43 protein-coding genes, 6 tRNA genes and 1 pseudogene (1 of these 50 only partly in view) are annotated in these 57,671 nt (G+C 61.8%); 15 read left to right on the top strand and 35 right to left on the bottom strand.

Annotated elements, in window-relative coordinates; translation table 11 throughout:
• The 3 genes from KIH81_RS00235 to KIH81_RS00245 all read right to left on the bottom strand — a co-directional run.
• Positions 1–188 carry the 5' end (the start) of an ABC transporter permease subunit gene (locus KIH81_RS00235; RefSeq protein ID WP_214303558.1) on the bottom strand. The gene continues 1,420 nt to the left of window position 1, outside the view, so only the first 188 of its 1,608 coding nucleotides appear in the window; its start codon is at positions 186–188; its stop codon lies off the left edge, out of view.
• Between the two features lie 53 nt (positions 189–241).
• Complete coding sequence (locus KIH81_RS00240; RefSeq protein ID WP_214303559.1) at positions 242–1,486, bottom strand: sugar ABC transporter substrate-binding protein; 1,245 nt, start codon at positions 1,484–1,486, stop codon at positions 242–244.
• Positions 1,487–1,629: 143 nt separating this feature from the next.
• Entirely contained in the window at positions 1,630–2,766 is a 1,137-nt protein-coding gene (locus KIH81_RS00245) for a LacI family DNA-binding transcriptional regulator (protein WP_214303560.1), read from the bottom strand.
• Between the two features lie 17 nt (positions 2,767–2,783).
• Between KIH81_RS00245 and KIH81_RS00250 the strand changes: the two genes are divergently transcribed.
• Complete coding sequence (locus tag KIH81_RS00250) at positions 2,784–4,580, top strand: glycoside hydrolase family 13 protein (protein ID WP_214303561.1); 1,797 nt, start codon at positions 2,784–2,786, stop codon at positions 4,578–4,580.
• 85 nt (positions 4,581–4,665) lie between these two features.
• Here KIH81_RS00250 and pflA read toward each other — a convergent pair whose 3' ends face one another.
• The 8 genes from pflA to KIH81_RS00290 form a co-directional block, all read right to left on the bottom strand.
• Positions 4,666–5,547 carry a pyruvate formate-lyase-activating protein gene (gene pflA / locus KIH81_RS00255; protein ID WP_214303562.1) on the bottom strand — a complete coding sequence of 294 codons (882 nt, stop codon included), beginning with the start codon at positions 5,545–5,547 and terminating at the stop codon, positions 4,666–4,668.
• A gap of 212 nt (positions 5,548–5,759) precedes the next feature.
• A complete protein-coding gene (pflB, locus tag KIH81_RS00260) occupies positions 5,760–8,135 on the bottom strand; it encodes a formate C-acetyltransferase (RefSeq protein WP_109056707.1) in 2,376 nt (791 codons plus the stop codon).
• A gap of 255 nt (positions 8,136–8,390) precedes the next feature.
• The gene (locus KIH81_RS00265; protein ID WP_214303563.1) at positions 8,391–8,591 is read right to left on the bottom strand and encodes a hypothetical protein; all 201 of its coding nucleotides are present in this window, start codon (positions 8,589–8,591) and stop codon (positions 8,391–8,393) included.
• Positions 8,592–8,849: 258 nt separating this feature from the next.
• On the bottom strand, positions 8,850–10,547 hold the full coding sequence (locus tag KIH81_RS00270; protein ID WP_214303564.1) for an NAD+ synthase: 1,698 nt from the start codon (positions 10,545–10,547) through the stop codon (positions 8,850–8,852).
• Between the two features lie 14 nt (positions 10,548–10,561).
• Positions 10,562–11,713, bottom strand: coding sequence for a M20 metallopeptidase family protein (locus KIH81_RS00275; RefSeq protein ID WP_214303565.1), 1,152 nt, complete (start codon positions 11,711–11,713; stop codon positions 10,562–10,564).
• Between the two features lie 145 nt (positions 11,714–11,858).
• Positions 11,859–12,545 (bottom strand): methionine ABC transporter permease, encoded by a 687-nt coding sequence (locus tag KIH81_RS00280; RefSeq protein WP_109056711.1) that lies wholly within the window; start codon positions 12,543–12,545, stop codon positions 11,859–11,861.
• Positions 12,542–13,744 (bottom strand): methionine ABC transporter ATP-binding protein, encoded by a 1,203-nt coding sequence (locus KIH81_RS00285; RefSeq protein WP_214303566.1) that lies wholly within the window; start codon positions 13,742–13,744, stop codon positions 12,542–12,544. The genes KIH81_RS00280 and KIH81_RS00285 overlap by 4 nt, the downstream gene beginning before the upstream one ends.
• Positions 13,745–13,877: 133 nt before the next feature.
• On the bottom strand, positions 13,878–14,852 hold the full coding sequence (locus tag KIH81_RS00290) for a MetQ/NlpA family ABC transporter substrate-binding protein (RefSeq protein ID WP_214303567.1): 975 nt from the start codon (positions 14,850–14,852) through the stop codon (positions 13,878–13,880).
• Positions 14,853–15,258: 406 nt separating this feature from the next.
• Here KIH81_RS00290 and KIH81_RS00295 point away from each other — a divergent pair, with 406 nt between their 5' ends.
• Entirely contained in the window at positions 15,259–16,128 is an 870-nt protein-coding gene (locus KIH81_RS00295) for a Cof-type HAD-IIB family hydrolase (protein WP_214303568.1), read from the top strand.
• Between the two features lie 86 nt (positions 16,129–16,214).
• On the opposite strand, the gene KIH81_RS00300 is transcribed toward KIH81_RS00295, so the two are convergent.
• The 10 genes from KIH81_RS00300 to KIH81_RS00345 form a co-directional block, all read right to left on the bottom strand.
• Positions 16,215–16,287 (bottom strand) — tRNA-Ala (locus tag KIH81_RS00300).
• 69 nt (positions 16,288–16,356) lie between these two features.
• Positions 16,357–16,429 (bottom strand) — tRNA-Ala (locus KIH81_RS00305).
• 69 nt (positions 16,430–16,498) lie between these two features.
• A tRNA-Ala gene (locus KIH81_RS00310) sits at positions 16,499–16,571 on the bottom strand.
• A 223-nt stretch (positions 16,572–16,794) separates the two neighbouring features.
• Positions 16,795–17,496 (bottom strand): histidine phosphatase family protein, encoded by a 702-nt coding sequence (locus KIH81_RS00315; protein ID WP_214303569.1) that lies wholly within the window; start codon positions 17,494–17,496, stop codon positions 16,795–16,797.
• Positions 17,497–17,515: 19 nt separating this feature from the next.
• A complete protein-coding gene (rsfS, locus tag KIH81_RS00320) occupies positions 17,516–17,911 on the bottom strand; it encodes a ribosome silencing factor (RefSeq protein WP_109056716.1) in 396 nt (131 codons plus the stop codon).
• Positions 17,912–17,913: 2 nt separating this feature from the next.
• Positions 17,914–19,296 (bottom strand): bifunctional UDP-N-acetylglucosamine diphosphorylase/glucosamine-1-phosphate N-acetyltransferase GlmU, encoded by a 1,383-nt coding sequence (gene glmU / locus KIH81_RS00325; protein ID WP_214303570.1) that lies wholly within the window; start codon positions 19,294–19,296, stop codon positions 17,914–17,916.
• A gap of 111 nt (positions 19,297–19,407) precedes the next feature.
• Positions 19,408–19,478: transfer RNA gene (locus tag KIH81_RS00330), tRNA-Gln, on the bottom strand.
• Between the two features lie 102 nt (positions 19,479–19,580).
• The gene (locus tag KIH81_RS00335; protein WP_214303571.1) at positions 19,581–20,603 is read right to left on the bottom strand and encodes a ribose-phosphate diphosphokinase; all 1,023 of its coding nucleotides are present in this window, start codon (positions 20,601–20,603) and stop codon (positions 19,581–19,583) included.
• A 111-nt stretch (positions 20,604–20,714) separates the two neighbouring features.
• Entirely contained in the window at positions 20,715–22,676 is a 1,962-nt protein-coding gene (locus tag KIH81_RS00340; protein ID WP_214303572.1) for an acyltransferase family protein, read from the bottom strand.
• 132 nt (positions 22,677–22,808) lie between these two features.
• Positions 22,809–24,290: a DUF1846 domain-containing protein gene (locus tag KIH81_RS00345; protein WP_214303573.1), complete on the bottom strand. Its 1,482-nt coding sequence runs from the start codon at positions 24,288–24,290 to the stop codon at positions 22,809–22,811.
• A 228-nt stretch (positions 24,291–24,518) separates the two neighbouring features.
• Between KIH81_RS00345 and KIH81_RS00350 the strand changes: the two genes are divergently transcribed.
• A complete protein-coding gene (locus tag KIH81_RS00350; RefSeq protein WP_236029064.1) occupies positions 24,519–25,052 on the top strand; it encodes a DUF262 domain-containing protein in 534 nt (177 codons plus the stop codon).
• A 504-nt stretch (positions 25,053–25,556) separates the two neighbouring features.
• On the opposite strand, the gene guaA is transcribed toward KIH81_RS00350, so the two are convergent.
• Positions 25,557–27,119 carry a glutamine-hydrolyzing GMP synthase gene (guaA, locus tag KIH81_RS00355; protein ID WP_214303575.1) on the bottom strand — a complete coding sequence of 521 codons (1,563 nt, stop codon included), beginning with the start codon at positions 27,117–27,119 and terminating at the stop codon, positions 25,557–25,559.
• A gap of 445 nt (positions 27,120–27,564) precedes the next feature.
• Here guaA and KIH81_RS00360 point away from each other — a divergent pair, with 445 nt between their 5' ends.
• The 3 genes from KIH81_RS00360 to KIH81_RS00370 all read left to right on the top strand — a co-directional run bounded on the left by KIH81_RS00360 (position 27,565) and on the right by KIH81_RS00370 (position 33,432).
• Complete coding sequence (locus KIH81_RS00360) at positions 27,565–30,042, top strand: phosphoketolase (protein WP_214303576.1); 2,478 nt, start codon at positions 27,565–27,567, stop codon at positions 30,040–30,042.
• Positions 30,043–30,279: 237 nt separating this feature from the next.
• A complete protein-coding gene (gene pta, locus KIH81_RS00365) occupies positions 30,280–31,950 on the top strand; it encodes a phosphate acetyltransferase (RefSeq protein ID WP_214303577.1) in 1,671 nt (556 codons plus the stop codon).
• Positions 31,951–32,202: 252 nt separating this feature from the next.
• Positions 32,203–33,432 carry an acetate/propionate family kinase gene (locus tag KIH81_RS00370; RefSeq protein WP_214303578.1) on the top strand — a complete coding sequence of 410 codons (1,230 nt, stop codon included), beginning with the start codon at positions 32,203–32,205 and terminating at the stop codon, positions 33,430–33,432.
• A 242-nt stretch (positions 33,433–33,674) separates the two neighbouring features.
• On the opposite strand, the gene aroA is transcribed toward KIH81_RS00370, so the two are convergent.
• Positions 33,675–35,009 carry a 3-phosphoshikimate 1-carboxyvinyltransferase gene (gene aroA, locus KIH81_RS00375; protein WP_214303579.1) on the bottom strand — a complete coding sequence of 445 codons (1,335 nt, stop codon included), beginning with the start codon at positions 35,007–35,009 and terminating at the stop codon, positions 33,675–33,677.
• 335 nt (positions 35,010–35,344) lie between these two features.
• Between aroA and KIH81_RS00380 the strand changes: the two genes are divergently transcribed.
• A tRNA-Leu gene (locus tag KIH81_RS00380) sits at positions 35,345–35,435 on the top strand.
• A 178-nt stretch (positions 35,436–35,613) separates the two neighbouring features.
• Positions 35,614–36,021, top strand: a complete 408-nt coding sequence (locus tag KIH81_RS00385) for a GNAT family N-acetyltransferase (protein WP_214303580.1) — start codon at positions 35,614–35,616, stop codon at positions 36,019–36,021.
• A gap of 343 nt (positions 36,022–36,364) precedes the next feature.
• On the opposite strand, the gene KIH81_RS00390 is transcribed toward KIH81_RS00385, so the two are convergent.
• From KIH81_RS00390 to KIH81_RS00400, 3 genes are all read right to left on the bottom strand, one after another.
• On the bottom strand, positions 36,365–37,252 hold the full coding sequence (locus tag KIH81_RS00390) for an ABC transporter ATP-binding protein (RefSeq protein ID WP_236029021.1): 888 nt from the start codon (positions 37,250–37,252) through the stop codon (positions 36,365–36,367).
• Positions 37,249–38,496, bottom strand: coding sequence for a CynX/NimT family MFS transporter (locus tag KIH81_RS00395; protein WP_214303581.1), 1,248 nt, complete (start codon positions 38,494–38,496; stop codon positions 37,249–37,251). The genes KIH81_RS00390 and KIH81_RS00395 overlap by 4 nt, the downstream gene beginning before the upstream one ends.
• Before the next feature lie 67 nt (positions 38,497–38,563).
• Complete coding sequence (locus KIH81_RS00400; protein ID WP_214303582.1) at positions 38,564–39,106, bottom strand: hypothetical protein; 543 nt, start codon at positions 39,104–39,106, stop codon at positions 38,564–38,566.
• 187 nt (positions 39,107–39,293) lie between these two features.
• Here KIH81_RS00400 and KIH81_RS12165 point away from each other — a divergent pair, with 187 nt between their 5' ends.
• From KIH81_RS12165 to KIH81_RS00415, 3 genes are read left to right on the top strand one after another with little or no spacing between them, the layout of a single operon-like run.
• Positions 39,294–39,764: an MFS transporter gene (locus KIH81_RS12165; protein ID WP_214303583.1), complete on the top strand. Its 471-nt coding sequence runs from the start codon at positions 39,294–39,296 to the stop codon at positions 39,762–39,764.
• The gene (locus KIH81_RS00410; protein ID WP_214303584.1) at positions 39,761–40,705 is read left to right on the top strand and encodes an MFS transporter; all 945 of its coding nucleotides are present in this window, start codon (positions 39,761–39,763) and stop codon (positions 40,703–40,705) included. The genes KIH81_RS12165 and KIH81_RS00410 overlap by 4 nt, the downstream gene beginning before the upstream one ends.
• 48 nt (positions 40,706–40,753) lie before the next feature.
• Positions 40,754–41,773 (top strand): lipocalin family protein, encoded by a 1,020-nt coding sequence (locus KIH81_RS00415; RefSeq protein WP_214303585.1) that lies wholly within the window; start codon positions 40,754–40,756, stop codon positions 41,771–41,773.
• Positions 41,774–41,965: 192 nt separating this feature from the next.
• On the opposite strand, the pseudogene KIH81_RS11930 reads toward KIH81_RS00415, so the two are convergent.
• A pseudogene (locus tag KIH81_RS11930) lies at positions 41,966–42,166 on the bottom strand (IS30 family transposase); the annotation flags it as partial.
• Positions 42,167–42,467: 301 nt separating this feature from the next.
• Positions 42,468–42,541: transfer RNA gene (locus KIH81_RS00420), tRNA-Pro, on the bottom strand.
• Positions 42,542–42,697: 156 nt separating this feature from the next.
• Between KIH81_RS00420 and KIH81_RS00425 the strand changes: the two genes are divergently transcribed.
• Entirely contained in the window at positions 42,698–43,864 is a 1,167-nt protein-coding gene (locus KIH81_RS00425; RefSeq protein ID WP_214303586.1) for an ABC transporter permease, read from the top strand.
• Between the two features lie 175 nt (positions 43,865–44,039).
• On the opposite strand, the gene glgX is transcribed toward KIH81_RS00425, so the two are convergent.
• The 5 genes from glgX to KIH81_RS00450 all read right to left on the bottom strand — a co-directional run bounded on the left by glgX (position 44,040) and on the right by KIH81_RS00450 (position 51,812).
• On the bottom strand, positions 44,040–46,169 hold the full coding sequence (gene glgX / locus KIH81_RS00430) for a glycogen debranching protein GlgX (RefSeq protein WP_214303729.1): 2,130 nt from the start codon (positions 46,167–46,169) through the stop codon (positions 44,040–44,042).
• Between the two features lie 71 nt (positions 46,170–46,240).
• Positions 46,241–46,843 (bottom strand): NUDIX hydrolase, encoded by a 603-nt coding sequence (locus tag KIH81_RS00435; protein WP_217624828.1) that lies wholly within the window; start codon positions 46,841–46,843, stop codon positions 46,241–46,243.
• Positions 46,844–47,046: 203 nt separating this feature from the next.
• The gene (locus tag KIH81_RS00440; RefSeq protein ID WP_214303588.1) at positions 47,047–47,967 is read right to left on the bottom strand and encodes a Nif3-like dinuclear metal center hexameric protein; all 921 of its coding nucleotides are present in this window, start codon (positions 47,965–47,967) and stop codon (positions 47,047–47,049) included.
• 166 nt (positions 47,968–48,133) lie between these two features.
• Positions 48,134–51,034 carry a DNA polymerase I gene (gene polA, locus KIH81_RS00445; RefSeq protein WP_214303589.1) on the bottom strand — a complete coding sequence of 967 codons (2,901 nt, stop codon included), beginning with the start codon at positions 51,032–51,034 and terminating at the stop codon, positions 48,134–48,136.
• The gene (locus KIH81_RS00450) at positions 51,024–51,812 is read right to left on the bottom strand and encodes an ANTAR domain-containing response regulator (RefSeq protein WP_109058138.1); all 789 of its coding nucleotides are present in this window, start codon (positions 51,810–51,812) and stop codon (positions 51,024–51,026) included. The genes polA and KIH81_RS00450 overlap by 11 nt, the downstream gene beginning before the upstream one ends.
• A 403-nt stretch (positions 51,813–52,215) precedes the next feature.
• Here KIH81_RS00450 and KIH81_RS00455 point away from each other — a divergent pair, with 403 nt between their 5' ends.
• Positions 52,216–53,580 (top strand): tyrosine-type recombinase/integrase, encoded by a 1,365-nt coding sequence (locus tag KIH81_RS00455; protein WP_214303590.1) that lies wholly within the window; start codon positions 52,216–52,218, stop codon positions 53,578–53,580.
• A 96-nt stretch (positions 53,581–53,676) separates the two neighbouring features.
• On the opposite strand, the gene KIH81_RS00460 is transcribed toward KIH81_RS00455, so the two are convergent.
• Positions 53,677–54,852 (bottom strand): HipA domain-containing protein, encoded by a 1,176-nt coding sequence (locus KIH81_RS00460; protein WP_214303591.1) that lies wholly within the window; start codon positions 54,850–54,852, stop codon positions 53,677–53,679.
• A 93-nt stretch (positions 54,853–54,945) separates the two neighbouring features.
• Complete coding sequence (locus tag KIH81_RS00465) at positions 54,946–55,341, bottom strand: helix-turn-helix domain-containing protein (RefSeq protein WP_214303592.1); 396 nt, start codon at positions 55,339–55,341, stop codon at positions 54,946–54,948.
• 531 nt (positions 55,342–55,872) lie between these two features.
• On the opposite strand from KIH81_RS00465, the gene KIH81_RS00470 reads away from it, so the two are divergent.
• The gene (locus tag KIH81_RS00470; RefSeq protein ID WP_338024710.1) at positions 55,873–56,739 is read left to right on the top strand and encodes a hypothetical protein; all 867 of its coding nucleotides are present in this window, start codon (positions 55,873–55,875) and stop codon (positions 56,737–56,739) included.
• The gene (locus KIH81_RS00475) at positions 56,739–57,383 is read left to right on the top strand and encodes a class II glutamine amidotransferase (RefSeq protein WP_214303593.1); all 645 of its coding nucleotides are present in this window, start codon (positions 56,739–56,741) and stop codon (positions 57,381–57,383) included. Before KIH81_RS00470 ends, KIH81_RS00475 begins: the two co-directional genes overlap by 1 nt.
• Positions 57,384–57,671: the final 288 nt, after the last annotated feature.

The raw sequence follows: 57,671 nt of genomic DNA on the forward strand, positions 1-57,671 counted from the left end.
AATGCCAGCCAATATCTTCTTGCAGCAAGAATGAACAGGGAGTATATACCTAACGCATCAAGAAGGCCTAACAAGAAAATCTTGATCAAAAGAGGCCAAGTGCGGACGTTCGCCATCGCCGCCACACGCTCCGCTCGGCGTCTTACAATAGCATTTTTCCTTGGCTCATCATTAATTGAGGTATTCATAATGATCTTTCCCAATTGTCCGCACTTGAACTCTTACACCATAGAATGACTAATTACTTCTTCAATGCGTCTTGGATCTCAGAAGTCATCTGCCCCCATAGGTCAGCGGCATCACCACGTTGAGAAATGATGGAGACCTCGGCAGCGTTCCAGTATTGCCACACTGATGACATCTCAGTAATATTCGGCATCGGAACGCCATTTTCGCTAGCCTTACCGAAGCCCTCCGAAACCGGGTCTTCAATTGCTTTCTTATATGCGGAAGTCAGCGCAGGGAGACGTCCACCGGCGTTATACAGAGCCTCCTGAACCTCATCAGTACCCACGTAATTAATCAGAAAGTTGGTAGCCGCAATCTTATTGTTAGTCTTCGAGCTCAGGAAAAAGCCTCCCACACCCACAAACGGCTTTGCAGGTTGACCGCCTGCCGAAGGAATGGCATCTACTGCTACATCAATACCAGCCTTCTTAATCGCAGAGATATTCCATGGTCCACTAATCAGATACGGAGATGCTCCCTGCTCGAACTTCGACAACGCAATATCAGCACTCATAGAGGTACTAAGCACCCCATCTTTGGCCTGTTGCTGCATCCACTGGGCAAATTTCACTCCATTGTCATCCCCAATGGTGAGCTTGCCGGAGTCATAACTCCCATCACTATTCTGTCCAAATACAAAGGGCCCGAATGAAGTCTGAACTGGATACATTGTGTATGAATCGCCCTGATCTCCTACTTGGAGAAGATAAGGGTATTCAGTTCCTGCATTTTTTGCCGTTGCGACCATATCGTCCCATGACGTAGGAGCTTCCGGTGCCAGCTTTGTATTCCGCACTAAGGCAACATTTTCAATCGAATACGGTAAAGCATAAATCTTCCCGTTATAGTTGAACGCATCCATGGCTATTTTTTCGTAATCGCCTTGCGCATCGCCAAGTTCCAATGGCTGAATAACGCCATCTGTCGCCAACACACCCGTCCAATCATTCTGTCCAATCGCAATATCTGGTCCTTTACCAGCAGGAACCTGCGTAATTAAATCCTGCTGAACCGATCCCATATCTTTCTGGACCAGATTTACCTTCACCCCGGTCTTATCGGTAAATTTCTGCGCCACATCCTTCAGCGTGGCGACTCGATCGGCATCAGCCCAAATCGTCAATGTGCTCGCAGTCTTCCCAGTTTGCGCCGACTGTTGAGACCCGTCAGAACTCCCGCATCCAGATAGTGCGATGAGGACCACGCTGACCACACCGACTGTCTTCAAAATACCTTGCTTATTAATATAAGCGCTCATTTTTCCGCCTTTCCTCGGAGAGACCTACACGATGTTGTGCCGCTGTCTCTGCTTTTAAGCTAACAGTCAGAAAGCGGAAGATATATGAGTTTCTGATAGCTGAATTAGTATTGCAAATAATTGCAACAGAATTTCTAACTATCTCAGTCAGACGTGAAACGCTTACCTCTCATAGCGGTGGATCCTCGGATTACTAGTTCTGGAGGGAACAAGGACTCACCGGTAATGGTATTGTTCCCTTGAATGCGATTGATCAAGGCATGCGCCGTGAAGGTTCCCATTGATAATATCGGCTGTCTCACCGTAGTAAGAGGTGGATTCGTGTGCGCCATCAACGGCGAGTCCCCATACCCAATTACAGATACGTCTTGTGGGACTCTTTTGCCCCGTTGTCGTAATGCCCGAATAGCACCTAGAGCAAGAAGGTCAGAGCCACAAACATATCCGGTTACCTCTTTATCAAGCAACCGTATGGCACCCGCATAGCCCCCTTCTTCCCCTTCAAAGCTAATGTCCACCCACTGATCGGCATCCGCACCGAATTCCTCCCGCATCGCATGCCGGTAGCCCTCAGCCTGCCGCAAAGCCGAAGTATTCGTACCGGAAGGAAGAATCAATCCGATACGACGGTGTCCAAGTTGAGCAAGGTGTCGCACTGCCAATTCACCGGCAGCTTGATCATCACTGGAAACAAACGGCACATCCAGGTCGTCCAGATATCCTCGCACAAATACAATGGGAAGCCGTTGAGCCACTAAGTCGTCATACCGAGAACGATCCACACGGGTATCAGCATGCTGCCCGGATACGAAGATAATTCCCGCAACTCCTCGATCCAAGAGCATCCCCACATATTCGTCTTCGCCCACACCGTCCTGATCTTGGATGCATAAGACCGGCGTATATCCAAGTCTCGCCAAATTTGTCGACACCACCTGAGCAAAAACAGGATATACGGGATCTTCCAGATTCGGCAAAATCAGCCCCACCAATCCAGAGCTTCTTGGACGTAAGCCATTGGGCCGTTCCAAGCCGAGTACGTCTATAGCGGTCAATACTGCTCGACGCATCTGCGGGCTGACTCCTGGGCGCTCATTCAACACGCGCGATACCGTTGCCTTGCTTACCGCTGCCTGAGCGGCAATCTGATCTAGACGTGAAGTCATATGCTCATTATGCAACTCCTGAAACAACAACGCAAATAATAGAAACAAATAATCATAAACCAGAAAGAAGAAGATTTCATTAGTACATGAATTTATGGTTGAAGTGAAATTCAAGACGCGAAGGGAGCGTTGTGTATATCCAAAGCATTTTGCAGGCCCCACTCGCACATCACGATGGTTCAGAGCTGTATGTCGATGATGCGCAGCCTAACCTCGGCGATGTCGTACACGTAACTGTCAGGATATCCGATGAGCTACACGTCAATAGTGTATATGTACGAACCGTGATAGATGGCGAGCCAAAATACGCCCAAGCCAATATCACTCAAACCACTCAGTCGGAATCGCTATGGACGGCTTCCATCATTATTCATAACACACTGACCACGTATCGTTTTCTTTTAATAACGGCTTATGGGAACCTATGGCTCAATGGGAAGGGGCTTCACACCGCGGATATTACTGACGCTCATGATTTTCGACTCAGCACATTTCACATTCCAAATTGGACGCGAGACGCAATCATCTATCAGATTTTCCCTGACCGATTCGCCAAATCCGATGCCCATCCTATTACAGATTATCCTCAATGGGCCATTCCTACCGAATGGGATGCACCTGTAGCTGCTCATACCGAAAACGCAGTCCGCCAAATGTACGGCGGATCCATTTGGGGCATTACCGAGCACCTAGAGTATATAAAGAATCTGGGAGCAAACGTCATTTACATGACGCCGTTTTTCCCGGCTCAATCAAACCATCGCTATGACGCATCAACATTCAATCATGTAGATCCCTCTCTTGGCGGAGACCGCGCACTTAAAGCACTTACGGAAAAAGCTCATAGTCTAGGCATTCGCGTCATTGGTGATCTGACCCTCAATCACTCAGGCGTAACACATGAATGGTTTCTTACTGGCAAAGATAACCAAGCGAGCCCGGAGGCACACTTCTATTATTTCAATTGCGATGGGCATGGCGGCTATGCCACATTCGATGGTGTTGAATCCATGCCGAAATTTGACCATCGATCTTCGGAACTGCAGCACCGTCTTTATGATGGCCCCGATTCGGTTGTAGCCAGATATATCAAAGACTTTGGCCTTGATGGCTGGCGCATTGATGTCGCACAATCAGCCGGAATATATTGCGACATCAATCTCAATGCTGATATTGCCGAAAAGACACATGCAACCATGGAAAACACGGCATCAGACACCTTGCTTATTGCCGAACATCAATTTGACGCATCACTAACGCTGCAAGGATCAGGATGGCAAGGAACCATGTCGTATGCGGCATTTACCAAGCCCATCTGGGCATGGCTGGGATGCAACCATCCGGAAAATGAATGGGGCATCCCCGGACCGGCAGCGAGATACGGCGGCAACAACATGATTCATTCGATGGTGGAATTCATGTCCTCTATTCCATGGCAAGCGACTGTTGCTAGCATGAACCTTCTGGACTCCCACGATACTTCGCGCTTTCGGACAATAGCCGGCCCCTACCAAGAGCTGGGCATCGCTTTGCAAATGACCCTGCCGGGAATGCCGATGATTTTTTCCGGTGATGAAGTCGGCATTGAGGGACATGGGCTTGAAGAGGCAAGACAACCGTTCCCGTGGGACTCTTCTCGTTGGGATCACAGTATTTATGACCTATATCAAACACTCATCACGCTTCGTCACAACCATTCAGCGCTCAGGAATGGCGGTCTTCGCTGGTATCACTGCACTGCAGATTCGATTATCTACGAAAGGGCTGACCACAATGAAACCTTGCTCATCGAAATCAGCAAAAAACAACACACATCATTGATTTCAAGCATTGATGCCACAAGTCTGACTGATGATGTCAATCTGAAAAAAGGGATGCCTATGCCCTCATCAGGACCGTCGTTCCATATTTGGAAAATTGATAATTAGACTGATGATAAAACAAAATATGGGCAGGTGTTAATTCCATATTGAGCAACGGGAACTAGCACCTGCCTTTTGTAATATTATTGGTTTAATACACCGTAAAACCGTGGGCCTTGAACTGGTTGGCCACGCGCTCACGGGTGGCGGCGTTCGGGCCCTTCTGGTTCTCCAGCGGGTACGGGATGCGCAGCTCATGCCACTTCGGGCGGCCGAGCTGGTGGAAGCCGAGCACGTCGATGTGTTCCACGGCGTCGCCGAAGGTCTCGCAGATCTGGGCCACCTGCTCCACGTTCTCCTCGGAGTCCGTGAGCCCCGGAACCAGTACGAAGCGCACCCAGATCTTCTTGCCGGCCTTGGCCAGTCGCTGACCGAAGTCGATGGTGGGCTGCAGCGTGCCGCCGGTGACCTTGTGGTAGGTCTCCTCGTTGCCGGACTTGACGTCCAGCAGGCACAGGTCGATGTCCTCGAGCATCTCGTCGGTGTAGTTGGTGTTGAGGAAGCCGGAGGTGTCGAGACAGGTATGCACGCCCATCTCCTTGGCGGCGTGGAACACGCGCGAAACGAAGGCGGGCTGCATCATGGATTCGCCGCCGGAGAACGTGATGCCGCCATGCGTGGCCTTGAACAGGTCCTTGTAGCGGTCCACTTTCTTGATCATGGCGTCGAGGTACACGGGCTTGCCGTCGCGCATCTTCCAGGTGTCCGGGTTCTGGCAGTACTGGCAGCGCAGCGGGCAGCCGGACATGAACACGGTCATGCGCGTGCCCGGACCGTCCACGGAGGTGTTGATGTCCCAGGAGTGGACGAAGCCGATGTCGCCTGACTTGAGCGCGGCGATGCGGTCGCGGCGATCGAGGCCGATGGGCGATTCAAAGCCGGACAGACCGCCCATGAGGGTCTGTGAGGCGTACGTCTTGGATTCGCGCAGCATGTGGCGCGTGGTGGTACGGAACTGGTTGTCGGGCATCATTGTCCTCCTGTTCCTGCAAGTGATGCGACAGGCCCTGTGGATTGCCGGCGGTTACCAATCGTCTGTGACCGGGCCCACTCCCCTCAATCATGTACGGTGAATCTCTCCCGAGGGAAGTCAAGGGAGGGAACACCGAAGTCATAAGGAAGGGGTGGGACGAAGCCCACCCCTTCATCGTTCTACCGTTTCACACGGTCGCGTTCATCGACGAATCAGTCGGTGACGGCGCCCTGGTGGAAGGTACGGGAGATCACGTCGAGCTGCTGCTCCTTGGTGAGCTTGACGAAGTTCACCGCGTAGCCGGAGACGCGCACGGTCAGGTGCGGGTACTTCTCCGGGTGCTCGACGGCGTCCTCCATGGTCTCCTTGCGCAGCACGTTGATGTTGGCGTGGTAGAGGCCGTGGCCGTTGCCGGCGTCCAGGATGCCGACCAGGTTGCCGATGCGCTCCTCTTCGTCGCGGCCCAGGCCATCGGGGGTGATGGTGTTGGTCAGCGAGATGCCGTCAAGAGCGTCGTTGTAGTCGATCTTGCCGACGGAGAACATGGACGGCAGCATGCCGTGGGAGTCCATGCCGTTCTCCGGGTTGGCGCCCGGGGCGTACGGGGTGCCCTTCTTGTGGCCGGACGGGAAGGAACCGGTGTTCTTGCCGTACTCCACGTTGGAGGTGATGGTCAGGATGGACTGGGTCGGGACGGCGCCACGGTAGACGGGCAGGCGCTTGACCTGGCCCATCACGGTGGACACGACCCACTTGGCGATGTCGTCGGCGCGGTCGTCGTCGTTGCCGTAGATCGGGAACTCGCCGTCGGTGCGGTAGCCCACGACCAAATCGTCATCGGCACCCTCGACGTACTCGTACTCGTGGCCCTCGAGGTTCTTGGCCTCGGCGTTGGTGATCGGGTACACCTTGGCGTACTTGATGGCGGCCAGGGAGTCGGCGGCGATGGACAGACCGGACATGCCGCAACCCAGGGTGCGGTACACCTCCTTGTCGTGCAGGGCCATCTCGATGGACTCGTAGGCGTACTTATCGTGCATGTAGTGGATGATGTTCAGGGCCATGACGTAGGTCTCGGACAGCCACTCGAGAGCCTTCTCGTAGTTGTTCTTGACCTTCTCGTAGTCCAGGGAGCCGTCGGCCTCGGGCTTGATCGGATCGATCACGCCCTTGTCGATGACCTGCATGCCTGTCATCTCGTCGCGGCCGCCGTTGATGGCGTACAGCAGGGCCTTGGCGGAGTTCACGCGGGCGGCGAAGAACTGCATCTGCTTGCCCACGCGCATCGGGGAGACGCAGCAGGCGATGGCGGCGTCGTCGCCCCAGTGAGAACGAATCTCCTTATCGGACTCGTACTGGATGGCGGAGGTGTCGATGGAGATCTTGGCGCAGAAGCGCTTGTAGCCTTCCGGCAGCTTCGGATCCCAGAAAATGGTGATGTTCGGCTCCGGGCCAGGTCCGAGGTGCTCAAGGGTCAGGGTGTTGAGCAGACGGAAGGAGGTCTTGGTGACCAGCGGACGACCGTCGTCGCCGAAGCCGGCGTCGGACCAGGTCGCCCAGTACGGATCGCCGGAGAAGATGGCGTCGTAGTCCTTGGTGCGCAGGAAGCGGACGATGCGCAGCTTCATGACGATGTTGTCGATGAGCTCCTGGGCGTCGGTCTCGGTGATCTTGCCGGCCTTGAGGTCGCGCTCGATGTAGCAGTCAAGGAAGGCGGAGTTACGGCCGAAGGACATGGCGGCGCCGTCCTGGGACTTGATGGAGGCCAGGTAGCCCATGTAGGTCCACTGCACGGCTTCCTGGGCGGTCTGGGCCGGGCGGGACAGGTCGAGGCCGTACTCGTTGCCGAGGTTGATGAGCTTCTTCAGGGCCTTGATCTGCTCGTCGTGCTCCTCGCGGAAGCGGATCCAGTGCTCGATCTCCGGCTCGGTGAAGTCGTTGCGGTACGGCACGGAGTCCTTGTCGCGCTTCTTGAAGGCGATCAGCTTGTTGACGCCGTACAGGGCCACACGGCGGTAGTCGCCGATGATGCGGCCACGGCCGTAGGCATCCGGCAGGCCGGTGAGGATCTTGTTGTGGCGGGCGACCTTGATCTGCTTGGTGTACACGCCGAAGACGCCGTCGTTGTGGGTCTTGCGGTACTTGGTGAAGATCTTCTTGATCTCCGGATCCGGCTCCTTGCCGGCCTCCTTGATGGCCTGCTCGACCATACGCCAGCCGCCGTTCGGCATCATGGCGCGCTTGCAGGGAACATCGGTCTGCAGGCCGACGATCACGTTGTCGACCTCCGGGGAATCGATGTAGCCGGCCGGGAAGGCATCGATGTCGGCCGGGGTGTGGGTGTCCACGTCGTAGACGCGCTGCTTGCGCTCCACGGCCAGGTAGTTGTCGTCAAGGTACTTCCACAGGTGCTTGGTCTTCTCGGTAGCCGGAGCCAGGAAGGATTCATCGCCCTCGTACGGGGTGTAGTTCTTCTGGATGAAGTCGCGGACATCAATGTCCTTCTGCCAGTTGCCTTCGGTGAAGCCGGCCCACGCCTTTGCTTCGAGCTCCTCCTGGGAGACAGCTGCATTTTCTACTGCGGTCATGTCACTCCTTTAAATGGGGTTGTCGATTTCGCATCTTCACGGAATCGTTGGTTACTTAGTGTAGTTTGCGCATGCTTGGGAAAAGCTGAAATCGGAAGTGAGCTATCTCACATTCGTTTGTGAACGCTATCATTCCAATGGTTTCTAGGGCTTTTTCGCGGCGATTCCCTTCATGTTGTGGTGTTCGTCACATGAAAAACCGCTCATGCGTCGGTGTGCGCATGAGCGGTTTTTCACTATATGAGAATTTGCGGATCAGCGACGGTAGCCTTCACCGTTCCATTGGCGGTCCTGCTCCTCCCATTTGGCATTGCGGTCCATCACGATGTCCCAGGCGTGTTCGGCGTCCTCCTTGGTCTTGTAGGGGCCCATGCGCTGGTCGATGGGTGAGATCGGGCCGAGCTCGGCCTTGCCTTTGACGGTGTTGAAGTACCACTGCTTGTCGTTGTCGGTCATGTCTTTTCGGCTTCCTTTCCGATTTGAATACGTAATGTCTCCGGTACATGAGGTTGCCATGAATCCGGGCGGACTACCCCTCAGTCGGCTTCGCCGCCAGCTCGTCCTGCAATTGCAGACGAACTTCGTTCGCGCTCTGCCGGCTCGACTGTCGTCTCGCACATCGCCTACAAACAGCTTTGCAGTTTGCTTCACGGCAATGTCCCGACAAGGGGAACCAGGAACAGGAGCCATGCCGATTCTGGTTTCCGAGAACGACTACTCACGGAAGGCGTTGGTCACGGGCAGGCGGCGGTCGCGGCCGAAGGCGAGGGCCGTGACCTTGGGGCCGAGCGGGTACTGGCGGCGCTTCCATTCGGCGCGGTCCACCAGTCGCATCACCGTGTCCACAGTGGCCTCGTCAAAGCCGTCGGCGAGCAGGTCGGCGCGTCCGTGCGCGTGCTCGATGTACGCGGCGAGCACCTTGTCGAGCAGCGCGTATTCGGGCAGGGAGTCAGAGTCCTTCTGGCCGGGGCGCAGCTCGGCGGAGGGGGCCTTCTCGATGGAGGAGACCGGGATCATCACGCCGTCCTTGAGCTGGATGCCGGGGTCGCCGGCCTCGTTGCCCACGATCTTCAGGCCGCCGATGCCCACGCCTGCGGCCGCGGCCCTGTTGCGCCAGCGACTCACCTCCCACACGCGGGTCTTGAGAAGATCCTTGATGGGTGCGTAGCCGCCCACGGCGTCGCCGTAGATGGTGGAGTAGCCGCAGGCGAGCTCGGACTTGTTGCCGGTGGCCACGGCGAGCAGGCCGCGCGAGTTGGAGCTGGCCATCACGATCACGCCGCGGATGCGGGCCTGCAGGTTCTCGGCGGACACGCCTTCGAGGTGCAGCTGGGTCTGGTAGGCGTTGAACAGCGGTTCGATGGGCTGGACCTCATAGTGGGCGCCGATGTTGGCGGCCAGATCGGCGGCGTCGTCCTTGGAGCCGTCCGAGGAGTACATGGAAGGCATGGAGATGCCCCAGACGTTTTCGCCGCCGCAGGCGTCGGCGGCCATGGCGGCCACGAGCGCGGAGTCGATGCCGCCCGACAGGCCGAGGGTCACGCCCTTGAAGTGGTTCTTGGCCATGTAGTCCTTGAGACCGAGCACGCAGGCGGTGTAGATCTCCTCGTCCGGGTCGGGCAGGTCGGCGATGTCGGCCTTGGCCTGGTGTTCGACGGCCGGGTCGAAGTCCCAGAAGGTGAGGTCCTCCATGAACATGGGGCTGCGTTCGAGCAGTGCGCCGTCGGCGTCCACCACGAAGCTGCCGCCGTCGAAGACGAGGTCGTCCTGGCCGCCCACCTGGTTCAGGTAGATGACCGGGGCCTTGACCTCGGCGGCGCGGCGCTGCGCGAGTTCGAGGCGCGTGTGGGTCTTGCCCTCCTCGTACGGGGAGCCGTTGATGGTCAGCAGCAGGTCGATGCCCTTGCCGGCCAGCTCGGCCACCGGGCCGCCGTCCTGCCAGATGTCCTCGCAGATGGCCACGCCGATGCGGGCGCCGTCCACGTCGAGGGTGACGGAACGGTCGCCGGAGGAGAAGATGCGGAATTCGTCGAAGACGCCGTAGTTGGGCAGGAAGTGCTTGTCGTAGCCGGCCCAGACCACGCCCTCGTGCAGGACCACGAGGCGGTTGCGCGGCTTGGAGGTGGCGCGGTCGGTGCCCACGGTGCCGACCACCACGAACAGCGAGCCCAGGCCCTCGGCGGCGAGGCGTGCGGCGAGATCGTTGGCCTTGTCCCATGCGGCCTGGCGGAAGGTGCGGCGCAGGGCGAGATCCTCGATCGGATAGCCGGTCAGGGTCATTTCGGGGAAGACCACCACCTGGGCGTGGCCTTCGGCGGCCTTGCGGGAGTAGTCGAGCACCTTGTCGGCGTTGGCGTCGAGCGCGCCGACGCAGGTATCGATCTGGGCGAGTGCGAAACGAAGCTGTGTCATGGTCTTCAGTGTACTCAGCTCAGTTCGTTGAGCACGCGCAGGGCGGCGTTGACGTAGAAGTTGACGAACGTGGGGATGGATTCGTCGAGGCCCACGAAGTTCGGGCTGTGCCAGTCGGCGCAGCCTTCCTGGCCGTTGGAGCCCACGAAGGCGAACACGGGCAGGGTCACCTTGGCGAACTCGCAGAAGTCCTCCCCCGCCATGGACGGGCGAATCGGCTCAAGCTGCGCGTAGTCGTGCACGTCCGCCGCCACGGCCTTGGCGAGCGAGGGGTCGGAGACGAGCGGATCCTGGAAATCGTCCCAATCCACGTCGGCCCTGATACCGTACGCCTCGGCGGTGTGCTGCACGACCTCCTTGAAGCGACGGCCCACCAGGTTGCCGTCCTCCTTGTGGAAGTAGCGCACGGTACCCTGGAATCCGGCTTCGGCGGGCACCACGTTCCACACGTCGCCGCCATGGATCTCGGTCACGGAGAGGACCAGCGGATGGAAGGGCGTCACGTTGCGGCTCACGATGGTCTGCAGGCTCAGAATCATGCTGGCGAGCGCCTCGAGCGGGCCGGTGCCCTTGTACGGGTAGGCGGCGTGGGTGCCCTGCGCGTGCAGGTCCACGTGGAACTTCACGCAGCCGGCCATCATGGGTTCCACGCCGATGGCGAGCTGGCCTGGGGCGTAGTTGGGGTTGTTGTGCGTGCCGATGATGGCGTCCACGTCGTCCACGAGGCCGGCGTCGATCATGGAGCGCGCTCCCCTGCCGGTCTCCTCGCTGGGCTGGAACAGGATCTTGATCGAGCCGGCGAAACGGTCGCGGTGCTCGGCGAGCCAGAAGGCGGCGCCCAACAGGCCGGTCATGTGCAGGTCGTGGCCGCAGCCGTGCATCACGCCGTGGTTGACCGAGCTGAACTCCAGTCCGGAATCCTCCACGATCGGCAGGCCGTCGATGTCGGCCCGCAGGCCAATGCGCGGACCCGGTCCGGCCTCACCCTGGATGAGGCCAACGACGCCGGTTTCCAGCGGGTTGTCGAGGATTTCGATGCCGTGCGCCTTGAGCTGGTCGGCGAGGTAGATGCTGGTGTCGAATTCCTTGAAGCTGCGCTCGGGGTGGGCGTGCAGGTAGTGACGGATGGTGGTGAGTTCGGGGTCGATCTCGATATGTTCGCTCATGGTTGCCGATTCTAGTAAGGCGGGTGAAAAGTACGGGAATGCGCCCGTATTGCGTGAAATTACGCGAAGATCTCCCGCCAAGTGCATGTCGGCGGGAGATCCTCGCATGGGCGCAGCGGGTGCGCCGGATGGGTTGGCCGAACGGCTACTGCTGGCGCTTGAGCAGTCGCTTGGCGATGGCGTTGGCGATGCCCTGAACCACCTGGACCAGCACGATCATGATGATCACGGCCGTCCAGGTGACGGTCTGGTCGAACTTCTGGTAGCCGTAGGCGATGGCGAAGTTACCAAGGCCGCCGCCACCGATGTAGCCGGCCATGGCGGACATGTCGAGCACGCCGATGAACAGGAAGGCGTAGGCCAGGATGAGCGGGGCGAGCGCTTCAGGGATGAGAACCGTGCGAATGATGGTGAGCTTGCCGGCGCCCATAGAACGGGCGGCCTCGATCATGCCGGGGTCCACGGGCACGAGGTTCTGTTCCACCAGGCGCGAGGTGGCGAAGGTGCACATCACGACCATCGGGAAGATGGCCGCCACGGTGCCGATGGATGTGCCGACCACCACGATGGTCAGCGGCTGCATGGCCGCCAGGAAGATGATGAACGGGATGGGCCGCACGATGTTGACGATGATGTCAAGGATGCGGTAGACCACGGCGTTCTCGAACAGGTTGCCCGGGCGGGTGCCGTAGAGCACGACGCCGAGGATGAGGCCCAGGAAGCCGCCCACCACGAGGGTGATGAGCACCATGGTCAGGGTCTGGCCGATGGACTGGAACAGCAGGGGCTTGAGGACGCTCCAGTCGCTGCGCGGATTGGCGAGGACGATCATGATTGGGCTCCTTCGTTGTTCTGGCCGGCGGCGTCCGTCTTGCCGGCATCGGCGTCATCGGCGGCCGGGGTGATCGGCGCATGCTCCGGCGTGTACCCGGAAACGGCCTCGTCGTACGGTACGGGGTTCGCGGCGGTGCCGAAGTCGATGACGTCGCTGTTTTCGGCGAGTTCGGAGAGGAAGGCGTTCACGCGCGCGTCGTCGCCCTTGAATTCGTAAGTGATGGCGCCGATCGCAGAACCGCGCACGGTGTCGATGCCGCCGTACAGCAGGCCGGATTCGATGCCGTGCTTGGCGATGAGTTCGGAGATGTTCTGTCCGGAGGCGGCCACCTCGCGGCCGTGGCTGTCGGAGACGTCCTTCTGGCGGATGAGCACGGTGACGATGCGGCCGGACCATTCGGTGTGGAGACGCTCGACGCGGTCCTCCTCGGGCAGTCCGGACAGCGCGGTGGCGATGAACCGCTTGGTGACCGGCTGCTGGGGCGCGGCGAACACGTCGTACACGTCGCCGGATTCGACCACGCGGCCGGCGCTCATCACGGCCACACGGTCCGCGATCTGCTGGACCACGTTCATCTGGTGGGTGATGAGCACGATGGTGATGCCGAATTCCTTGTTCACGCGCTTGAGGAGCGCGAGCACCTCGGTGGTGGTCTCGGGGTCGAGGGCGCTGGTGGCCTCGTCGGCGAGCAGGATCTCGGGGTTGGTGGCCAGGGCGCGTGCGATGCCGACGCGCTGCTTCTGGCCGCCGGACAGCTGGGAGGGGTACTTGTCCGCGTGTTCGGACAGGCCGACGAAGTCGAGCAGTTCGGCCACACGACGGTCCTGGTAGTCCTTGCGCCAATGGTCGAGCTGGAGCGGGTAGGCGATGTTCTGCGCCACGGTCTTGGTGGAGAACAGGTTGAACTGCTGGAAGATCATGCCGATCTTCTGGCGGATGGGCCTGAGCTTGGATTCACTCAGGGAGGTGATGTCCGTGCCGAGCACGCTCACCGAACCGCCGGTGGGCTGCTCGAGGGCGTTGATGAGTCGGACCAGCGTGGATTTGCCGGCACCGGAATAGCCGATGATGCCGAAGATGTCACCTCGGTTGATGGTCAGGCTCACGTCGTCCACGGCGCGGGCCACGCCGGCCTTGCGACCACGGACCTTGAATTCCTTGACCACATGGTCGAACGTGATGATGGGGTCGCTCATGGGTTCTCCTGATTGTCGTATATCGTTTTGCCGTTTGCGCTACGGCGTGATGCCGGGCGGGGCGGAACCCTTCGTTCCTCCCCGCCCGGCATCACTGGCCGTACGGATCCGTATGAATCCTACCGACCGCCGGTCACTGCTGTGCCTTGGCGTCCTTCTCGATGTCCTTGAGGAAGCCCTGCAGCTCCTCGGCGCTGAACTTGTCGGCGAAGACCGCGGTGCCGCCGGAGTTCTCCTGGAGGGCGTCGAGCACGTCCTTCTCGTGGAAGATGTCGATGAGCTTCTTGTAGGTCTCGTTGTTCACGTCCGCCTTGCGGGCCACCCACACGTTGATGTACGGGCGGGCCTCCTCGGATTCGGCGTTGTCCTGGTAGATGGCGTCCTTCGGGTCGAGGCCGGCGTCGGCGACGTAGTCGTTGTTGATCACGCCGGCGGCGATGGTCGGATCCTTGAGGGTGGTGGCCACCTGCTCGGCCTTCAGCGGGGTCACCTTGACCTTGCTCTTGGCCTCATCGATGTCGGCCGGGGTGGAGAAGGCGGTCCAGTCGCCCTTGAGGGTCACGAGGCCGGCGGCCTTGAGCACGCCGATGGCGCGGGCCTGGTTGGTCTCGTCGTTCGGGATGGTGACGGTGTCGCCCTGCTTGATGTCGTCGATGCTCTTGACCTTGGTGGAGTACACGCCGAGCGGGTAGATGGCGGTGCCGCCGATGGGCTGAAGGTCCTTGTTGTTGCTCACGTTGTAGTTGGCCAGGTAGAGCAGGTGCTGGAACTCGTTGAGGTCGAGCTCGCCGGAGTCAAGGGCCGGGTTCTCGGAGGTGTAGTCCTGGAAGTCGATGATGTCCACGTAGATGCCCGCGGCCTCGGCCTTCTGCTTGAACTTGACCCATTCGGGGTTGGTGGCGCCCACGACGCCGATCTTGACCGGGTTGTCCTTGGTGCCCTTGGCGGCGGATTCGCCGGCGCCGGCGAAGGAGCGATAGCCGAAGAACGCGCCCACGGCGACGATGGCGACCACCACGATGGTGATGATGATGTTGCGGACGGTGTGGTTCACGCGCACCGGTTCGTTGTTGTTGGCCGGAGTGGCCGGCTGGGTTGCTGCGGTCATTGGTTTCCTCTCTCTGTTGGTTCGGTTTGGCCCTGTGCGGGCCGGGCCGGTTCTCTTCCGTACGGCCCTTCGCGTTGTTGACGGTCTTAACCATAGCGTCCCGGCAACCGGGAAATGGCGGAAAATGGCCGATTGCCGTATAGGTGTTGCTTATGACGGGTGTATAAGCGGCCGGAATCACACGGTTTGATAGCCCGCTATAAGACCGGTTCGAGACGGGTTCGCGGCGTACTTGAGCCGGGAATGACCATTATGCGGACTTCATCACGGCTTCGACCGGCCCACAGGCTCGGCATTCGCGCTTGGATCGGCGCAGCACGGACACATCCGTTCTCGCGGTCACGTCCGCCCGGTATGGACACGTCCATTCACACAGTCGCGTCCGCCCAACACGGACAATGAAGACATGAACAACATCATCGACGACGATTCCTTCCTCTCCCCCGCCCGCGACTCCGGCGTTCCCTCCACCGCCCGCGGAAACGACATCAGGGCCGTGTTCTTCGACATCGACGGCACGCTCACCAGCTTCGCCACGCACAAGGTGCCCGATTCCGCCGTGGACGCGATCCACCGTCTGCAGGCCAAGGGCGTCAAGGTGCTCATCTGCACGGGTCGCGCGCCCTCGCAGATGGGCGTGGTGCTGGACACCATGCCGGTAACGTTCGACGGCATCGTGGCGTTCAACGGCCAGTACTGCTTCGACGACACCGGATTCTTCGCCTCGCAGGCCATTGACCCGGACGACATCGAGACGATTCTCGGCTGGCTGGACAGGCACCCGGACGTGGTGTCCAACTTCGGCGAGAGGGACTACGTGTACTTCAACCACACCAACGAGGCGCTGCAAGCCACATGGGCCCAACTCGGCAAGACCGCGCCCACACGGTATTTCGACGATCCGCACGAGCGTACGGCCTCGCACGAGACCTTCCAGATCAGCCCGTTCATCGGCCCGGACGAGGAAGCCGAGCTGGTCTTCCTGTGCCGCAACGTGCGCGGCGTGCGCTGGCATCCGGACTTCACCGACCTCATTCCGGCCGACGGCGGCAAGCCACGCGGCATCCAGCGGTTCATGGCCCATTACGGCATCACACGCGAGCAGACGATGGCGTTCGGCGATGGCGGCAACGACACGGCCATGCTCGCCTACGCCGGTATCGGCGTCGCGATGGGCAACGCCACCGACGAGCCGAAGGCCGCCGCGGATTACGTGACCGACGACGTGGATCATGACGGCGTGCTCAACGCCCTGCTGCACTTCGGCGTGCTGTGAGTCCCGGCCGGCCCCTGCCGGCGCGTCCGGCCGGGCTGCCCGGCGGAAACGCAAAAGGCCGGCGCGCAATGCACCGGCCTTGTCTGTGGAGCTAAGGGGATTCGAACCCCTGACCCTCTCCATGCCATGGAGATGCGCTACCAGCTGCGCTATAGCCCCAAACGGGTTTTGACTCACTCACATGAATCAACGGGAAACCATCAACACTGGCCGCTGACGGCTTCTTCGTGGAGCTAGGGGGATTCGAACCCCCGACCCTCTCCATGCCATGGAGATGCGCTACCAGCTGCGCTATAGCCCCAAACGGGTTTTGACTCACTCACATGAATCAACGGGAAACCATCAACACCGGCCGCTGACGGCTTCTTCGTGGAGCTAGGGGGATTCGAACCCCCGACCCTCTCCATGCCATGGAGATGCGCTACCAGCTGCGCTATAGCCCCGTTTTTCATTTGTGCGGTCCGTTTTGAACCTCGTATACATTACGACGAGTTTGCAAATAAGGCAACATTCGGCGTGTCGCAGTGTTGAATTCACGTGGATTTCGCCCGGAATTCCAACGATTTTGGCACATTATTCAGTTATGTTGCCCGAAAGATCGAATGAGCCGGAATCGGCATACCCCATGAGGGAAACCAATTCCGGCCCATTCCGACTCATTCCGGTTCAGCGTTCGCGTTCCCATTCATCGGTGTCCGCGATGGCCGGGCCGTGGTTGTATTCCAGCAGGCGCCAACGCACCGACCCGTCCGGCAGGTCCATCGGCACCAGCCGCACCCAATGGGCGTTGCGCATGGAGACCACGGACGCGAACGAGGGATCCACCTGGCTCAACCCCAGCAGCGTCTGCAGGGTCTGGGCGATCCATGCACCGTGCGAGAACACGAACAGGTCCGTATTCTCCCCGGCCCGCGCGGACCAGTCCTCAAGGGCCGCCACGCCACGCGCGCCCACATGTTCCTTGGGCTCGGCACCGTATTTGAGTTCGCCGCCGCGGTGTTCCATCCAGGAGCGGAAGTCCTCGGGGTACCGTTCGGCCAGTTCGGACACGGCGTGACCGTCCCAATCGCCGAAGCTGCGTTCGCGCACACGTTCGTCGTCGTGCACCTCGGCGCCGCCCAGCACGTCCGCGAAGGCCTGCGCGGTGGCGTGCGCACGGGAAAGGTCGGAACATACGATGATGCGGTCGCTCGTCTCCGGCCTGCGGTCCACGTAGAGGTCCTTCAGCGCGGCGGCGGTCTGACGCACCTGCCACCGGCCGACGGCGTCGAGCGGGATATCCACCTGCCCCTGCAGTTTGTGGGCCGCGTTGTAGGACGTGCGGCCGTGGCGGATCAGGAAGATGGAGCGGACATGACGGGTAGCCATGGGATTCGTACCTTTCGCGTCAGTCGACCGGCACCGCGGCCGTTTCGGGGTGCGCCAGCTGCAGGTCGATGGTCTCGCAATCCTTCCACAGGCGTTCCAGTCCATAGAATTCGCGGGATTCCTCATGCATGACGTGGATCACGAAGTCGCCGTAGTCAAGCAGCACCCACTGGCCTTCGGTCAGGCCTTCGCGGGAGCGGGGCTGGCGGCCGTCGCACTTGAGGTAGAGGTCCTTTTCGATCTCCTCGGCCACGGCCAGCACCTGGCGTTCGTTGGAGGCGCCGGCGATCATCATGATGTCGGTGATGCCGAGCAGGTCGGCCACGTCGAAGGCCACGATGTCCGTGGCTTTGATGCGGTCGGCGGCCTCGGCGGCCAGGCGGACGGCGTTGATGGAGTCCTGTAGTGCCGGCATGATCAGCGCTCCCAGGCGGGCTTCCAGCCCTCGACGTTGTGCTGCGTGTTCTCGGAGTAGACCATCGTGTCGTCGGGCACGGCGTGGCGCACCACGGAGCCGGCACCGGTGGTGACGTTGTCGCCCACCTCGACCGGGGCCACGAACAGGTTGCCGGCGCCCACATGGCAGCCGGAGCCGATCACGGTGCGGTTCTTGTGCACGCCGTCGTAGTTGGCGGTGATGGTGCCGCCGCCGATGTTGGTGTGGTCGCCGAGCTGGGCGTCGCCCACGTAGCTCAGGTGCGGCACCTTGGTGCCGTTGCCGATGTGCGCCTTCTTCATCTCCACGAACGCACCGGCCTTGGCGTCCTCGCCGAACTCGTTGCCGGGGCGCAGGTAGGTCCACGGGCCGATGTTCGTGCGGGCGCCGATGTGCGATTCCTGCACACGGGAGCGTTCGACCGTCGCACCGTTGTCCACCACGGCGTCGATGAGGGTGGTGTACGGGCCCACGACGGCGTCCTCGCCGATGACCGTGCGGCCCTGAAGGAAGGAGCCGGGCAGGATGGTGGCGTCGCGGCCGATGGTGACGTCGTCCTCGATCCAGGTGGTCTCCGGGTCGAGGATGGTCACGCCCTCGCGCATCCAGTGCTCGCAGACACGGCGGTTGTAGGTGCGGGCCAGCGCGGCCAGCTGCACGCGGTCGTTCACGCCTTCCACGGTGAGCGGGTCGGGGGCGGTGAACGCGCCGACCTTGCCGGCGGAACGGGCGGTTTCCAGCGCGTCGGTCAGGTAGAACTCGCCCTGGGCATTGTTGGACTTGAGATCGGCGATGGCGCGGGCCAGCAGCTCGGCGTCGAACACGTAGACGGAGGTGTTCACCTCCTGCACGGCCAGTTCGCTGCGGTTGGCGTCCTTCTGCTCCACGATGCGCAACACGTTGCCTTCGCGGTCGCGGATGATGCGGCCGTAGCCGGTCGGGTCGTCGAGGATGGTGGTGAGCACGGTGGCGCCGTTGCCGGAGGCGGTGTGGAATTCCACGAGCTTGCGCAGGGTGTCGCTGTCGAGCAGCGGCATGTCGGACGCGGCGATGAGCACGGGGCCCTCGATGCCGCCGTTTTCGGCGAGCTGGGCCATCGCGCACTGCACGGCGCGACCGGTGCCGGGGATGTCGTCCTGGTTGACGATGGTGACGTGCTCGTCGTAGGAACGGGCGGCCTCGGCCACGCGCTCGGCCTGGAAGTGCACCACCACGGCCAGCGTGGCGGGATCCAGCGCGGCCACCGAATCCATGACCCTGTTCAGGAAGGTTTTGCCTGCGAACGTGTGCAGTACCTTCGGCTTGTTGGAACGCATGCGGGTGCCCTCGCCGGCTGCGAGGACGATGGCTGCGGAGAGTGCCATAACTGACGTGTTTCCCTTCGTTCGTGAGGATTCGACGCGGCCTGTTTTCGGGCCGTGTCACTGCAGAAAACAATAGACGGCCGCCCGGATGTCCGGACGACCGTCTGACCGCTCCCCCACCTGGACTCGAACCAAGACAAAGGGTTCCAAAGACCCGTGTGCTGCCATTACACCATGGGGGAATCGTGGGCGCTTGGCCCACAAGTGTTCATTTATACCATACGATTCGGAGTCGGCGCAATCCGCCGCCCCGACACGGTCCTTCCGCGGGCGTCAGAGGGACGTCACGCGAAGAGGAAACCCTGACCGTGGTGTTCGGGGTAAGTGTCGAACAGCTCGGCCACCGAACCGTCCTCGAACACGGCGCGGATGGCGCTGGCCAGCAGCGGCGCGATGGACAGGACCGTCAGGCCGTCCCAGCGCTTCTCCTCGGGGATCGGCACAGTGTCGGTGAGGACCACCTCGCGCGCGCCGCAGTTCTTGAGGCGCTCGACCGCGGGGCCGGAGAGCACGCCGTGGGTGGCGACCACGGTCACGGACTTGGCACCGGCCTCCTGCAGCACGCGGCAGGCTCCGGCGATGGTGCCGGCCGTGTCGATGAGGTCGTCCACGAGCACGCAGTCCTTGCCGACCACGTCGCCGACCACACGGTTGGCGACGGCCTGGTTCGGGCGGGTGATGTCACGGGTCTTGTGCACGAAGGCGAGCGGGCCGCCGCCGAGGCGCTGGGCCCACTGTTCGGCCACGCGGATGCGGCCGGCGTCCGGGGAGACGACGGCGACGTTGTCCAGATGGCCCTGGAAACGGTCGCGGATGTAGTCGACCAGCACAGGCATGGCGATGAGGTGATCCACCGGGCCGTCGAAGAAGCCCTGGGACTGGGCCGCGTGCAGGTCCACGGACATGATGCGGTCGGCGCCTGCGGTCTTGAGCAGGTCGAAGATGAGGCGGCAGGAGATGGGCTCGCGGCCGCGGTGCTTCTTGTCCTGGCGGGAATAGCCGAGCAGCGGGCACACGGCGGTGACGGAGCGGGCGGAGGCGCGCTTGAGCGCGTCGATCATGATGAGCTGCTCCATGATCGCCTTGTTGATCGGCTGGTAGTGGCTCTGGAGCACGAACACGTCGGCGCCGCGCACCGATTCGGTGTATCGCACGTACATCTCGCCGTTGGCGAAGTCGTAGGCCGTGGTCTCCAGCAGGTCGATTCCCAGCTGTTCGGCGACATCTTCGGCTAGTTTCGGATGAATCCTTCCCGTGACGAGAATCAGATTCTTATCGGGCTTCCCTTCGAGGATTGCGCTCACCATTACTCCCAACGTGTGGTCTCGTTAGTGCAGTTCTTCAGTCTAGCTGTTCTTGAAGACCATGGGGGTATCGCTGCGTTGCCCGCCGCGTCCGGCACGGGTCGGCGGAGGATATCAGCGGCTCTCGCCGGTCCAGCGCTTCAGGGTCTGCTTGACGGCCTGGGCGTAGATGTCGCTGCCTATGCTCGGGTGGATGCCGTCCGAGCCGAGCACCTGCGGGTTGGCGTTCGCGGCGTCGTCCCAGTCCACCAGCACCACGTTATCCGGGTGCGCGGCGGCGTAGTCGGCAAGCACCTGGTTGGTGGGCGGAATCCATGTGCGGTCGCCGTGCGCGTTGACCAGCACGAGCACGCGGTCCGGGCCGATCAGGTCATGGATCTGGTCCAGCTGGTCGGCGGTGATGGCGGAGTTGGTGCCCAGACCCACCAGCACCCACTGGCGCAGCGTTCCGGCGGCCAGGTCGTTCTGGATCAGTTCGGGGGCCACCATGATGGAGCGGGAGACCTCGGCGTCGGTCTGGATGCCGGGGAACACGCTGGACAGGCCATCAGAGGAGGCCAGCATCACCGAGTCACCAATGGCGGTGATCTCATCGCCCGTGGGCATGGCGAACTTGGGCTTGGGCGGCTGCGGCACGTGATGGCGGATCAGCACGTGCTCCTTCTTCTGGGTCGCCTCCAGCTGGCGCGCCTGCTCCTCCAATTGCATCTGCATGGCGGTCTTGGCAGGCGCGTTTGCCACGCCCTGGGCCGCTCCGAACACCGAGGCGACCAGCAGCACATCCACGATGACCGCGCGGATGATGTGCGCGGCGCCGGGCTTGCGGAGCGGCAGGATGACAAACAGCGCGGAACGGGACGCGGCGGGCTTCTCGACCATGAGCCACGAAATCGTCACGGCCACCGCAGTGAGCACGGCCGCCATGGCCAGCGGCCAGGGGCCGGGCACGGGGAACAGTTTCGGCGCCAGCGCGCGGGCGAGCAGCCACAGCGGCCAGTGCCACAGATAGATGCCGTAGGAGTAGGTGCCGAGCGCCTTGAGCGGAAGGAAGACCATGAGATCCTGCATCCAGGAGTCCTGGCAGATCGTGCCGGCGATGAGCAGTACGGACAGCAGGCTGGAGATGATGATGCCGCCGCGGAAGGCGAAGTCGTCCTGCTTGCCGATCACGGCCATGGTCACCAGGGCGATGAGGCTCAGGAAGGCGAGGACCGGCGCGACGGCACGCCAGACGCGCACACGCAACGGTTCGGGCACATGTAGCGTGTCCGGCTGCTGGGTGACGTCGTCCGGCAGCGGCACGGATACGGGCATGGGCACCGGCGGAACCGGAACCGCTCCCCCATCGGGTCGGGCGGACCGGACCGAACGGGGCACGGGCTTGGGACGGGGGTGGTTGCGTTCGGACGCGGTGACCCACCAGGCCAGGGCCAGACCGAGCATCAGGCCGAGGCCGTGGGTGTCGGTGCCGAAGTAGACGCGGGTGGGGTCGCCGCCGGGACGGTATAGGGCCCACATGCCGTAGCCGCTGCCGGCCGCCAGGGCCAGCGGGATGAGTGCGGCGAGATGGCTGCGGCGGATCTTCCACATGACCCATGCGAGCAGGGGCACCACCACGTAGAACTGCATGAGCACGCCGATGAACCATAGGTGGCGGAACACCTGAGGGTTCATCTGATCGAAGTAGCTTTGGCCCCCTGCGATGGCGTACCAGTTATAGCAGCCGAGCAGCACGGTGATGATCTGGTCCCGCACGCCGACCAGAAGGTCATGGTCGAACAGCCATCCGGCCGAGACGATGACCGGGATGAGCAGGAACAACGCCGGATAGAGGCGCACGGCGCGTTTGGGGATGTACCGGGCGAGGTTCAGCGAGCCGCTGCGGGCCAGCGAACGGAACAGGCTCACGCCGATGAGGAATCCGGAGACGGTGAAGAACACGTCCACGCCGTAGAATCCGCCCGGCAACGCCTGCTGCATGCAGTGATACAGCACGATGGCGATGAGCGCCAGTCCCTTGATACCATCCAGTCCTATGTAATGCCCGCCGAACTGTCTGCGCGCCGTTGTTGCCACTGTCACTTCTCTTGCTCTCGTACCACTCGTTTCTCGCTTGGTATTACAGCAACAGACGGCGACACTTCGGACCAGAAACCGGTGCCGTGTCCCGCGCGGGAGAGGCACCGGCCGGTTGGAGCGTGGCGGGCCTTACTTGTGGTACAGGCTCACGCGCTCGTACTTGGGTTCGCAGCACACGTTGATGCCGAGCTTGCGGTACAGGGCCTCGTCCGTGGAGGAGATGATCACGGAGAAGAAGGCGTCGGCGCCGCGCAGCTGTTCGAGACCTGCGATCACGCGGGCGGCCAGCGGGCTGGTTGCGCTGGTGATGGACAGGGCGATGAGCGTCTCGTCGGAATGCAGACGTCGGTTGGCGCTGTTGAGATGCTCGGTCTTGAGCTTGCAGATGGGTTCGATGGCGGCGTCATCGATCACCGGCAGATCGTCGTCCACGCCGGTGACCTTCTTGAGCGCGTTCATGAGCAGGGCGCTGGCCGCGCCGAGCAGCACGCCGGTCTTGCCGGTGACGAGACGGCCGTCGGGCAGGACCATCGCGCCCACCGGGGCCCCGGTCATCTGTTCCTTGGCGAGCGCCGCCGCGCGTGTGGGTGAGAGGTCCTCGTCCACGCCGGCCTTCTTCATGATGGAACGCAGGCGTTCGACCTGTTCCTCGCCGGTGCCGGTGCGCTTCAGGTTCACGCAGGCGGTGAAGTAGCGGCGCACGATTTCGAGCTTGGCGGCCTCGCGGCAGGCCTCGTCGTCGCTGATCGCGTAGCCGGCCATGTTCACGCCCATGTCGGTGGGGCTTTGGTAGGGGCTTTCGCCCATGATGCGTTCCATCATGGCCTTGAGCACGGGGAACGCCTCGACGTCGCGGTTGTAGTTGACGGTGGTCTCGCCGTGCGCCTCGAGGTGGAACGGGTCGATGATGTTGGCGTCGTCGAGATCCACGGTGGCGGCCTCGTAGGCGATGTTGACCGGGTGGTTCAGCGGCAGGTTCCAGATCGGGAAGGTCTCGTATTTGGCGTATCCGGCCTGGATGCCGCGGCGGTGCTCGTGGTAGAGCTGGCTCAGGCAGGTGGCGAGCTTGCCGGAGCCGGGGCCGGGCGCGGTGACCACGACGAGCGGGCGGCTGGTTTCGACGTAGTCGTTCCTGCCGTAGCCGTCCTCGGAGACGATGCGTTCGATGTCGTGCGGGTAGCCGGCGATCGGGTAATGCAGGTAGCAGGTGACGCCCAGCTGTTCGAGGCGGTGACGGTAGGCGTCGGCGGCCGGCTGTCCGGCGTACTGGGTGAGCACCACGGACTTCGCGAGGAAGCCGCGGGAGCGGAAGATGTCGATGAGCCGCAGCACGTCCTCGTCGTAGGGGATGCCGAGGTCGCCGCGGGTCTTGCCCTGCTGGATGTGGTTGGCGTTGATGGCGATGACGATCTCCACGTCCGCCTTCATGCTTTCGAGCATGCGGAACTTGACATCCGGCGCGAAGCCGGGCAATACGCGGGAGGCGTGGTAGTCGTCGAAGAGCTTGCCGCCGAATTCCAGATACAGCTTGCCACCGAATTGGGCGATGCGCTTCCTGATGTTGTCGGCCTGCAGAGCGATGTACTTATCGTTGTCGAATCCCTGTCGCATGGGTCGGCATCCCTTTCCGAACGTCGTCGTAAAACTAAAGAATTATACCGGAAAACATGGGCTGCCGCTTGTGGCGGGTTCGCCGGAACATACACTGGATTCTGACAGCGGTACGGGAGTTTTGAGTTAGATGCGTCAGCTACGTTCGGGTTGGCAAGTCGAAAGAATCCCCCTGAGACGACATAGGGATGTGACCGAATGCGCGGAGAGGCACTCAAACTGACGAAAATGCTCCAGGGAACGAGGACCCGTTTCGTGATTCCCGTATACCAGCGCAATTATGACTGGAAACGAGAGCAGTGCGAACGTTTGTTCGACGATCTTGAGGATGTGGCGAAACGGGAACGCGAGTCGCACTTTTTCGGCAGCATCGTCTCTCAGACGGACGGCGACACAAAAATCATCATTGACGGGCAACAGCGAATCACCACCGTTTATCTTCTGCTGGCTGCGTTACTGCGACAGATGCGATGCGGAGCGATACCAATTGGCATGAACGACAGGCTCGCAGAGTTCATCGAAGATGAATATCTCATCGATCGATATGCACGGGATGACAGTAAACTCAAGCTCAAACTCGTAAAAGGTGATCAGGCCGCTCTTGCAAAAATCATGAATCTCAAGCAAGAGGAGGCCGGCAAACTGGACGAGGAATCGAACGTCACTGTCAATTATGCCGTTAGGGTTGCTTGCGTGGCACAAAACCGTGCCACTATAACCGATTCAGGCACCAAATCAGCCTGTCGGGGCATGCACCGATAAGCTGAAAACCGCATGATTCCGCCATTTTCTCCTAATCAAACGATTCCACCCAAAATAAAGGCTTGCCCCTGTAGCCTAAATTCATGCAATTCACAGCCACAGTGGCACGTAGGACCATACACGACGTATGTCAGCCAAACAACGCCTACATGTCAAAGCACAAAACCACTGAGGCCATTCTCATGTTTCCCGCATCAGGGTCTGTCATGGCACGCCCGCACGACATGCAAAAAGGGGAAGTCACACAACACATGTGACTTCCCCTTTTTGCTCACGTTCCATCGTTCGATTACTCAGTGAAATTCGGCGATGTGTGCGGAGACCGCCGTCTGAAGGCGAAGGCGTACGAAGGCACGTCGAGCCTGAGGAAAGGCGGTATACGCTCCATCGCCGGATTCCACTCCGGAGTAATCGAATGATGCGTGCGTCCTCTAGGCGCACCGAGGGAAGGCGTACGAAGGTACGTCGACCGAGGAGCAACGACGAGGACGCTCCATCATTCGATTACTCCCATTCGATGGTTGCCGGGGGCTTGGAAGTGCAATCCAGCACCACGCGGTTGATCTGTCGGCATTCGTTGGTGATGCGCGTGGAGATGGTGGCGAGCACGTCGTAGGGGACGCGAGCCCAGTCGGCGGTCATGGCGTCCTCGGAGGAGACGGGGCGCAGGACGATCGGCGAACCGTAGGTGCGCTCGTCGCCCTGGACGCCGACCGAGTGGACGTCGGCGAGGAGCACGACGGGGCACTGCCAGATGTCGCGGTCGAGGCCGGCCTTGGAAAGCTCCTCACGGGCGATGGCGTCGGCCTCGCGCAGCAGGTCGAGGCGTTCCTTGGTGATCTCGCCGATGATGCGGATGCCCAGGCCCGGACCGGGGAACGGCTGGCGCCAGACGATCTCGTCGGGCAGGCCGAGCTCGGTGCCGATGGCGCGCACCTCGTCCTTGAACAGGGTGCGCAGCGGCTCGATGAGCTGGAACTTGATGTCCTTGGGCAGGCCGCCCACGTTGTGGTGGGACTTGATGTTGGCCGCACCGTCGCCGCCGCCGGACTCGACGACGTCCGGGTAGAGGGTGCCCTGCACGAGGAACTTGACTTCCTTGCCGCGGGCGCCGGCCTCTTCGAGCACCTGCTGCTGGGCCTTCTCGAAGGTGCGGATGAACTTCTCGCCGATGATCTTGCGCTTGCGCTCCGGCTCGGAGACGCCCTTCAGGGCGGTCAGGAAGTCGTCGGCCGCGTCCACGGTGATGAGCTTGATACCGGTGGCGGCCACGAAGTCGTGCTTGACCTGCTCGACCTCGCCCTTGCGCAGCAGGCCGTGGTCCACGAACACGCAGGTGAGCTGGTCGCCGATGGCCTTGTGCACGAGGGCGGCGGCCACGGCGGAGTCCACGCCGCCGGACAGGCCGCAGATCACCTCGGCGTCGCCGACCTTCTCGCGGATCTTCTTGACCTCGGTCTCGATGATGTTCGAGGCGTTCCAGTCGTTGGGCAGAGCGGCGCAACGGTGCAGGAAGTTCTCGATGAGCTGCTGGCCGAGCGGGGAGTGCTTGACCTCGGGGTGCCACTGCACGCCGTAGAGCTTGCGGGATTCGTCCGCCATGGCGGCCACCGGGGCGCCTTCGGTGTGGGCGAGCACCTCGAAGCCGGCCGGAGCCTGCTCGACGGCCACGCCGTGGCTCATCCACGTGGTCTGCTCGGCCGGGGATCCGGCGAGGATGCCCTCGGCCTCGTCCACCACCGCGGAGGTCTTTCCGTATTCGCCCAGGGCGGCCTTGTCCACCTTGCCGCCGAGTTCGTAGGCCATGACCTGGAAGCCGTAGCAGATGCCGAGCACCGGGACGCCGGCCTCGAACACCTTAGTATCTATGGAGGGCGCGCCGGGCTCGAACACGGAGGCCGGGCCGCCGGAAAGGATGATCGCCTTCGGATCCTTGGCCAGGATCTCGTCGATCGGCATGGAGTGCGGCACCAACTCCGAGTACACGCCGGCCTCACGCACGCGGCGGGCGATGAGCTGGGCATACTGGGCGCCGAAGTCGACGACGAGCACAGGACCGTTTGCCATTGATATTCCCCTAACGTTCATTGGGATTTTACGTGGGTTGCAACACACCGATTATCACCGGTCAAGCAGACAAGACCGACACGCGCGGGGCATGTTCGGAATACGCACAAACTACAGGCGCGTAAGCAACAACACGCCGGTATTAACTTCGTTAAATCGAACGCGACACTCCCGGAGTCAATCCTGTTTTGGCGCTATTTTCCGCCATTTTCAGGTTCCTCGCAGGAAAAATCGATTGTGACAATCAAACCGGCAAACCGCACAAATAGTGCTATTTCCATAACATTTTCGAACACACCCGCAAGAAATCGTTCAAAAGTCGTGTTGTCCTCGTACCATGACGAGTGATTGGGAACGGAAAGCCTTGATACCGCAAGGAATCAGGGCCCGTGACCGAACAGAAATAATCAATCGCACGGATACGTGCAGGAGTACAGGAGTACACATGACGAGTCCTGTTATTGGCACCCCTTGGAAGAAGCTCAACGCTCCGGTTTCCGAGGAAGCCCTCGAAGGCGTTGACAAGTACTGGCGCGCCGCCAACTACCTTTCCATCGGCCAGATTTATCTGCGCAGCAACCCGCTGATGAAGGAGCCCTTCACCCGCGAAGATGTGAAGCACCGCCTGGTGGGTCACTGGGGAACCACCCCGGGCCTGAACTTCCTCATCGGCCACATCAACCGCTTCATCGCCGACCACGGCCAGAACACCGTGATCATCATGGGCCCGGGCCACGGCGGCCCGGCCGGTACCTCCCAGTCCTACCTGGACGGCACCTACACCGAGACCTTCCCGAAGATCACCAAGGACGAGGCTGGTCTGCAGAAGTTCTTCCGTCAGTTCTCCTACCCGGGCGGCATCCCGTCCCACTTCGCTCCGGAGACCCCGGGCTCCATCCACGAGGGTGGCGAGCTGGGTTACGCCCTGTCCCACGCCTACGGCGCCATCATGGACAACCCGTCCCTGTTCGTGCCGGCCATCGTCGGTGATGGCGAGGCCGAGACCGGCCCGCTGGCCACCGGTTGGCAGTCCAACAAGCTCGTGAACCCGCGCACCGATGGTATCGTGCTGCCGATCCTGCACCTCAACGGCTACAAGATCGCCAACCCGACCATCCTGTCCCGCATCTCCGACGAAGAGCTGCACGAGTTCTTCCACGGCATGGGCTACGAGCCGTACGAGTTCGTCGCCGGCTTCGACGATGAGGACCACATGTCCATCCACCGTCGCTTCGCCGAGCTGTGGGAGACCATCTGGGACGAGATCTGCGACATCAAGGCCACCGCTCAGACGGACAACGTCCACCGTCCGTTCTACCCGATGCTGATCTTCCGCACCCCGAAGGGCTGGACCTGCCCGAAGTACATCGACGGCAAGAAGACCGAGGGCTCCTGGCGTTCTCACCAGGTGCCGCTGGCTTCCGCCCGCGATACCGAGGCCCACTTCGAGGTCCTGAAGAACTGGCTGGAGTCCTACAAGCCGGAGGAGCTGTTCGACGAGAACGGCGCCGTCAAGGCCGACGTCACCGCCTTCATGCCGACCGGTGAGCTGCGTATCGGTGCCAACCCGAACGCCAACGGTGGTCTGATCCGCGACGACCTGAAGCTGCCGAACCTCGAGGACTACGCCGTCAAGGAAGTCGAGAAGTACGGCCACGGCTGGGGCCAGCTCGAGGCCACCCGTCGTCTCGGTGTCTACACCCGCGACATCATCAAGAACAACATGCACGACTTCCGCATCTTCGGACCGGATGAGACCGCTTCCAACCGTCTGCAGGCTTCCTACGAGGTCACCAACAAGCAGTGGGATGCCGGCTACATCTCCGACGAGGTCGACGAGCACATGCACGTCTCCGGCCAGGTCGTTGAGCAGCTGTCCGAGCACCAGATGGAAGGCTTCCTCGAGGGCTACCTGCTGACCGGTCGTCACGGCATCTGGAGCTCCTACGAGTCCTTCGTCCACGTGATCGACTCCATGCTGAACCAGCACGCCAAGTGGCTTGAGGCTACCGTCCGCGAGATTCCGTGGCGCAAGCCGATCGCCTCCATGAACCTGCTGGTCTCCTCCCACGTCTGGCGTCAGGACCACAACGGCTTCTCCCACCAGGATCCGGGTGTCACCTCCCTGCTGCTGAACAAGTGCTTCCACAACGATCACGTCATCGGCATCTACTTCGCCACCGATGCGAACATGCTGCTGGCCATCGCCGAGAAGTGCTACAAGTCCACCAACAAGATCAACGCCATCATCGCCGGCAAGCAGCCGGCCGCCACCTGGCTGTCCCTGGACGAGGCTCGCGCCGAGCTCGAGAAGGGTGCCGCCGCTTGGGATTGGGCCTCCACCGCGAAGTCCAACGATGAGGCCGAGATCGTGCTTGCCGCCGCCGGCGATGTCCCGACCCAGGAGATCATGGCCGCTTCCGACAAGCTGAAGGCCATGGGCATCAAGTTCAAGGTCGTCAACGTGGTTGACCTGCTCGCTCTGCAGTCCGCCAAGGAGAACGACGAGGCCCTGTCCGACGAGGAGTTCGCCGACATCTTCACCGCCGACAAGCCGGTGCTGTTCGCGTACCACTCCTACGCTCACGACGTGCGCGGCCTGATCTACGATCGCCCGAACCACGACAACTTCAACGTCCACGGCTACGAGGAGGAGGGCTCCACCACCACCCCGTACGACATGGTTCGCGTGAACGAGATCGATCGTTACGAGCTGACCGCCGAGGCCCTGCGCATGATCGACGCCGACAAGTACGCCGACAAGATCAACGAGCTCGAGGCCTTCCGCCAGGAAGCCTTCCAGTTCGCCGTCAACAACGGCTACGATCACCCGGACTACACCGACTGGGTGTACTCCGGTCTGAACACCGCTGAGAAGGGTGCCGTCACCGCCACCGCCGCCACCGCTGGCGACAACGAGTGATTTAGCCACTCCACGGTTTAGCCTAACGGCTTAGGAAAGGGCTCGGGATTCGTCCCGAGCCCTTTTCGTATACGTACGGGCGCTTCCCCATGGCCGCCGCTCTCCCCTGTCTCCGCCATCACGGCCCTGACGTTCCATCAGCAAACGCCCCGGTGTCTTGGACGTGATCGATAACAAGGGCAAGTACAATGATGTGTGGTCCCAATCATTGTTGATCATCAAAGGAGACAGACCAAAGTGACCGTTACCCGCGTATACATCGCAAGTCCCGAAGGCGCCAATGGCCGCAACGTCGTGGCCTACGGCGTGCTCAACGCACTGACCTCGAAGTACAAGACCATCGTGTTCCGTCCGGCCGTGTCCAACCACGACGACTTCACGCCCGTCCTGCTGTCCGCCTCGAACTCGGGCCTCGGCGTGGCCCTGTCCACCGGCCTCGACGTGCACAAGGTGCGTCAGGACAAGGACACCGCGCGCGGCGACATCATCGGCGCGTTCAACGACGCGATGGACGTGGCCCGAGCGGACGCCGCACTGATCGTGGGCACCGACAAGTCCCACGTGAACGATCCGACCAGCTACGAGTTCAACGCCAACGTGGCCGCCGATCTGCAGGCCGGTGTGTTCCTGGCCGTCTGCACCATCGACCGTTGGCCGCATGAGCTGGACGAGACCGTCAAGCTGTCCATCGAAGGCATGGAAGCGGCCGGCAACAAGGTGCTCGGCATCTTCGTGACCGGCTGCGAGCCGCGTCACGCCGTATCCGTCAAGGAGACGCTGGCCAAGTACGGCCTGCCCGTCTGGACGCTGCCGCAGGTGCCCTTCACCGACGAATCCACCAAGGAACTCGCCCTGGAGACCTTCCGCAAGAACGCCCCCACCGAGGAGGTGCTCGCCGCCCTCAACGTGGACATCGAGGCCCCCATCACCCCGTACGCCTTCCAGTTCGGCCTGCTCGGCAAGGCCAAGAGCAACAAGAAGACCATCGTGCTGCCCGAGGGCGAGGAGGACCGCATCATCAAGGCGGCCGACTACCTGCTCGAGCGCGAAATCGTGAACCTCATCATCGTGGGCAACAAGGACGCCATCCTGGCCCGCGGCAAGGAGCTCGGCCTCAACTACCTGGAACGCGCCCGCTTCCAGTCCATGGACGACGAGAACATCCTCAAGCCCATGGTGGCCAAGCTGTGCGAGCTGCGCGCCAAGAAGGGCATGACCGAGGAGCAGGCCCGCAAGCAGCTCGCGGACGCCAGCTACTTCGGCACCATGCTCGTGGTGCTCGGCTACGCCGACGGTCTGGTCTCCGGTTCCGTGAACTCCACCGCCAACACCGTACGCCCGGCCCTGCAGGTCATCAAGACAAAGCCCGGCCAGAAGCTGGTCTCCGGCGCGTTCCTCATGTGCTTCAAGGACCATGTGGCCGTGTTCGCCGACTGCGCCATCAACCTCAACCCGGACGCCGAGCAGCTCTCCGAAATCGCCCTGCAGTCCGCCGAGACCGCCCGCGCGTTCGGCATCGACCCGAAGGTCGGCATGCTCTCGTACTCCACCCTCGGCTCCGGCAAGGGCCCGGATGTGGACGTGGTCGAGGAGGCGACGAAGCTCCTCAAGGAGAAGGCCCCGGATCTGCCGGTGGTCGGCTCCATCCAGTTCGACGCCGCCTGGTCCCCCACCGTGGCCGCCACCAAGGCCAAGGGCAACGACGTGGCCGGACACGTCAACGTGTTCGTTTTCCCGGATCTGTGCGCCGGCAACATCGCCTACAAGGCCGTGCAGCGCTCCTCCGGCGCCCTCGCCATCGGCCCGGTGCTGCAGGGCCTCAACAAGCCGGTGAACGACCTGTCCCGCGGCGCCCTGGTGCAGGACATCATCAACACGATCGCCCTGACCGCCATCGAGGCGCAGTAGACCGTCCTAACTTGGCTCCCTTCGCTGAGCGGAGCTGTCAGGAAGTGACTTAAGGGGAGTCTCGCATATCATTGCGGCTCCCCTCAGTCGTCTTACGCCGACAGCTCCCCTCAGCGAAGGGAGCCAAGTACGAGCGGCGTCTCATCGTGACCGCAGCATAAATGTGTTTTGTAGCAAGCAACGAGTAATCTAATCAACGGTAACCCGCTTCGTTCGGCGGGACTCAACATATCACAATGGAGGATGCCCACAATGGCGAAAACCGTCCTTGTCATCAATTCCGGCTCCAGCTCGATCAAGTACCAGCTGGTGGACCTCGAATCCGGCGAAGGCCTCGCTTCCGGCCTAGTGGAGAAGATCGGCGAGCCGATCGACGGCCACTACAAGCACGAGTACAACGGCGAGAAGCATGAGCTCGAGGAGCCGATTCACGACCACGAGCAGGGTCTGAAGCGCGTGCTCGGCTTCTTCGAGGAGTACGGCCCGAAGCTGTCCGATGCGGGCATCGTGGCCGTCGGCCACCGCGTGGTGCAGGGCGGCTCCCTCTTCCCGAAGCCGGCCCTGGTCAACGACAAGACCATCAACGCCGTCAAGGATCTGGCCGTCCTCGCCCCGTTGCACAACGGTCCGGAGGCCAAGGGCGCCGAGGTCATGCGCGCCCTGCTGCCGGACGTGCCGCAGATCTTCGTCTTCGACTCCTCCTTCTTCTTCCAGCTGCCGAAGGCCGCCAGCACCTACGCGCTGAACAAGGAGATCGCCGAGCAGTACCACATCCGCCGCTACGGCGCCCACGGCACCTCCCACGAGTTCATCTCCTCCGTGGTGCCGGAAGTCGTCGGCAAGCCGGCCGAGGGCCTCAAGCAGATCGTCCTGCACATCGGCAACGGCGCTTCCGCCTCCGCCGAGGTCTCCGGCAAGCCGGTCGAGACCTCCATGGGTCTGACCCCGCTTGAGGGTCTGGTCATGGGCGGCCGTACGGGCGACATCGACCCGGCCGTGGTCTTCCACCTGATCCGCAACGCCCACATGAACGTGGACGAGCTGGATGCCCTGTTCAACAAGCGCTCCGGTATGACCGGTATGACCGGCTTCGGCGATCTGCGCGAGGTCCACCGCCTGGTGGCCGAGGGCAACGAGGACGCCAAGCTGGCCCTGGATGTCTACGTGCACCGCATCGTGAGCTACATCGGCAACTACACCTACCAGATGGGCGGCTGCGACGTGATCACCTTCACCGCCGGTGTGGGCGAGAACGACGACATCGTGCGCAAGATGGTGTGCGATAAGCTCGCTCCGTTCGGTGTCAAGCTGGACGAGGAGAAGAACGCCAAGCGTTCCAAGGAGCCGCGCATCATCTCCACCCCGGACTCCTCCGTGATCATCGCCGTGATCCCGACCAACGAGGAGCTGGCCATCGCCCGCAAGTCCGCCGCCATCGCGGAAGCCGGCGAGGACACCTACGGCAACAAGTTCGCCAAGTGAATCTGAATCACTGATTCATTCACGATAAGGAGGGTTGTGACAATCACCATGATTGTCACAACCCTCCTTGCGTATTTGGTGGTTGCTGGCTCCCCTCTCTGAGGGGAGCTGTCGTCGTAGACGACTGAGGGGAGCACCGCATTGCATTGTGCCGCAGTACTCCCCTCAGTCAGCTTCGCTGACAGCTCCCCTCAGAGAGGGGAGCCAGCAACACGCATCTCCCATAGCCGGAGAACCCGGTGCTACTCCCCCAGCATGCCGTTCCACATGCCGACGAAATCAGGCAGGGTCTTGCGGGTGGTGGCCACGTTGATTACCTGAATACCGGGGATGCGCAGGCCGAGCATCGCGGCGAAGGTCGCCATGCGGTGATCGGCGTAGGTCTCCATGTCGGCGCCATGCAGCGCGCCGGCCGGCACCGGTTCGATGCGCAGACCGTCCGTCAGTTCCTCGGCCTTGCCGCCCACGCGGGTGATTTCATTGACCAGCGCGGCCAGACGGTTCGTCTCATGGCCACGCAGATGGCCAATACCCACCATGTCGGTTGGCGCATCGGCGAACACCAGAATCGCGGCCAGTGAAGGCGCGATCTCCCCCGCCGCGGTCAGGTCGAACGTGCCAAGCCCATGCACGGTGCCGTCGCCGGTCACCTCGCAGTAGCGCACGCCATCAATCTCCGGGAACGAGACCTTGGCCCCCATGTGTTCCAGATATCCCGGCAGCAGGCCACCGGGCTGGGTCGTCTCCACCGGCCAATGCGGCACACGCACGGTCCCGCCGGCGATGAGGGCCGCGCCCAGGAACGGCGCAGCGTTCGACAGGTCGGGTTCGACCGTGACCTTATCCGGCAGCTGCAGGGCGCGTGATTCGACCGTCCACATGCGTGCGGATTCATCGGCCTCGATGGCGCCGCCGGCACCGGTCACATCGGCCACAGTCATGCAGATGTGCGGCAGGCTCGGGGTCTTCTCCCCCGTGTGCCGCAGCACGAGACCACCCGGCAGACGGGAACCGATAAGCAGCAGTCCGGAGATGAACTGGGAGGAACCGGACGAGTCGATGCTCACCTCGGCTCGGGTTTCCGACAGACTTGCGGGCGGCGTGATGGTGAACGGCAGACGCCCCACCTCGCCGTGGTACTCCACGATGGCGCCCAACTGCTCCAATCCGTCCAGTACGGGCTTCATCGGACGGGCATAGGCCTGTTCGTCACCGTCGAAACGGACCGGACCGTCGGCGAACAGCGCAAGACCCGGCACGAAACGCATCACTGTGCCGGCCAGGCCGCAGAACAGGTCGACGTTGCCACGGAAACGGCCGCTGGCGGGCGGCGTCACCGTTACCGTGGTATCGACTTGGGAATCCACCTCGCAGCGGACGCCCAAGGCTTCGAGCGCCCCCATCATGAGGTCGGTGTCACGCGAGCGCAGCAAGCCGACCAACGTGACCGGTCGGGAGCCAAGCGCGGCGAGGATAAGGTAACGGTTCGAGAGCGATTTGCTGCCGGGCACGGTCACCGTGGCGTCCAGCGGCTTGCCGGCGAGCGGTGCCGGCCAAAGATTCGATTGTTCGGTCATACCGCCAATCTATCAGGATTGCCCGGCGGAAACGGTGTTTTGCTCAAGTCGGCCCGGCCCGGACAGCTAGTCTGTCCGACGACAGTCCCAATCCCGGCTATGACGAGGCGGACACACGGCAGTTCTGAGATCGCAACACGGATCCCGAGCGCCAGTGACACGCGGGACCGGTCGGGTCCCTTTCCGCATGGGAAGACCGTTACCGTATCCGTTTGATTTTCCGGTTCGTGGACGGTGGGGTTGCATTGTCTCATGAATCGTCTCATGAAGTGGCGCGATTTGACTCAGGCGCGAATCCCAGATAAAGTGCCTAACCGTTGTCCTAAACGACACCTGCCCGGGTGGCGGAATGGTAGACGCGCTAGCTTGAGGTGCTAGTGCCTATTTTATACAGGCGTACGGGTTCAAGTCCCGTCTCGGGCACCATCGAAACCCCGCATTCGTGCGGGGTTTCGTCGTATTTGCCGTCGCCGATGAATGGCTGCCGCGCCGTTCATATCTTGCATTCCGAAACCCATAGTGGTCGCAGAGTGGGTATGCTGTCAGTGTTTTCCGGCCAGCGTCCGACTGGGACCCGGAATCATCAATCAGCAAGGAGAGGACCATGGCCATTACGTTCACCGAAGAGCGACACTTCACCAAGGAGCAGGCAAGGGATCTGTTTCGTTCGGTCGGCTGGGTGTCCGCCAATTACCCCGAACGCCTGTATCAGGCGCTTATGGGGTCGTCCACGGTGATCTCCGCGTGGGACGGCGACCGTTTGGTCGGTCTGGTGCGCGCGCTGGATGACGGTTCGATGCTCGCCTACGTGCATTACGTGCTGGTCGACCCGGAATATCAGGGCAATGGCATCGCCGGCCATATGATCGAGATGCTCAAGGACAAGTACCGCGACTACTTCTATATCGAGGTCATGCCCGAGGAAAGCAAGAACGCATCGTTCTACGAGGGACACGGCTTCCATGTGATGGACGACGGCGTGGCCATGCAGATCGTCAACCCCGATTGGTGAGCCAACCCTTCGCGTCGTGTCATGCCAACCACCGGACTCCCCAGCCATTCATACGTATCGGGCACATAATTTTCGGAAACCATGGTCTTCAGCCATGTACCCCGCGTGTACCCCCCATACGCAGAAGGCGGAATTCCAAGGCTCAAAAACCCTTGGAATTCCGCCGTTTTTCGGGCTAGCCGGATTTGAACCGGCGACATCCGCTGATTGCTGCCGGCTTCGTTGTTTTCCGCGGTCGCCGTGTCCCGGTCGTGTCCGCATCGGCGCCGGTGCTCCCCGGTCGAATGCGACACAATGACTGAGGAGCAGCGGCAGCCGGCGACGAGGCGTTCATTCGGTCCGCTCATGCGAAACGCAGCCGGTGCGAGGCCCTCCACCGCTGCCCGGTTCGCTCTACGTGTAGCGGGACGCCGAACATCGATTCGAGACGTTCGTCGGTAAGTCCTTCGTCAAGTGGTCCGGTGAATGTGATGGTTCCCGGTGTCGTGTTGCCGTCAAGTGTGGCGTAGATGCGCGGATGCGTGTCGAGGTATGTCATGCACTCGTGTTCCGTCATTCGGCCCATCATCGCGATATGGTCGAATCCGGCGGGGATGTCCTCCACCTGATGCGTGACGAGCAGCATCGTGCGCTCGTCCCCTCGCGAGGCCAGCGCCGACAGTTCTCGCAACACCGTTTCACGGCCGCCCAGATCAAGGCCGGTGGTCGGTTCATCGAAGATCAGGAGATCCGCCGGCGAGACGAGCGCGCGGGAGATCATCACCCTCGTGCGTTCGCCTTCGGACAGGTTGCGCCACTGTTTGCCGGTCAGATATGCGATGCCGAGCCGGCGCATCATCGCGTACGCCTTCTCGTATGCCTCGTCGGCCGAATCCTTCGTTCCTCGTGGAATCCCCGAGGCGACGACCGTGAGCGGGTTCATTTCCGACCCGATGTTGTGCCCGAACGCCGCCGAGACGATGGCTATGCGGGTGCGACGGCGCTCCGGGTCCGAGCCCGCGACGGTCCGGTCCCCGAAGACGCGCAGTTCGCCGACGTTGGGGTAGGTGCGCATCGCGATCATTTCCAGCAGTGTGGATTTTCCCACTCCGTTCGGTCCGAACAGCACCCATCGTCCGCCGGTGGCAATGGTGAGGTTTACGTCGGCAAGGATCAGCTGCCGATTGCGATAGTAGCCCACCGACCTGGCTAGTACCATTGCGTCGTGGGTTGTTTCGCCGAGCATGGTCATCGCCCCGCTTCCTTATTCCGTCCGATGATGATGCCGATGGCGGTCTGTGCGACGGCTAGTATGGCCAGCATGATGAGCACCGTCCGCCATCCCGAGGTGATGTCGTAGATCGTTCCGGCCAACGTGGGGCCGACTGCGGCGAGCAGGTATCCGACGCATTGAGCCATGCCCGACAGTTGCGTCGTCTCCTCGGTGGTCGAAGTCTTCAATCCGATCAATGAGAGTGCCACGACCAGAGAGCATCCCGAGCCGACGCTGGCGACGATGATCCACAGCAGATCGAGCCGCGGCGCGAATGCCAGTCCGAGCGCGCCGATGGCCAATGGCACGCTGGCGACGACAACGGCGGCGACCTGGCTGTCGCCCTTCAGCAGCACGGGGATGAGCAGTCCCATGACGATACCGACGAGCTGGAAGACTGCCAGATGCCAGCCGGTCCGGTCGGCGGGCACGCCGAAGGAGACCTCGATGGTGGGCAGCCAGGTGACGCACACGTAATAGTTCACAGATTGCAGCCCCATGAACAGGGTAACGGCCCATGCCTCCGGCCTTTTCCACATGGAGACACGGAGTCGGGTCTCCGATGCCGTACTCTGTCGGCTGCGGGGCTGCGCATCGGCGGCGGTCTTCGCGGCCGAGGTCGTCCTTCGCGCATTCGCCCGTGAACGCCACAGCCACAGCAACGTGACGGCTCCGGCGGGAATGGCCCAGATGCCGAGCGTGCCCCGCCACCCGATTGCATCGGACAGGGGCAATGTCACGGCCGAGGCGAACGCGGCCATGCCGGTCATGCATGCGGAGTATATGCCGGTGGCAAGTGATGTGTGACCAGGGTAATCGCGTTTGACTATGGCCGGCACCAGAACGTTGCCCACCGCGATCGAGCAACCGATGACGAGCGTGCCGGCCCACAGTCCGATGGTGCCGCATGCCGAACGGATCACAATGCCGAGCGTCAGGAACACCATCGCGGCCAGCACGGTGCGTTCGATGCCGATGCGTCCGGCGGCCCGGTGCACCATCGGGGAGACGGCGGCGAACGCGAGGATGGGCAACGAGCCGAGCAGACCCTGCATCGTCGCGTTGAGATGTTCGGACGCCCCTATCCGTGGCAGCAGCGGGCCGACGGATGTGAGCGGGGCTCGCAGATTCAGCGCGACGACGAAGACCAGCGCGGTCAGTATCGATGCGGCGAATCGCGATGCCGACGAGGGGATGGGATGACGTTCTGTTATCTGTTCCATGATGATCGACTAGATGATTAAAGAGTATCCGTGTGATGATGCCGTTGATTCGTATAGGGGGTGTTCGTTATCGTCCGTCGGGGATCCGAGCGGCGATGGCGTTGAGGTTTTCGGCGACCGCCGCGATGATCTCGTCGTCGCTTTGTCCGCCTTCCAGCTTGAGCAGGCCAAGCGAGTGGAGAGCCCCGGCGATGGAGAAGACGGCGGCGATGCGCTCGCGCTCGTTCGCCGCTCGGGCGGAGTAACGATCGACGAGCGTCGATTCGATTTTGCGGAACATGGCTTCGGGGCGGCCGGCGAACAGGACGCGCAGATCGTCGATCTGGCTGTCGATGGCCGGCCTCCAGCCATTGAGGAATGCGGGCGGATCGGACAGGATCTTGTCCTTGTCGGGGTAATGCTCCAGCATCGCGTCGATGGTCTCGTCCTCAAGCTTGTCGTTGAGGTCGTATACGTCGAGGTAATGCTTGTAGAACGTGCTTGGGTTGACGAGCGCAAGGTCGCAGATGTCCTTGACCTTGACCTTCGAGACCGGAACTCCTGATGCCCGTAGGCGCAGGAACGCCTCGCGGATTGCCTTGCGGGTTTTGACGATGCGCAGATCGGTCACCGTGCTCCTTTCGTCCTGCCGGTAGCGTCATTCCCGCTCCGCCCATAAGCCGCGTGTTATTCGACGATTCAGGCGAATCGTCGAATAAGCGAGAAATGTCGCATATCGGTGGTTGTCATCCGTTGCGTTTCGATAATAATTGATGCTCGTTGAATAAGCAATAACTATTGTTTATCGGAGTGTTATTGTGAAACTTGGCATCAACAGAAAACAATGGATCATGGTCATCGTGCTGCTCATGGGCACATTGCTGGCCGTGCTCAACATGTCGGTGGTCACGCCGGCGCTGCCGTCCATCATGAAGGACCTCGGGGTGGATTCCACCACCGTTCAGTGGCTGTCCAGCGGCTATTCTCTGGTCGAGGCGATGGTCATCCCGCTCGCAGCGTTCCTCATGGGACGCTTCTCCACCCGCAGACTGTTCATTGGATGCATCTCATTGTTCGCGGCCGGCAGTCTCGTCGCCGCATTCGCGCCGACCTTCCCCCTGCTCATGGTCGGCCGGGTGCTGCAGGCCCTGTGCACCGGCGCGATCATGCCGATGGTCACCGCGGTGATCCTGCTCGTGTTCCCCAAGGAAAGCCGCGGTACGGCAATGGGCATCACAGGACTCGTCGTCGGTTTCGCCCGGCGCTCGGCCCGTCCGTCTCCGGCGTGATCATCGACTCGTTCGGCTGGCGCACGCTGTTCGTCATCATGGCGGCCGTCTCGCTGATCGTCATCGCGTTGGCCGCCGTCTACCTGCGTAACTTCGACGGCTTCCAACCGGGTGCGTTCGACCTTGTCTCCGTGCTGTTCTCCTCGGCCGGTCTGGCATGCCTGTTGTACGGGCTGTCCACGTTCACGTCCACCAGCAACATGATGCTCACCGTCTCGCTGATCGTCGTCGGCGTGCTGCTCGTGGCCGTGTTCGTGCGCCGACAGCTCAAGACGAAGGAACCGATGCTGCGCGTCGGAATCCTCGCCAACCGCACCTACGCGCATTCGGTGATCATCGTGGCATGCATGCAGGCGGCCCTCATGGGTTGCAACGTCATGGTGCCGATGTTCATCCAGACCGTGCTCGGCGCATCCGCCACCGCCAGCGGGCTCGCCATGCTTCCCGGCGCCCTCATCGGCGCATGCTGCGGTATCGTCTCAGGCCGCATGTTCGACAAATACGGCATCCGCAAGGTCGCCCTGCCCGGCCTGACGGTCATGACCATCGGCGGCGTGCTCATGGCTCTGCTCGGCGCGGACGCCTCGGTCATCCTCACGGCATGCGCCTATACCGTGCTCTACGCGGGACTCATGTTCGCCATGACCCCGGTGAACACTTGGGGCATCAACGCACTCGACAACGAAAACATCGGACACGCGCAAAGCGTGACCAACACCGTCGGACAGATCGCCTCCTCGATGGGCACCGCCCTCATCGTATCCATCTCCGCGCTGTCCACCACCCTCGCGCCCACCGCCAGCGAGCACGCGCAATCCATACTCGGCTCGACGCTGGCATTCGCCGCCATCGCGGTCATCCTCGCGGCCGCCCTCGTCACGGCGCTTCTGGCGACTCGAACGCGCCGAGGCACGACGAAACAGACTCTCGTCGGACAGTGACCGAAACGACAACGTATCAACAGACACGGAACCAAAACGAAACGAGACATGATGGACACCACGAACAACTCGCTGACCCACAACATCCGTACCTTCCACCACGGCACCGAACCGCTGGTGGATCCCATCCAAGACACATTCATACGCACCGACAAAGTCGGCAACTCATGGTTCTGGGTCGGTCATTTCGAGACGGGCGGCCACACCCTTGACTTCATGTACCATGTCAGCGTCCTGCAGTTCTCCAAATACCTGCCGGTGCGCATGATCAACAGCGTGCTGTCCATCACCGATGAGACCGGACGCATCTACCGTCACGAAGACCGCTTTTACAAGGTCAGGCGAGGACAGGTCGCAGGCCAGGGACTGCACATCCACACCGACAAGGACGTCATCGAAGGCGACCTCGACAACATGCGCATCGCATCGGCCATGCCGGACGGATCCATCTACCTCGACCTGCACGGCACCGGATACCCACTCTACAGTCTCGGTACCGGCTACTTCCAGATCGCCGGAGTGGCCAACTACCAATACTCATTCCCGCACATGGCTGCCAAAGGCGTCATCACTCTCAACGGCCAGCGCCACGAGGTGGAGGGAATGGTATGGATGGACCGTCAGTTCGCCGGCATGCCCAAAGGCAGAAGCCTCAAGGACGGCTACAACTGCAAATGGCTGTGGATGAACCTCTGCTTCGATAACGATCCCGACGTGATCAGCCTATGGGGTGTAACCGAACTGGCCACGGGCAGCGAACATTGCTGGGCCAGCGTCCTGCATGAGGACGGCACCCAATCTTCCGCCGGCGTGGATCCGATGGTCGGCGACTCCTTCAACGTGTGGGAAAGTCCTGTGACCGGCATGAAATACCCAACCGGATGGACCATCTCCATCCCCGAATGGGAAGCGAAACTCACCGTCACATCCATCATGGACGAACAGGAAATCGCTTCGCCGAACCCCTCAGGGCGCAAATACGAAGGCGCAAGCCAAGTGGTCGGCACCTACCGAGGACACTCGGTGACGGGCCACTGCTGCCTCGAACTCGTCGGAGGATGGAACTGACAACACAGGACCATCCTCCGAAATCACCGGCGTCGGGCCGATCCCGCCAACCCGCCGAAGAAAGCCACAGCCCGACGGGCCGGTGAACAAGGGATTCGGAATGGGCATCGAATAGCCTTTCGGGGCTCTCGCACAGGAAAAGCCCGTCTCGCGCATGACAACACGAGACAGGCTTGACTCTTTGACCCGAATTCAATTTGTAAGTGCAACGCCCGTCTTTGGGTGGCTCGGCCTCGACATTACTTTGCTGAATTCGCGGTACCAAACCTCGTTGGGTGTTTCCCAGCCCCGGACCTTCATGGGGGTGTCGTTGATCTCGTCCACGATGGCCTGCAGGTCCGCGTCCGCCAGGTCGTCGAATCCGGTTTTCTTGGGCAGGTAGCGGCGGATCCCGATCCCATGTCGTTCGTCATTCCCGAGCACTGGAAAACCAGGAAGGCGGAGGACATGGGAAACGACGAGCCGGTTCCGGGAACCTCGACCGCGGTACAACTGCCCGCCACCGGCATCAACGCCTACGAGAGTGGATTCGGCATCAGGACCGGCTGGGCAGGACGTTCAAAATGACCCGCGCCGCGCCGATGACACGCGCGGATAAGACCCACGTTCTGTCTATTAACCCGGAATTTTGTTACCGGGTGTCGGCGAGAAAACGAAGAAGCCCTACATCTCAAGCGGGAGTAGGGCTTTCGAGTCGGGCTAGCCGGATTTGAACCGGCGACATTCTGCTCCCAAAGCAGGCGCGCTACCAAGCTGCGCTATAGCCCGTCATGCCGTTGCATCGCCGGTATGGGCACATGCGGCGACGGCACAAGAAGACATTGTATCGCATATCCGGACCGGGACACGGGATACAATGAAGATTTGGCAAGATTCGTCCGCGAAGCGTTACCGGCAGCGGAACCATAAACGGAAGGAGCACCCATGGGACGTCATCAGCGCGCGGAGACCTCCGGCCTGATCTCCTTCCTGATCTGCGCCGTGGTGGGCGCCGTGTCCATGAACATCTATATGGAATACGCGCCGGCCATCTGGCAGCTCACCCAGCGTCGGTTCATGGTGTGTTCGGGCATCGTGGCCGGCTGCGGCGTCATTTCCTTCATCATCGGATACGCCAGCAAATCACGCTCGCTGAACCTCAATCACGGCTGGTTCGCGCCGATCCGCCGCATCGTGGAGATTGTGGCCCTCTCAGTGGTGTACGCCTCCACGATATTCCTGTCCTCGTTCGCCCTGATCGGCGCCGCGAACGACATGATGGGCAACGCCATCTTCTCCGGCTACATCTCCAGCGTCTGCGCCGGATTCGCCGGCGTGGTGGGATACATGACCTTCGTGCAGGCCGAGCTGATGAACGCCAAGACCATCGCGAGCCTGCTACCGTTCTTCGTGATCTCCGGCGTGGTGACCGCCGGCATGACCACCGACGATCCGTACTGGTATCACAACAACTTCTCCCAGCTCGGCGACCGCACCACCTTCGCCGCCCGCATGTTCAACTCCACGCTCATGCTGGCCGGCACATGCATCATCATCGTCAGCTACTTCGCCATCTCCGAACTGGTGACCACCGAGCGTCTGCAGCGACTGTGGCACGACCGCACCAACAAGGACCCGAACCGAGGCTACGACATCCCGCACTTCATGGCGCGCATCACCATCCTGTCCGCGCTGCTGACCATCTCGGGCCTGGCGTTCATCGGCATCGGCGCGTTCCGTTATACGCCGCATAACCTCATGCACAACGTGTGCGCCAAGGGCCTGCCGTTCGTGATGCTGGTGCTGTTCGTCTGCCTGCCCTGGCTCGCCCCGCGCCTGTCCAAGGCGGTGATGGTGGCCTCCGATCTGGCCGCGCTGGTGTGCGCGGGGTTCTGGGCCAACATGATGATGGGGCACAACACGCTCACCAACGTTGAGGCGTTGGCCGGTCTCATGTTTCTGGGCTGGTTCATCGTGTTCTCGCGGCAGATCGCCGCCATCGAGGCCGACCGCGTGGCCGCGCAGCTGCTGCACGCGCAGATGGTCGAGGGCGGGCTTGACAAGGACGACGAATCCGAGCACATCGAATCCCGCATCGCCGCGGACAAGTGACGTCGTCTCAATGCCGGTTGAATTCTTCGGAACCACCCCTCAGTCAACCTACGATTGACAGCTCCCCTGACAAGGGGCGCCAAGAACCTTGGTATCACGATGGGCCGCTCCCCAGCGAAAGCAGGGAAGCGGCCCATGACTATCTATTGGCCCGGATTCAAATCAGGACTCAGTCTCAGCCCTCGGTCGGCTCGAACGGACGCTTGGGCTTCTTGGCGCTGATGAGCATCAGGAAGCTGCGCGCCTGCGCGGTGATCACGAATCCGGCCTCGTAGCTCAGCTCGGGGCCCTTGGGATTGTGCGTGTCCACGATGAGCTGCCACTTGCGGCCGTACCGCTCGTCCGGCAACGTGAACATGATGGGCTCGTAGTGGGCGTTGAAGATGAGGATGAAGTCGTTGTCAACCATCCGGTTGCCGTACCAGTCCACTTCGGGGATGTCCGAACCGTTCAGGTAGATCATCATGGAGAAGGCGTGGGTGTTCTGCCAATCCTCCATGTCCATGATGGAACCGGTGTGGTCGAACCATTCGACCTGCGGGATCTTGTTCGAATCGTCTCCGGGCTCGCGTCCGGTGAAGAAGCGACGGCGGTGCAGGACGGGATGGTTGAGTCGTAGGTGGATGAGCTTGGAGACGAACGCCAGCATGTCCTTCTGGTCCCTGTTGAGGTCCCAGTTGGTCCAGGAGATCTCGTTGTCCTGGCAGTAGGCGTTGTTGTTGCCCTGCTGGGTGCGTTCCACCTCGTCGCCGGCGCAGATCATCGGGATGCCCTGACTGAACAGCAACGTGGAGAACATGTTGCGGATCTGACGCTGGCGCAGGTCGTTGACGTCCCGGATGTTGGTGGGGCCTTCCACGCCGCAGTTCCAGGAGCGGTTGTTGGATTCGCCGTCCCGGTTGCCTTCGCCGTTGGCCTCGTTGTGCTTCTCGTTGTAGCTCACGAGGTCGTTCAGGGTGAAGCCGTCGTGCGCGGTGATGAAGTTCACGGAGGCCACCGGGCGACGGCCGTTGACCTGGTACAGGTCGGAGCTGCCCATGAGGCGCGAGGCGAACTCGGGCAGCGTGGACGGCTGCGAGCGCCAGAAGTCACGTACGGTGTCGCGGTAGCGCCCGTTCCATTCGGACCAGCTGGACGGGAAGCCGCCCACCTGGTAGCCGCCGGAACCCAGATCCCATGGTTCGGCGATGAGCTTGACGCGGCTGATCACCGGGTCCTGCTCCACGATGTCGAAGAACGCGGAGAGCTTGTCGACTTCCTGGAACTGGCGGGCCAGCGTGGCGGCCAGATCGAAGCGGAATCCGTCCACGTGCATCTCGGTGACCCAGTAGCGCAGGGAGTCGGTGATGAGCTGCAGGGCGTGCGGCGAGCGCATGAGCAGCGAGTTGCCGGTGCCGGTGGTGTCGAAGTAGTGCATCTGGTCGCCGTCCACCAGACGGTAGTACGACTGGTTGTCGATGCCCTTGAAGCTCAGCGTGGGGCCCATGTGGTTGCCTTCGGCGGTGTGGTTGTACACCACGTCGAGGATGACCTCCATGCCGGCGCGATGGTAGGCCTTGACCATGGACTTGAACTCGTTGACCTGCTGGCCGCGTTCGCCGGAGCTCGAGTAGGCGTTGTGCGGGGCGAAGAAGCCGATGGTGTTGTATCCCCAGTAGTTGGACAGGCCCTTCTCCTGGAGGAACGAGTCGTTGACGAACTGGTGGATCGGCATGAGCTCGATGGCGGTGACGCCGAGCTTCTTCAGGTATTCGATGACGCTCGGGTACGCCAGGCCGGCGTAGGTGCCGCGGATGTCCGGCGGCACGTCGCGGTTGAGGTTGGTCATGCCGCGCACGTGGGCCTCGTAAATCACGGAATCGTGGTACGGGATGTAGGGGTGCTGGTCGTTGCCCCAGTCGAAGTAGGGGTTGATCACGGCCGACTTCATGGTGTGGGCGGCCGAGTCGAGCGTGTTCATGGACGAGAGGTCGTCCGGGCTCCTGAACCAGTAGGAGAAGAGGCTTTCGTCGCCGTCGATGTTGCCTTCGATGGCCTTGGCGTACGGGTCGAGCAGCAGCTTGTTGGGGTTGCACCGCAGGCCGTGCACCGGGTCGTACGGGCCGTAGACGCGGTAGCCGTAGCGCTGTCCGGGCTGGAGGCCGGGGATGTAGTTGTGCCACACATACGAGTTCTGCTCGGTCATTTCGATGCGCGTCTCGACGTCGTTGTCGTCGAAGAGGCACAGTTCGACCTTCTGCGCAACCTGCGAGTAAAGGGCGAAGTTGACTCCGGCGCCGTCATAGCTGGCACCCAGAGGGTACATTGATCCAGGTCTGATCTGCATGTTTCCAGTATCCCACCTTTCTTGTTACCGGTGTACCGGTGGAGTGAACGTCAGGCGAACAGCGACTTGTCGTGCGTGTCCGGGTCCTTGCGCTGGGCGATAAGACGGCGCAGCGCCTCGTGTTGGATGGCGATCATCGAATTGGATGCGGTGATGCGCGTAGCCACCAGGTCGCTCCAGGGGATCCATGCGGATTCCACATGCTCGTCCGGGTCGAAATGGCGTTCCTCCCGTGTGAACGGGCCGAGGTGCAGCACCATGATGTGCGCCAGTTCATCGGTCATGCCTTCGGAGGAGTAGAAGTCGCCCACATAGTCCACGCCCATCACGTCGCGGTCCGGCACCACGCCGGTCTCCTCGGCGAGTTCGCGCAGGGCGGCGTCCATCATGTCCTCGCCCTCGTCCATGAGGCCTGCGGGCAGTCCGTAGGCGAACATGTCCGAGCCGGCATGGTATTCGCGTTCGATGAGGTAGCGGTCGGTGGACATGTCGTGCACGAGCATCACCACGCAGGGCGCGTGCCGCAGTACCTGACGGCTGATCTCGTGCTCCCTGCCCTGCTTGTCGGTCAGGGCGAGCCGCATGTCGTCCACGTGGAAGATGCGGCCGGTGTACACGGTCTCGCTGCTGATCACCTTGGCCGGCACGTCCATGTCGATGCCGTCCGAGCTGGCGTTGAGCTTGCGGCCGAGCCGGTGTTCGAGCTGTTCCTGTTTGCTTGGTTTGTTGTTGCCAAACACTCCTGTGAGGCCTCCTTGTAAGGGGTGCGTCGCGTGCGCGGCGGATTTTCGCGGGCGATGTGCCGTCGGCCCGATGCCGGGCCCTACGCCGAGCCCGTTCGGGCCCAGCGCCCGGTTCACTGCCGGTGCGAGGTGATGGACAGGGTCCACGGGTCGGTGGTGGCATGCAGCCATGCGACGTCGGGACGCTGGCCGGTGGCCGTTTCGATGGCTGCCGGCACATCTTCGATCGCATAGTTGAACCACATCGATTCAATGGCCGCGTGCGGCGTGTTGACGAGGTACGGGCGGGTTCTTGCATCGCCCTGCCCCAGCACGATGCCGGCGGCACGCATGCGGGCCTCGTAGCGGGCCTGTTCGATGGCATCGGTCGCCGGATGATGACGCAGGTCGCTGGTCACGTACACGTCCACGCCGGCGGCACGCACCTCGTCGAACAGGGAATCGCCAGAGCCGGGCAGCACGGCCACGGTTTCGACCGGCGCGTCCAGATCACCGCACACCTGCACGCCAAGGGCGGTGGCCATGCCGTGGTCGTTCACCTCGTCGAACACGCGCTGCGTGAAGTCACCGAGGGCAATGGGTTCAGGCAGGCGTCCCACGCGGCCCAGGCCCACGGGATGTCCGGCACGTTCGGCGTCCGGGTCGGCGATGGGGACGAGTGGCTTCTGGTCGATGAGACCGAAATAGTCGGCCGCGGCCTGTCCCACGCCGCGCCATGCGGAGTCGGCGTTGGTGTGCCCCACCCAGAGCGCGCAACCGTGCTGGTAGAGCCTGCGTACGATGTCGCCGCGGAAGCCGAGTCCGCCCGTTTCATGCACAGCCCGGAAGTACAGCGGATGATGGGTGACGAGCAGGTCGGCTCCCGCCTCGATGGCCTGGTCGATGATGGCTGAGGTCGGGTCGGCCGCGAACACGATCTTGCCGATGCTCTGGCTCAGGTCGCCCACGATGAGGCCGGGCTCATCCCATGATTCGGCGTAGCGCAGCGGGTAGAGGGCTTCCAAGGCGTCGATGACTTGCTTCAGATTCGGCATACGTTTCATTGTAACGTTCTCAAGCCGCCGACACCGGCATTGCCGTACCCGACCGTCCGAAACCTGCTGGACACGGCGGGCCTCTATCAAGTTTCGGCCGCGAAAAGGCGATTCCGCGGCCGAAATTTGCTGGGTCCTTCGATTTCCGTCGGCACCCGTCCGAAGATCAGTGGGCGGCGAGCTGCCAGTCGGCACCGATGCCGCAGGAGACGTCCAGCGGCACGGCAAGGTGCACGGCGTGTTCCATGGCGTCGCTGACCAGCGAGGTCACCCGTTCGCCCTCCCCCGGTGCGATTTCGACCACAAGTTCGTCGTGGATCTGCAGGATGATGCGGCTTTTCACGCCGGCCTCGCGCAGCGCCTGGTCGGCCCGGATCATGGCGATCTTCATGATGTCGGCGGCGGAGCCCTGGATCGGCGCATTGAGCGCGGCGCGTTCGGCGGCTTCCCTGGCCACGCGGTTCGTGGAACGCAATGCCGGGAAGTAGCGGCGGCGGCCGAAGATGGTCTCCGTGTACCCTTCCTTGCGGGCGGAGGACACGAGCGATTCCAGATAGTCGTGCACCTTGCCGAAGGTGTCGAAGTAGCGGTTCTTCAGCGCTTCGGCCTCGCGCGGGGCGATGCCCAGCTGTTGGGCGAGACCGTATGTGCTCAGGCCGTAGGCCAGACCGTAGCTCATGGCCTTCACATGGGTGCGCTGGTCGCTGGTGATCTCGTCGACCGGCACCTTGTAGACCATCGAGGCCACGTACTTGTGGAAGTCGGCGCCGGAGCGGAACGCCTCGATGAGCGCCTCGTCGCCGGACAGGTCGGCCATGATGCGCAGCTCGACCTGCGAGTAGTCGCAGCTCATCAGGGACTCGTACCCCTCCCCCGGTACGAACGCGCTGCGGATCTCACGGCCGGCGGCGTTGCGGTTGGGGATGTTCTGCAGGTTCGGGTCGGTGGAGCTCAGTCGGCCGGTGGCGGCCACGGTCTGCTCGTACGTGGTGTGGATGCGCGTGTCCTTGCGGTTCACGGCATCGATCAGCGTCTGCACGATCTGCTTGAGCTTGTTGGTCTCACGGTGCCTGAGCAGCGCGCCGAGGAACCCGTTGGCCTGCTCGTTGTCGATGGACTTCAGGTACAGGGTCTGCAGTGCGGCTGCGTTGGTGGTGTATGAACCGGTTTTGGTGCGCTTGGTGGGTTTCAGGCCCATGTCCTCGAACAGCACCTTCTGCAGCTGCTTGGGGCTTTGCAGGTTGATCTGCGAGCCGGCGAACTGCCATGCCATGTTCTGCGCCATGCCGGCGTCGGCGGCGAACTGGTCGCGGATGCCGGTGATGCGTCCCAGGTCGACGGCGGCTCCGGTGTGCTCCATGCCGTGCAGCACGCGGGATACGGGCAGTTCCACCGCGCGCATGAGCCAGCACTGTTCGCGTTCGTCGATGATCGGGCCCAGCAGGTGCGCCAGTCCCCGGATGACGGCGAGGTCACGCAAGCGGCTCTCGTCCGGCTGGCCGTCGTCCGTCGCGTCCGATTCGGCCGTCTCGTCGGCGAAGTCGAGCGTGCCCTGTTCGGGTTCGGCGGATTCGTCCGCATGGAAATCGAGGAAGTGTTCGGCGGCCTGGGCGAGGGAATCCGCATGGAAGTCCGGCTCGGCCAGGTATCCGGCGAGCTTGGTGTCGAACATCGGCAGGTCCATATCGAGGCCCGCGGCACCCAGCAGATGCAGGAGCTCCTTGTAGCCGTGGACGATGGCACGCTGGTGCTCGCCGTCCAGGAACGTCTGCACGGCCTGGCGCAACGGTTCGTCGATCGGCGCGTTGACGACTGCGGCCTGGTCTCCCACGCAGATGGCCAACGACTGCATCGCGGCGCGTCCGGGGCGCACGTCTCCCCACGCGGTCACGGTCCAGGCATGGTTGACGGCATCGCCGCAGACGGTATGGCGGTCGGCACCCTGATAGTCGGCGTCGGCGACGATGAAATCGGCCACCTCATCCGGCACGTTCACCGAAGCGCGATGGCCGGCGATCCATGCGTCGAAGGTCTCCGGCGAATCGATCACCGTGGCTTCGGGCGGGTCCAGCGGAACGACGGATTCATCATCATCCGCTCCGGTATCGGCACCGGACGCGGTCTGAGCGGCGGAGACGCCGTTGTTGAAGGTCTTGAGCATGCGGGTACGGGTGCGGCCGCCGAACTCGAGTTCCTTGAACAGCTCGTCCAATGCGGCGGTGTCCACGTTGCCGAACGTCAGGTCCTTGACCTCGACGCCGAGGTCCACGTCCCGTACCAGGGCGTTGACCTTGCGGTTGAGCTTGACCTGGTCGATGCTGGCCCGCAGCGCCTCGCCCTTCTTGCCGCCGATCTCGTCGGCGTGCTCGCAGATGGCGTCAAGGGAGCCGAACTGGTTGATCCATTTGGCCGCGAAGCCGTCGCCCACGCCGGGCACGCCGGGGATGTTGTCCGCGGTTTCGCCGCGCAGGGCCGCCAGATCGGGGTATTGCGCGGGCGTGACCTTGTACTTGTCCACCACGGCCTGCGGGGTCATGTGTTTCAGATCCTTGAAGTGATGCCCCGGATAGAGCACGGTGACGTTGTCGTCGATGAGCTGGAAGGCGTCACGGTCGCCGGACAGCACGAGCGTATGGTAGCCGTCGTGGTCGCCCATGGTGGCGAGCGTGGCGATGACGTCGTCGCCTTCGTATCCCGGCTTTTCGATGTAGGTGATGCCGAGCGCCGTCAGCATGCGCTGGATGAGCGGCAGCTGGGTGAGCAGTTCCTCGGGGGCGGCGTCGCGGGTGCCTTTGTACTGCGGCAGCATCTCGTTACGGAAGGTGCCGCCCTTGACGTCGAAGGCGACGGCGAGATGGTCCGGCTTCTCGGCGTCGACCACTTGGGCGAGCATGCTGGCGAAGCCCCATACGGCGTTGGTGGCCTGCCCAGCTTCGGTGCTGAAGTTATCGACGGGCAGGGCGAAGAACGCGCGGAAGGCCAAAGAATGGCCGTCCACCACCAGCAGGGTGCGGGTGGTGGACGGCTCGACGTTATGCTGTACGGTCAACGATCGATCAGCGCTCATCCGAATCGGAGGGCTTCGGATCGCCGTACTTGGCGATGATGGCCATGGCCAGACGCTTCTTCGGGATGCGCTGGTCCATGGAGGTCTTCTGAATCCAGCGGAAGGCGCCCTGCTCGGAGAAGTCGGCCTTGTCCATCAGCAGGCCCTTGGCGCGATCCACGAGCTTGCGCTCCTCGAGGGTGTCCTCGGCCTTCTTGAGCTTCTCCTCGGTCTCCTTGAGCTGCTCGTTGGCTTCCTTGAGCTTGCGCTCGCCACGCTCCACGGTGTCCAGCAGGTCGTTGATCTCGGCGAAACGGCCCATGGCCACTTCAAGGGTGGGCAGCAGCTTGGATTCCTCGTACGGCTTGGTCACGTACGCCATGGCGCCGGCACCGGTGGCCTTCTTGACCAGATCGGTCTGGGAGAAGGCGGTGAGCATGACCACGGGGGCGATGTTCTCGTCGCAGATGATGCCGGCGGCGGCGATGCCGTCCATGCGCGGCATCTTGACGTCCATGCACACCACGTCCGGACGGTACTTGCGGGTGAGCTCCACAGCCTCCTCGCCGTTGGCGGCCTGGCCGACGACCTCGTAGCCGTTGTCCTCGAGCATGGCGACCAGATCCATACGGTTCACGGCCTCGTCCTCGGCCACCACCACGGTGCGGGGACCGTCCTCGGACTTGGCGGGGGCCGGCTCGGCCTCATCCTCCACGCCCGCGGCGGCCTTGAGTTCCGCGTCAGTCAACACCTCATCGACGTTGATGCTCGGTTCCTCGGACTTCTTCCTTGCAGCCATACCAACCTCTTTCCTTAGCCCCAACGGACACACGCCCACCAAGGCTTACCGGTAAATCTGACATTGAAATGTGCCCCCGGTGGGACTCGAACCCACCTTACAGCCTATGACTGCGGCCGCCGAACCGACCGAAAGCTTCTTACCGGATGACTACTACATCCAGGTAATCATAATCATCTTCATTTATTTTCTGCACATTCAGCCGAAAGTAATTCAATCACGGCACAGCTGAATGCTGTCAGAACTTCAATAACCATAATGGATACCCGCAATTTGTCAAGCTACGGCGTGTGTGTTACAAGGTCAGTCCAAGCCTGCATAATCAACGTTACGGCCCGGACCGAGGACGGCCACGGGCGGACAGGTGGTGGATGGGGATGGCTCCCGTTGGAAAGGGGTCACAATGTCCACCGGTAAGCAGGCAAGCCAACGAAAATTCGGATGCATACTCGAACTGAAACGTCAGGATGGAAGTGTTTTCGCTCTACAGGCCCGATACTCCGCCCCACCAGATAGCCACCGCGTGTATAAGAACTTTAAGCCCGAACAGCGAGCTGAAGCAATTTGGTGGCTTGATCAGGAACAGGAGTATGTGGCTCGCTGCAAACGAGGAGAATGTGTATACGAGTCACCTGCAAAACGTAAGGAGCAGGGAGAGATAACATTCGCCGGATTCGCCGACATGTTCGTCAGCCAGCATCATAACAAGGACGGATCGGATCTAAGAGGCGGCTCGAAACGAAACCTCCGAAACAACGTGAGGCATCTCAAGGAAGCCTTCGGAGACGTTCGGCTCAGGGAGCTGAACGAGCAAACTATCCATTCTTGGTATTACGGCGAACATCCGAACGGTGAATGGCAGTTCCGTAGTGAATGCATCAGCCTGAAGATGATTCTCCGAGCTGCTTGCGACACCGGCATGAAGGGCATGCCTCCCCTACTCGCAAGCAACCCTTTCACCTTGCCTGTACCGCCGGAGCCCGAGGCGCACTCCCTTGATGTACCACCAGTGACGCCGGAGGAACTCCACTGCATATACGACGCAATGCCCGGATACACGAGGCTATCCGTATATCTGGCCGCCTGCGTCGGCGGACTGCGTATCGGAGAGGTATGCGGGCTGCAGGTTGACGACTTCGACCTCGAAAACCTCACCCTCACAATCAGGAGAGGCGTCACACGAGGGGAAAACGATCTCGGTCCTTCCCAACTGGGAAGACTCAAGACCACTGGCTCACGAAGGACGGTCCCAATCCCCGCTTTATTGCTGCCAATGATCAAAGACCACATCGAGGATCGGGAAGACCGGACCAGTCCCATGTTCTTCCAGGCGAAGCGCGGTGAAATACTGGCGACCAACACGTTGCGCAACCAGTTCGACCGGGCACGCAAAAAGGCGAACCGTCCGGACCTGCTGTTCCATACCCTGCGTGTGACTCATTCCACACAACTCATGCTCCATGGCGGAACACTGAAAGAGGCAATGAACTCGCTGGGACACGTCCAGGAGGAAACCACGCTCAAGCACTACCAGAGGATAGTGCCCGAACACCATCGCGACGTCACCGATCGGACCGCGGCGTACCTGCTCGCTTCAGACCCGACCGTGGCAAGTACCCTCCTGCTCACAGGGCATAAACCCGAGGACCCCGCAACATCCAGCTGGGCGACAATCGCCTTGCTTATGGGGCAGGTCGCGAACCTCATGGCCGCCGTCATCCCGGAACAGGAGATGAAGACCAATGCCAGACAGGTGACCGCGGCTTAACGCGCCGCAGAGGATTCGTTGTGTGCGATGACTGTTTTCAGCCACCGCACACAACGAAACACGACCCGCCGCATGCGACTTTCGCAGGCTTTCAGATCACGGCCGGAGGCTACGATCCCGTTCCTTGCGAACCTCGTTGATCCGCTCTGCCAAACAATCCCTGATCGAGTCGATACGGGCCGATGCCATCATGTTCGTCAGCGACAGACGATGCGCCACATCGTCGGGCCATGCCTTCAGGACACCCAGATCGTACCGATCCCAGGACGACACAAGACGGAGCTGGCGTCGCGCCGTGGGTGACTTATAAGTGGAATAGAACGGTTTGGCCTTGTAGTCACGGCCATCGACCACAAGCTCGCCGCACCACAGGGACGATCCCGTATCGAACAACGGCGCAGGCCTGACCTTCAGTGTCTCCACGTCTCGAATCAAACCGAAATTGTTGTAATGCCGGTCGGTGTTGCGCATCAGATAATCCACAAGCAGCCAGTCATCCGTGGCCTTGCGAATCATCCCGGCATCGCAGCCGAATCCAACGGCAGACGCCTCCCACTGGGCTCGCATGCTCAGCCGGTTGTTCCGTTTCACCGATTCCAGAAGCTGCCAGGCAGACACCAGTTCTTCATGAGGCGACAGCATCTCATCGCACGAGCAAACGAGACGGTTGTCGTATTCACCCAACGAATAAGGCACCGCATCGATCCCCAGCGCCTTGGCAAGGCGTGAAGCAATCACCTCGTTGACTGGTTCTTGGCCGGTCCTTCCGCCCTTGACCAGGACCCGGACCTGGTCTTCCGGACGGATCATCCATCTTTTCGGCAAATCACCGCCGGTGGAGGCGTCCGGCGCATTGAAACTCAGTTCCCGGGATGAGGAATACGTGGTCAACAGCAGTTTGCCGAGATCCTCGTCAAACGGGTTGGTGAAGAAGTTCACGTCCTCCCACCTCTGTCCGGAGGACTCGGGCTTCACCCAATACTGGTCAGACAGGCTGAGCCCGTTGGACCTGTTGAGCAGTTCGACAGTGGATCGGACACCCATGACGTCCAGTACCCTGCGAATGCCATCCCTGGTGGACGGAATGGCGCGATGAGCCCACCATGCATCGACACGCCGCGCGTACACGGCGTCCTTACCATGGGTGACAAGTTCCAGCGGCAACCTGTCCCGATCCAGGATCTCCCCCACGCCCACGGCATGGGCGGATCGCAGGTCGTAGTCGAACGCCAGCACCGGATGCCTGCCGCACATGATCAAACGACGTTCCATGCATTCCTCCATTCGTTCACGACCGCTATCGGCCAGTGTAGACGCGCCGGGGCGCGCTCATGACACCGAACCGGCCGCGGTCCATAAGCCGCATCACTCGGACTCCGCGTACATGACGGTGACGGGCAACCCGAGGGCGTGCAGCCTGTCCGCCGCCAGCCGGGTGGCCGCGTTGGCGATGCGGAAGGACCCTTCGTCCCCGTTATCGAAACGCTTTTCGAAATCCTTCACGCCCCTCCAGTAGGTCAACACGATAGGAGCGGGTTCAACCCCGCGTTCACGTGCGGTCCGAGCGGCCTCCGACGCGATGTCGACCAGTCCGGCGGCCTTGGCGTCCGCTTGCCGCCACAGGCCTTCCAGGAGATCCCACGCCTCACGTTTGGGCGGATAGAAATAATCCGGATTCTCCCAGTTCTTCAACGTCGGCAAGCTCACGCCGGCATGCTTCGCCACCCAGGACTGCGACAGCCCCAACAATTCCCTGAGCATCCGGAAATCCGCCTTGCTTCTCGTTCCGCATAGGCCTGAAGCCATGACGACCCCCAAACGTTTAACCAATAAGAACAACATAATTATACCACATGGATAACACCGTTTGCCCTCCGCCCGCCTTGGCGCATGGGAACGGAGCGCGGCCAGCCGCGCGCGATCCTTCCCGGAAAGCCCCTGACGGGGTTTCCGGGCGAGTCCCATCATGCGCGCATGCCGGAGCGTCGCAAACACTCGCCCGCCCATCGGATATGCGTGTCCGCAAGGCGGATACCACGCACGCCCGATGGTCGCACGGTTTGCCGCCGCGCGCGGACAAACGCGCCTGACACGACTCGTCCGGAAAACAAGAAACGACTTAGGAGCGTGATATCCATGGCAACCGGCGAAACCACCATCGAGGAATCAAAGCACGTCACATGCGACGAATGCGACCGTCCCATCCAAGGAGAAGGGCGTAAATGCCACGAATGCGAAGCATACGTGTGCGAAGACTGCACGAGGGAATGCGGATGCGGGAACGACATGTGCGTGGAATGCAACAACATCTGCGACGAATGCGGGTCGAACCTGTGCGACGAATGCGTCTACTGGTGCAACCGTTGCGACCATGCGCTGTGCGACGAATGCTCGTACTGGTGCGCCGACTGCGACGACCGTATCTGCACGGAATGCGCCGAACGATGCGAAGAATGCGACGACAGGTTCTGCCCTTCATGCTTCGAGGAGCACGAATGCGTCGATATCCGCATGGCGGCATACACGAATCCATATCAGGGCAGGCCGGTACGGGAGCCGTTCACGTTCGGACTCGAAATAGAAGTCGGCGGATGGCACGACACGGAGCGCATGAAAGACAGTTCTCTCATCGCTGGCTGGTGCACGGACGGAAGCCTTCACCACGATGGCGCGCTCGAATACCAGACACAGCCGATGACAATGGATGACCTTCCGTCCATCGTCCGGCTGGTGTCCGGCATCGACCCGGACAACGACAACAGTCAGGCCGGCGGCCATATGCATGTCAGCCGCACGCCGAAGCAGACGCCCTCCAGATGGTACTGGGCGTTGACCGCGCTGGACAAGGAGCAATGCGAGAAGCTGAACATGCGGCACATGACGAACAGCAGATGGTGCGAACTCACGCACGGCCATTACAACGGCAAGGCCACGGCAATCAACGACCAGCATGCGGCGACCATCGAGTTTCGCACGTTCGGCCCATGGTGGAAGGACACCGCGAACCGTCTCGCGCCGGCCGTGAACTACATGCACACCATGTGGCGGTTCTTCCAGCGTCATCCCCTGTACTCGCTGAAACGCGACGACATCATACGCATGAGCCGCACGGCATGCAGAAACGCCATCCCCGCGAAGCATGAGGAGGTGAACGCCTGATGTGCGTCATCGTCACCAGCGAAGCCGGCAGCATGCCGACCATGACCCAGCTCGCGCAAATGAGCGATACGAACCCCGATGGCGCTGGAATCGCATGGCACGACGGCGTCAGGCTTCACCGCTACCGCAACGAGGACAACCACCAGACCCTCGCGTTCATAGCCCAGCACTGGCAATTCCTCGAAAGCGTCCCCTTCCTTCTGCACTTCCGCCTTGCGACCCACGGCAAGGTATGCGTCGAGAACACGCATCCCTTCCGATTCAGCAAAAGCGGACGCACGGGATTCATCGCCCACAACGGCATCGCCCGCGCCCACACACACGGTAGGTTCGAGTCCGATAGCAGGAACGCGATACTCGCATGGCAGGCAGGGCAGGCCGACCTTTCGGACGGTAGTCAGGGGAGGTTCGCACTCATCGACCAGAACGGCACACTCGAATGGCTCACGGACGACGCCGAACGAATCCGTGGAGGCGTCGGGTTCATCACCGTGAGCAACACGAACTGGGAGCTCGGCAGTCTCATTGACGTGGACTCATGGTGGGACGACGGCTACCAGAACGGATGGGAGGACGCCTGCGTCAACTACGGCATCATTCCGAACGACGAGGACACACTCGACTACATGCCCAACAGGCATTGACCCGAAGGAACGTCCCCGGCCCGTCGGACCGGGGACGGCCTCCGGCGGCCAAGGGAGACCACTCCCTTGGAACCCTCGGCGGCCCGACCCCCGCACCCGCCCGGCGGACGGCCGCCACAGGCGGCGACCGTGGCGAAAGGAGGACTCCGCCCGCACCGGGCGGAGCGGCGTGGCACTACGCGCGTGACAGCAGCACCATGTCGTCGTGGGTGCCGCCGCCCGGCATCATGCGCGCCCCGCATCCAACGGTGCGGCGACAGCGCCCACGATGCCGCGCACGACATCCAC

It is taken from the genome of Bifidobacterium miconisargentati, assembly GCF_019331675.1.
Taxonomy (GTDB): Bacteria; Actinomycetota; Actinomycetes; order Actinomycetales; family Bifidobacteriaceae; genus Bifidobacterium; species Bifidobacterium miconisargentati.

Coding starts and splice junctions, on each gene's coding strand:
- KIH81_RS00295 (WP_214303568.1), top strand. CDS start 15,259: ATGAACAACATCATCGACGACGATTCCTTCCTCTCCCCCGCCCGCGAC.
- KIH81_RS00435 (WP_217624828.1), bottom strand. CDS start 46,843: ATGGACGTGCCGGCCAAGGTGATCAGCAGCGAGACCGTGTACACCGGC.
- KIH81_RS00270 (WP_214303564.1), bottom strand. CDS start 10,547: ATGACACAGCTTCGTTTCGCACTCGCCCAGATCGATACCTGCGTCGGC.
- KIH81_RS00425 (WP_214303586.1), top strand. CDS start 42,698: ATGGGACGTCATCAGCGCGCGGAGACCTCCGGCCTGATCTCCTTCCTG.
- guaA (WP_214303575.1), bottom strand. CDS start 27,119: ATGGCAAACGGTCCTGTGCTCGTCGTCGACTTCGGCGCCCAGTATGCC.
- KIH81_RS00290 (WP_214303567.1), bottom strand. CDS start 14,852: ATGACCGCAGCAACCCAGCCGGCCACTCCGGCCAACAACAACGAACCG.
- KIH81_RS00440 (WP_214303588.1), bottom strand. CDS start 47,967: ATGCCGAATCTGAAGCAAGTCATCGACGCCTTGGAAGCCCTCTACCCG.
- pflA (WP_214303562.1), bottom strand. CDS start 5,547: ATGATGCCCGACAACCAGTTCCGTACCACCACGCGCCACATGCTGCGC.
- KIH81_RS00345 (WP_214303573.1), bottom strand. CDS start 24,290: ATGCGACAGGGATTCGACAACGATAAGTACATCGCTCTGCAGGCCGAC.
- KIH81_RS00395 (WP_214303581.1), bottom strand. CDS start 38,496: ATGGAACAGATAACAGAACGTCATCCCATCCCCTCGTCGGCATCGCGA.
- KIH81_RS00415 (WP_214303585.1), top strand. CDS start 40,754: ATGATGGACACCACGAACAACTCGCTGACCCACAACATCCGTACCTTC.
- KIH81_RS00285 (WP_214303566.1), bottom strand. CDS start 13,744: ATGAGCGACCCCATCATCACGTTCGACCATGTGGTCAAGGAATTCAAG.
- KIH81_RS00360 (WP_214303576.1), top strand. CDS start 27,565: ATGACGAGTCCTGTTATTGGCACCCCTTGGAAGAAGCTCAACGCTCCG.
- glgX (WP_214303729.1), bottom strand. CDS start 46,169: ATGTACCCTCTGGGTGCCAGCTATGACGGCGCCGGAGTCAACTTCGCC.
- KIH81_RS00475 (WP_214303593.1), top strand. CDS start 56,739: ATGTGCGTCATCGTCACCAGCGAAGCCGGCAGCATGCCGACCATGACC.
- glmU (WP_214303570.1), bottom strand. CDS start 19,296: ATGGCACTCTCCGCAGCCATCGTCCTCGCAGCCGGCGAGGGCACCCGC.
- rsfS (WP_109056716.1), bottom strand. CDS start 17,911: ATGCCGGCACTACAGGACTCCATCAACGCCGTCCGCCTGGCCGCCGAG.
- KIH81_RS00455 (WP_214303590.1), top strand. CDS start 52,216: ATGTCCACCGGTAAGCAGGCAAGCCAACGAAAATTCGGATGCATACTC.
- KIH81_RS00315 (WP_214303569.1), bottom strand. CDS start 17,496: ATGGCTACCCGTCATGTCCGCTCCATCTTCCTGATCCGCCACGGCCGC.
- KIH81_RS00450 (WP_109058138.1), bottom strand. CDS start 51,812: ATGGCTGCAAGGAAGAAGTCCGAGGAACCGAGCATCAACGTCGATGAG.
- KIH81_RS00460 (WP_214303591.1), bottom strand. CDS start 54,852: ATGGAACGTCGTTTGATCATGTGCGGCAGGCATCCGGTGCTGGCGTTC.
- aroA (WP_214303579.1), bottom strand. CDS start 35,009: ATGACCGAACAATCGAATCTTTGGCCGGCACCGCTCGCCGGCAAGCCG.
- KIH81_RS00275 (WP_214303565.1), bottom strand. CDS start 11,713: ATGAGCGAACATATCGAGATCGACCCCGAACTCACCACCATCCGTCAC.
- pflB (WP_109056707.1), bottom strand. CDS start 8,135: ATGACCGCAGTAGAAAATGCAGCTGTCTCCCAGGAGGAGCTCGAAGCA.
- KIH81_RS00280 (WP_109056711.1), bottom strand. CDS start 12,545: ATGATCGTCCTCGCCAATCCGCGCAGCGACTGGAGCGTCCTCAAGCCC.
- KIH81_RS00385 (WP_214303580.1), top strand. CDS start 35,614: ATGGCCATTACGTTCACCGAAGAGCGACACTTCACCAAGGAGCAGGCA.
- KIH81_RS00370 (WP_214303578.1), top strand. CDS start 32,203: ATGGCGAAAACCGTCCTTGTCATCAATTCCGGCTCCAGCTCGATCAAG.
- KIH81_RS00350 (WP_236029064.1), top strand. CDS start 24,519: ATGCTCCAGGGAACGAGGACCCGTTTCGTGATTCCCGTATACCAGCGC.
- KIH81_RS00240 (WP_214303559.1), bottom strand. CDS start 1,486: ATGAGCGCTTATATTAATAAGCAAGGTATTTTGAAGACAGTCGGTGTG.
- KIH81_RS00335 (WP_214303571.1), bottom strand. CDS start 20,603: ATGGTGAGCGCAATCCTCGAAGGGAAGCCCGATAAGAATCTGATTCTC.
- polA (WP_214303589.1), bottom strand. CDS start 51,034: ATGAGCGCTGATCGATCGTTGACCGTACAGCATAACGTCGAGCCGTCC.
- KIH81_RS00390 (WP_236029021.1), bottom strand. CDS start 37,252: ATGACCATGCTCGGCGAAACAACCCACGACGCAATGGTACTAGCCAGG.
- KIH81_RS00265 (WP_214303563.1), bottom strand. CDS start 8,591: ATGACCGACAACGACAAGCAGTGGTACTTCAACACCGTCAAAGGCAAG.
- KIH81_RS00465 (WP_214303592.1), bottom strand. CDS start 55,341: ATGCTCAGGGAATTGTTGGGGCTGTCGCAGTCCTGGGTGGCGAAGCAT.